We start from the raw sequence: 57671 nt of genomic DNA on the forward strand, positions 1-57671 counted from the left end.
GGGGGAGAAGTTTTATCCGAGCAGGCTAGGTGGGCGCAAAATTTGGAAAACGCCGCCACGTTTTCCAAATTTTTGGGCAGGAGGAAAAACTTCTCCCCCACGCCCACCCCGGCACGCTTATTGCGTATTTCGCGATACCCCTGTTCTGCGGGTATTCCTTACGGATGCGGTACCAGGCTCCGCGCGGGAAGCGAGGAAAAACTTCTCCCCCTCGCTTAGTAGCCGAGGTTGAGGACATTCAGTTAGGAAGATTAGGAGAAGTCGGAGAGGACTTCTAGGAGAACCGGAGTTACCCGCTCGATTACTTCCAGGGTGTCGGCGAATTCGCGTTCCCCGCCATACCAGGGGTCGGGTACCTCCATATCGGCGGGGTTAGCCTCGGGATCGAATTCGCGGTAGAGGCGAATTTTGCTCTCATCTGCTCCCCAGCGCTGCGCCAGGCGGGCGAGGGCGCGTTTGTGTCCGCTAGTCATCGCTAGCAACAGATCAAAATCGTTAAAATCACTGCGACTAATCTGACGGGCATGATGGTCTGGCGTCAGCCAACCATGATCTTCCAAGATTTGTATCGCGCGGTAATCTGGGGGATTGCCGTGTTCTTCGTCAGAGACTCCCACCGAATCAAAAACTAGGTTATAGAGAGTTTCTTCTTCGGCCTTTTGAGTAGCAACTGCCTGCGCCATTACTGAGCGACAGATGTTACCGGTACATACGAACAGTACCCGGGTCAAGATGGTTCCTTTCTTAGCTTATTTGGTTTGGTGTGTTCTGTTCTTGATTAACAGGTTTACCAGGAGCTTTCGACGGGAGCGCCCTCTTTATATCCGGCGGCACTTTGAATCCCAACGATTGCTTTTTCCCGGAATTCTGCCTGGTTAGTGGCGCCCGCATAGGTGAAGGAGGAACGCACTCCCGCCAAGATCTGGTCGATCAAGTTCTCCACCCCGGGACGGGCAGGATCTAGATACATCCGCGAGGTAGAAATCCCCTCTTCGAATAGTTCTTTACGGGCACGTTCAAAGCCGCGGGAGGTGGCATTACGGTTACGAACTGCCCGGCGTGAAGCCATCCCGAAGTTTTCCTTATAGGGGCGCCCATTCCCATCGCGCACAATGTCGCCAGGAGATTCGTGAGTACCGGCGAACCAGGACCCCACCATCACATTGGAGGCTCCGGCTGCCAAGGCTAAGGCCACGTCCCGCGGATGACGTACGCCGCCGTCAGCCCAAACATGTTTTCCTAGTTCGTGAGCGCGGCGGGAACATTCGAGTACCGCCGAGAATTGGGGTCGGCCTACGCCAGTCGCCATCCGGGTAGTGCACATTGCGCCTGGGCCAATGCCGACTTTCAAAATATCGGCACCGGCAGCAGCCAGTTCTGATACTGCGTCTGCGGTGACCACGTTTCCTGCCACAATTGGCACTTGAACTGAGGTAGCTCGTACTGCCTTTAAAGCCTGGATGGTTTTATCTTGATATCCGTGGGCAGTGTCGACCACTAAGACATCTACGCCCGCTTCTACCAGTTGGCAGGCTCGTCCCGCCACGTCACCGTTAATGCCGATCGCTGCGGCTACCCGTAGCTTGCCGTCTTTATCAGTGTTCGGGGTATAGATAGAAGAACGCACCGCCCCTGGCGCGGTCATTACCCCTACCAGGCGTCCGTCAGTGTCTACTACTGCGCCGAGACCTAGGTGTTCTTCCGCTAATTGGCGGTACGCGTCCTCCGGGCCAATCCCTTCCGGTAATAGCAAGGTGTGGGTATCCATCACCGTATGTAGCTGCGCAAAGTGATCTACTCCGGTCAGCGCCGATTCGGGAACTACCCCTATCGGGCGGTTTTCTTGATCTGCAACCAGTACTGCGCGGTGGGAGCGCTTTGAAATCAAGGATAGAGCCGCCGCTACTGTGTCGTGCGGGCCGAGCACTACCGGAGTGTCATAGACCGTGTGACAGGCTTTAACCTCAGCAACGGTTTTCGCAATAATATCGCCGGGAACATCTTGAGGTAGAGTTACCAGACCTCCACGGCGCGAAACTGTTTCCGCCATGCGTTTACCGGCGACCGCCGTCATATTTGCGACGATAATCGGCACCGTGGTGCCAGTGCCATCATCGGAAGATAAATCCACGTCGAAGCGGGAAGCAATCCCCGAACGTGAAGGAACCATAAAAACATCGTCATAGGTCAGCTCATAAGGTGCCGACATTCCATTTAAAAAGCGCACGGCTACTCAGCTTAGTGCAAAGAAAGCAAAAGGGGGAGACCTTGATCAACCTGAAGAGTATTTCGAGGCATGATCGGGAGTGTTATTCCTGGTAAATAACTTGGGGAAGGCGAATCAGGAAAAATATTTGCTCGCAGTTTCAAAAAGTTTCCTAAAGATAGCTAGGCTAGTTTCATGGCAGATATACAAGATCGGGAAGTTCTTACCTGGCAGGGATTCGGAGATGCTACCCGAAAAATTGCGCAAAATATTGTAGATTCCGGGTGGATGCCCGAGTTGGTAGTGGCGGTAGCTCGGGGCGGATTGTTACCAGCGGGTGCTTTGTCTTACGCGCTAGGGCTCAAAGCAATCGGCACCATGAATGTAGAGTTTTATACCGATATCGAGGAAACTCTACCGGAACCAGTGCTAATTCCGCCGCTCATGGACGTCTCGGCTCTCTCCGGTAAACGAGTATTGGTAGTCGATGATGTTGCCGACTCGGGGAAAACTCTCGAATTGGTGATGCGTTTGATTCGCGAACGCGGGATTCCTTCTGGGCAAGAAGGGGAGCGAGTAGAGGTTTCAGAAGCCAAATGTGCTTGTATCTATGTGAAGTCGCGGTCGATTATTACTCCCGACTATGTACTAAAGCACACCGATAAATGGATTAATTTCCCCTGGTCGACTCTACCTCCGGTGACAGCGGAAGGGTTGGGACACTAGGGGACATCGCTAGTTACCCTCCCCGCTACCCAGCGGGGAGAGGCTGCTTTTGAAAGAAGAGAGCTTGGAAGAGGTATTAGCATTAGCGCGCCGTACCTTGGATGCCTGCGGCCTGCAAGACTGGGAAGTTGGTCTCGATCATGCGCGCCGCCGGGCGGGCGCCTGCCATTTTGCGGATAAACGGATTAGTTTTTCTCGCTATCTGCTTCCGCTCTACGATTCGGCTGCCGCACGCGAAGTTGTCTTACACGAGGTCGCTCACGCGCAAGTAGGGCCTATGGTGGGGCATGGTCGGCGCTGGCAGCAGGCGGTTAAAGCCCTAGGAGGTAACGCAGAACGGACGGTATCCCCAGACGCGCCCTCCCTCCCGGCACCTTGGGTCGGGGTATGTAAAGCCGGGCACCGTATTGAACGTTTCCGCACCCCTACCCGAGTTTTAGCCTGCTCTAAGTGTTCTCGTGACTTTAAAATAGAAAACATTTTCACTTGGACCTACCGGGGAGATCCTCCCCATCACCACCGAGCATACCTGCGTGAACTCCGTAAAATCTGTAACAATCATTGAAAGTAGCAGCTAGGTGAGAGAGGAATTCTCTTTTTGAAGCTTTAAACTGGATGCTGAAAGATTATCGACCAAGTTGCAGGGAATGTATGGATAATTATCAGACGGCACACGCCTATGCCGGACAACCCTTCCCTGCTGCCGAGAATCCGGAGAACTCAACTGTACGGTCTGTCCCCCAAGGTTCCACAGTTATAGCTGGTTACCGTCTATTAAAAGCCCTGGGGTCGGGCACTATGGGGGAAGTGTGGAAGGTCGCTGATTCGCGGGGAAACCTGTATGCCGCCAAAATTTTGCGATCTAAATTAGCGATTAAACCCGGGATTGTGCAGCGTTTCCGAATGGAGAAAGACCTGGTAACCGGGGTGCGCCACCAAAACATTGTGGAAGTTTATGATCTGGTGCAAACCCCGGAGTATATGGCGATCATTATGGAATATACCGATGGCGGGGATTTGCAGGAGTTACTTAAAAACAGAGGCACCCTGCCGCCGCTAGATGCCGTCTACTATTGTATGGGGATTGCTGCTGGTCTTTCCCTGATTCATCAAGCAGGAATTGTGCATCGTGACCTGAAACCCTCCAATATTTTGTTAAAGCAGCAGGGGGGGTATCTAATCCCAAAAATCGCGGATTTTGGTTTAGCCCGGTGGATTGATCCCCGTTACGAAATCCAGACTACGAAACGTTCCGGAACCCCCTACTATATGGCGCCCGAAATGATTGAAGGTAAAGGGGTGAGTTCCAAAACCGATATTTATTCCCTGGGAGTAATCCTTTACGAGCTGCTCTGCGGAATCACCCCTTTTAGAGGCTCCGTGGCGGAGGTGTTAAACCATCAGTTTTACGATATGCCGGGGATGCTACCGGGGATCCCTGGCTCCCTGTGGAATGTGATTACCCAAATGTTGGCGAAAGAGACTTCGGTGCGCCCCAGCGCTGCCCAGACCCACGCCCTCTTAAAATCAGTAGTTGACCAGGTGCGTTCCCTTGACGCCCTGGAAATGCTGAAGGAGCCTCCGCCTCCGCAACCTTTAGCAGATGTGGTGCGGATTTCCCCACCCGATGCTCAAACTTCCTTGGCATCGGTTAAACCGATTATTCCCGCCCACGATGAGGCCGAGACACAGTCGGGGCAGACGACTCACGGGCAGGTGGAACCGGCGGCTCCCGTCTGGCAGCCGGTGACTTTACCTCCGGCGATTATGGTTAATACTGAGGAGGCGATCGGGGAAGGAGCAGGATCTGCGGGGAAGCTATCGCCGCTAAGGGAACAGGAGGCTTCTGCAAATGAGCAGACGCTGGGAGCTTGGAGGAACAACTCAGACTTTTCCGAGAATGTAGCCAGGGTTTCTCCCCGACAAGGTGCGCCAGCTCCCCGTCGGAGTGCAGCCAAAGAAATAGCAGGCGGAGTCGCGATCGGTCTAGCTGTTGGTGCTCTAGTAACCCTGGTAGCAGCGGTAGTTTTGCTATTGCTTTAAGGAATCCAGCTTAGAGTCGCGCCTCTTTTAGAAGTTTGCTTAGGCGCGGCAGTGAAACACGCTCGCGAGTACCCAGCGGCTGGGCAAACAGCGAGACTCGTAGCTCTTCTATTAGCCAGCGTCCGTGGATTAGGGCGGCTACGGAAGCGGGATCTGCGTATAGCTTTTCCTGGTTGTCTAGCTTTTCGCGCGCGCCCTTCCAAATAGCTAGAGCCTGTTCTTCCTGGTGGCTTCCCTTGTTTTGCCCCTGGCTTGCCTTTTGTAGGCGAGTAGCTATCGCCTGCAAGTAGCGTTCTAAATCCTCAGCGCCCTCACACAAGTCCCACAGGAACCCCGGGTAAATCAGTTGTGATAGTTGGGAGCGTACCTGGGTAACTTCCCCTAAGGCTCCGAGGGGGAAATGCGAGGAGAGGGCAGCTAATATCTCCCGGTAGCTGGCACCAACCTCCCCAATTTCGCGGGCGAGGACGTACACTTCGTCCTCGAAACGGTCACGGAAATCTGCAGCGAGTTGCCGCAGGGTGGAAGAATCCCGAACTGTCCAGGTATCGGCCTGGGCTTTTTTGAGGTAGCGCCAGGTGGCAACCAGCTGCAGATCGGAAAGTAATGCTACTTTTTCGTAAGGCAGTGCTGCCAGGTTTAGCGCTAAACGAGCTGGCCAGCGGGTAAAGATGCGGCTAGGCGGTAAGTAAAGCTGGGAGCAAAGCAGGCAGGTAACCCCAAAGTGGTGGGCGCGCTGAGCGTGCAGCAAGCTGTCGAAGCGCGCCAGGCGCACCGGGAAAACCAGGGAAGTGGAGTCCTGTTGGCTGCGGCTTTCACTGCCAGATCGGGAGGGAGGGGGATTTTCGTAGCGGTTTTGTTGCGAGCCAGACAGCAGAGATAGTCCAAAGGGGCGAGGAAGGCGCTGCGGGAGTAAGCCTGGGAAAGCCCTACCAGGCACCCCGCCAATAGCAGTGGTTATCTCAGCAGGTAATACTGCTTCTTTCCCGCGTATTTGCGGCCAAGCGTGAGCATAATCTGTTTCCGGGAGACGTTGCTTGGAAGCGTTAGTGGCTTCTTTATTGCTACGCCTCGTTTGGGAATGGACAGGGTTTTTCTGTTTGCTTTCGGCTTTCCTTACCTGCGAGAGCGCTTCCCGGATTACCTGCTTGCGGGCGGCGCGCCCTTTTTTACCGTAGCGCTTCTGCAGTTTTTCGAGGTCGCGAGAATATATTTGTTCTTTCCCTACGCGCAACGCAAAGCGAATCCGCAAATGGGCGGGCAAGGTGGTGATCGCTTGGGAAAAGTCTTGCTCGGTTACTTCCACGGCGCGTAGCTGGTCGAGAGCCGCGATGAAAAGCTGAGCCAGCGGACGGGAGGGGGCAGTTTGATGGTTATTGTTTGCGGATTTTGCTTGATCACGGTGGCTATCTTTTTCACCAGTGCTTGCAGCGCTAGCGGCAGCGGCGGGGGTGCTTCCCTGTGAGGCGTGGCTATTTATCCCACGTCTTCCGTTAGCGTCAGGCGCTACGGAGGATGTACCTGTCGCGTTATCGGCGCTTCCTTTGCTTTGGGGCTGATTATTGCTGCTACCAGTATTTTTAATGTCAGTGTCAATCCCTGCCCAAGCCGCTAGGCGTCCCAGAGAAGCCTGCAACGCTTCCTCTTGTTTAATTTGCACCGGGGTAGGTTCGTGGCTTTCGGCGGCGCCAGTAGCAGTCGTGGGATTGGCCAGTTCCCGCTCAATCCACGCGCTTACTTCCGCCCCCACCTGCGGGGCAGGAACTAACTGGCGGCGCACCGCCTTCGGTAACGCCCGAATCAGCGCGGTGAACAGCTCTGGCCACAGCCCCGGCACTGTCCATTGAAACTCTTGCGGATTAAGGTAGGGCAGCTGTTCCAAGCTAACCTGGCAGGTAATGCCATCTTCTTCCTTGCCGGGCGCAAACTGATATTGCAGGGGCAAACTAAACTCTGCCCCTATCCAGCGGTCAGGGAAACCCGAAGTGGAAAGCTGGGTGAGTTTGCCCGCCAGATTGGTTTGGCTTCCAATCGATTTATCTGCGGCTTCACCGCTGGAATAGTTGCGGGGAGCGCTAGCGGTAGCAGCAGACGGCAACAACACGTCCTCGGGATAATCCAAAATATGGGGGTCATCTTGACGTTTGAACCAGGCCGCAAAAGTTCCCGGATTGGTTACCTCTTTGCCCAAGCGGGCAGCGAAGAATGCCGCTAAAGCGTCCTCGCCGGCAACCATTCCGGCTTGGCGGGTACGTTGCTCAACTTCTAGGGCACGTTGCAGCAGCTTTTCATTGCGTTTTAAGAAAGGATAGTTCAAAGGGGCATCCCCTCTGACCAGCGCATTAGTGATAAAGAGGGCGCGCGCCCACTCCCGGGCGGTTTGCGGGCTTTGCTCGCCGGGCAGGTCAAGATTAGCTGCTACCGGCGATAGCGCAGGCATCTCTCGATTGCCCAGGCGGGACAGGGGAACCGGCATATCAGCGGCAATCGTGAGGCCATATAGGGTAATGCGCTCCGGCACCATTGCGGTACCTTTCCTGCTCGACCAATACGGCTCCCCATAAGAACGTTTCACCAGGTGCTTTCCGGCGTGAATAATCCAATCAGGATTAACCCGGGCAACGTTGCGGGCAAAAAGTCGGGAGGTTTCCACCAGTTCGGCAGCCATTACCCAATCGAAAGTGCGGGTTGAGAGCCCAGAACCGGGCCAAATCGTGAAGCGAGCGCCACGCGGCGCCAGGTATTGTTTGGCGCGCTGATCCCAATTGCCAATCCCCGAAAGCATTCCGACCAGCAGGGAACGGTGAATAGCGTCCGTGTCAGAATGCTTGGAAGTCAGGCTTTGACAAGCCGCAATCAGTTCGCGAGACTCCGGATCTGGCTGGTAGCTTGAGCGGGAGGGTTTCGCCAAGGGGCGGGCACTGATTCCCAATTCTTTTAAAAGCTGCCGCAGTTGGTGGGTAAGGTCTTGCCATTCTCGAGTACGCAAATAATGCAAGAATTCGCGTTGGCACATTCTCCTAAAGGCGCTCCCGGACAGGTCGCGGGATTGGGTGCGCAGGTAGCGCCAAAGATTCAGGTAAGTCAGGAAGTCAGAACTGGGATCTAGGAAACGCGAATGAGCCTGGTCTGCGGCTTCTTGGTGCTCTAGAGGGCGCAGACGTACATCTTGCATCGACAGCGCCGAAACGACAACTAATGCCTCCGATACGCATCCGCGCCGCTCCGCCTCCAGCAACATTCGGGCTAAGCGGGGGTCAATCGGCAGCTTCGCGAGGCGTTTGCCCAGCTTGGTAAGGCGATATCCCTCGGCGTTTTCGCTCCTAAGTGACAAGGCCCCCAATTCGTAAAGCAGCTGCTCCCCGTCACGGACTTGCCGAGGATCTGGGGCATCAATAAAGGGGAAATCGGCGACTTTCCCCAGGTTTAGCGAGGCCATCGCCAAAATCACCGAAGCTAGGGAAGTACGCAATATCTCGGGTTCAGTAAAACGCGGGCGTGCCAGGAAATTTTCTTCCGAATACAGGCGGATGCAAATCCCCTCGCTAATCCGCCCGCAACGCCCCGCCCGCTGGCGGGCACTGGCTTGGGATACTTCCTCGATCGGTAGGCGCTGCACTTTGGTGCGCTGCGAATAGCGAGAAATCCGCGCCAGACCAGGGTCAATCACATATTTAATACCCGGTACGGTCAGCGAAGTTTCCGCCACATTGGTGGCGAGCACTATCCGCGGATAAGGGTGCGGGGCAAAAACTCGTTGCTGTTCTGCCGGGGATAATCGCGCAAATAGCGGCAGGATTTCTACTGCTCCCGGAGTGTTTGTACGCTCGCCGGCGCGCACATATCGCGAACCTAGATGCGCGGCGAGGGCGGCCTCGGTGTCCCGAATATCGCGTTCGCCCGCCAAAAACACCAAAATATCGCCGGACTCGCCAGCAAAAAGTTCATCAACCGCCTGGCAGATTCCCTCGGTTTGGTCTTTCACTTCACCGCGGGCACTTCCCGATTTCTGCTGGTTAAAAAGGTTCTTGCCGTTCTCCCCGGGGGTTTCCTCTTCGTCTAATTCGTCCTCATCACCGCTATCCGAGCCATCCAGAGGGCGGTAACGTATCTCTACCGGGTAGGTGCGACCAGATACCTCAATAATCGGCACCGGGCAGCCAGGACGAGAAAAATGCTCGGCAAAACGCTGAGAATCGATAGTTGCCGAGGTGATAATGACTTTCAAATCGGGGCGGCGTGGCAACAGGCGCGCCAAATACCCCAAAATGAAATCAATATTCAGGGAGCGTTCGTGGGCTTCATCCACGATGATAGTGTCATAGCGTTTCAGCAGGGGATCGGTGCGGATTTCCGCGAGCAAAATCCCGTCTGTCATTAACTTCACCATGGTTTTGCTAGAGACCACATCGGTAAAACGCACCTGGAAGCCGATGGTTTTACCCAGTTCTTCCCCCAGCTCGCTGGCAATCCGGGTAGCCACCGAGCGAGCAGCAATCCGGCGCGGCTGCGTGTGTCCGATGAGGGCACCGCGTCCTCTGCCCAGCTCTAGGCAGATTTTTGGTAGCTGGGTGGTTTTCCCGGAACCCGTTTCCCCGGAAACCACTACCACCTGGTTATTCTTAATAGCCTCGGAAATTTCTCGCCGCCGGGCACTTACTGGAAGTTCGGTGGGAAAACTTATTTGAGCAGGCGCATTATTTAAGGTTTTCGCGTGGCGGCGGGTAGGAAGCTTTGCTTCCTTATCGGTTTTTTCGGCTCGCGCAGGGCGCTTATCCTGCTTGCTAGCTGCGTGCTGCTCGCTCATCGCCCTCCTTTACCTCTGAGCAAAGTCTAGCGGTTATCGAGCCGGTGTCATTATGGCAAGCTGCTAACTGCGATAAAGTAGAGACCTTGAAACAAGTAATATCCGCTCAGTGGAGGCAGCGAGATAAAACATGAGCGTGGAATACGATTTTGATGTCATCATCGTAGGTGGCGGTGTCGCCGGAACGGTATGTGCCTACCTACTCGCAAAAGAGGGTCACCAGGTCTTATTGATTGAGCGCGGCTCGGAAGTGGGGGCTAAGAACCTTTCCGGCGGGGTGTTTTACTGCCAGGTAATGAACCAGATTTTCCCGGACTTTATTGAAAAAGCGCCCCTTGAACGGAAAATTACCAAGAACATTTTGTCGTTCCTGAACCCGACCTCCGCGGTCAACCTGGAGTATTGGGATCAGCGTCTAGCAGAACCAGTCAACGCCGTTAGTGTTTTGCGCGCCAAACTGGATCCCTGGCTGGCGGAACAGGCCGAAGAGGCCGGAGCCACCATTATGCCGGGCATGAAAGTCGATGAACTGGTGCGTGAGGATGGGAAGTTCTGCGGAGTGCGCGCCGGAGAGGACACCGTATACGGCAAAATAATCGTGGCCGCTGACGGGGTGAACTCCTTCCTGGCGCAATACGCCGGGATTCGCCCCCAAGAACCCCTTAGTCACCTGGGGGTGGGGGTAAAATCCGTTATCCAGTTAGGGGAAGAAACCGTTAAAGAACGCTTCAACCTGCAAGCAGGGGAGGGCGTGGCCTACCAAATGGTGGGGGACTGCACTCAGGGGGTAGCTGGCGGAGGCTTCCTGTATACCAATCGTGACTCGGTTTCTATCGGGATCGTGGCTATGCTAGACGACCTGAAGAAAAAACAGCTATCCTCCTCTGAACTGCATGATCATTTCTTGCAGCACCCCTTCATCGAGCCGCTCCTGCGCGGAGGAAAGCTGCTGGAATACGGCTGTCACCTGGTAGCCGAAGGCGGAAAAACTATGCAACACGGCTTGGTTCACGATGGACTGGTGCTAATCGGGGACGCCGCCGGGTTTACGCTCAACACCGGGTTCACGATTCGGGGAATGGATTTGGCGGCCGGATCTGCCCAAGCCGCTGCCAGCGCCATTGATGCCGCGCTTAAGGCGGAAAACTATAGCGCGCCCTCATTAAATAAATATCTGGAAAACTACCAGTCTACTTTCGTGGGCAAAGATATGGAAACTTTCGCGCGAGCTCCGCAGTTCCTACACAATCAGGAACTATATGGCCAGGTAGGCCAGCTCGCCGCGGACGCCCTCCACGGAGTCTATAACCTGGATACCACCCCGCGAAAACGCTTATTACCGGTGGCTAAGGCGGCGCTAAAGAAATCGCCACTAAGTATCCGCCGCCTGGTAAAGCTCGGTTTACAAGCAGTGAGGTCGATATAAAATGACTGATTACCTTCCCGAATCCGTATCTGAGAGGCTTACCGCCAATATTTATGAGGTAGACGAAGAAGAATCCCATATCGCTATCGACCAAGAACTAGCGAAAGCCACGGGCGCAGGCAAACTATTAGAACGAGTTTGCCCCGCTCATGTCTATACCGCCCGCGAGGACGGATCAGTCGATATCGAATACGCCGCCTGCCTCGAATGCGGCACCTGTCTGGCAGTCGCTCCTCCCGGGGTGCTCAAATGGCGTTACCCGCGCTCCATGATGGGCATTATGTACCGGGAGGGGTAAGTGATACTTATCCGGAAGTAGCTCCCGGGAAGTCGTCCCGAGTCGCGAAAAATAGTTATCCTTAAATGCATGAGTACCCCTATGCAGATTCGTCAAGCCGAGACCGCACGCGATATGTTAGATATCTTCGCGATTCGCCGCGCGGTTTTTCACCTGGAACAAGGAATCTCTTTGGATCGAGAAATAGACGATATCGACTTCGCCCAGGGAACTATCCACCTTCTAGGCGAGGACGCCTCCGGCGCTATCGCGGCAGTCCGGATCTCCCCGCCCAAAATTGGTATTCCTGTCGATCTTGCACAAATGTTTCCCCAGCTGCCACGAGACACTATTACCGGGAAGCTAGGTCGTTTTGCCGTATTGCCTGCCGCCCGCGGATGCGGTAACGGTAAAGAGCTGGTGCGCGGGGCAGAGCGGTTAGCACTTAGCAGTTGGGCGAGCTCCGAGGGCGAGGGAACGCTGCTACTACAAATCGCAGCCCAAGCGCCAGTTATCGGGTTCTATCAAAAACTCGGCTACCACCTAGTTACTTCTCGCGACCCCTACCTGGATGCTGGAATCGAGCACCACGACCTGGTGAAACTGGTAGAGCCGCAAGCCAGTGTAGTGCAGTTTCCCGGCCGTTGGCTCTAGACGCCCGCATATCTACCTGTGTGTATGCCTGGGTTCGCCGTTGGCATCAGTTTGCGCGGAGGATTGGTTTTATCCGAGTAGGCGCGGTGGGCATAAGAATTCGGAAAATGCGTACGGTCTTTTTCCGAATTATTGGGCGGGAGGAAAAATCAATCCCCCGCGCAGTTATGTGAGCGTTACATGCCTGCAGGCTCACAGTACGTAAAGCCGCACTTCGGGGTGATCTGTTCGATCGACTTTAAGCCTCGGTCTGCTTCTTTGCGTAGCGGTAGCCCCAAAGCACGATAGCGACAAAAATAACCAGTCCGACCAGGGAGGACACTCCCGACCAGGAATCAGGTACTATTGCCAGCGGCTCTCCGCTGCCAGTACCTCCCACAATCGCGGCATAAACCACGCCCCACAGGCTTTCCCCTACAATTAACCCGGTAGCGAGCAAAGTTCCCATTCGCGAAGCCGCCTCCGGATTCTTCCTGGTTTTAGCCCAGCGGTTAAAGAGAACCCCGCAGGTAGCACCAACCGGAATCAGAATCGTCAATGTAATCGGCAGGTACATTCCCATCCCGACTGCAATCGGGGGCAGAGAATAGCGAGAAGTCAGGTGCTTTAACAGTTCATCAATGACGATTATCGCCACTCCGATTACCGCGCCTAATCCCAGCAGACTCCAGTCAATATCGCCTCCAAATACCCCTTTGGTAAGTTCAGCAATCAGAGAGGCTTGCGGAGCCGCCAGCGCATTCTTGCCCGCGCCAGGGGCTCCTTGAAATCCGAAAGCCGTGTTCATCAGCTGTAACACCGGTGGAATTATTAAAGAGCCGAAACCTACCCCTATTATCAACGCTACCTGCTGTTTCCAAGGGGTAGAGTTCACCAATTGACCGGTTTTAAGGTCTTGTAAGTTGTCGTTAGAAATAGTGGCAATACCAAATATGATTGCCGCCGTGAACAGGGTGTAGGCGACAAGAGTCTTAGGATCGGCACCGGCCGGAGCCACTAGTTTAATTACCAGAGCCGTCAGAATTGCCACCAGGATTCCCACCCCAGAAACCGGGCTGTTTGACGAACCTATCAGTCCCGCCATATAGCCACAGACGCTAGCAACTGCCAGCCCAAGCGCCAAAATAAACACGATTGACAGGAAAATTAGTCCCCCCGTGTGATGCTCTAAGGAGCTGCCCCGCAAAAATAGCCACAATAAAACCCCGATAGGAATCATTAAAGCTAGGGTGATACCGATAACCCAAGAAGCGGGCAGGTCTCGTTCTTGCGGGGGGAGAGTGAATCCACCTTTTCGTTTACGAGACGCGCTAATGGATTCGCGCATTCCTTGAAAAATCGGTCCAATGATTTTTAGGAACGTCCAAATAGCGGCAATGGCGATGGTGCCCGCCCCCACGAAACGTACATCGGAGGCAAAAATCCCTTGCACGCTCTCGGCAATATCCCCGCTGCCGAGCTGACCGGACGAAAAGTAGGGCAGTAGCACCCCATAGCTGATTACCATGCCGCAAATCATGGCGATACCGACACCCAGACCTACCAAATGCCCAATCCCGATAAGTGCCAATGACAGGCTAGTTCCCACCATAGTGCCACCTGCTCCCACTTTAAATGCGGTGGTGACAGAGGAAAGCGCGACTTTGAGATTAGTGAGCAGACTGAAAAATGCGGAAGAAATAGCTCCCCAAATAATCACATGCAGACCGCGGCGGTTGTCAGCTGCTCCTTGACTGGTGTCGCCCACTTTTAGGACTTCCGCCGCCGCTACGCCCTCGGGAAAAGCAAGGTCAGAACCGGTTACGAGGGCGCGCCGCAAGGGAATAGAATACGTCACCCCCAAAATCCCGCCCAGGGCACATAAGAGGGCACAGGTCCAATAGGGGAAGCCGCTCCACCAGCCGACCATAATCAGACCGGGCAGGACGAAAATAATTGCCGATAAAGTGCCAGCTGCTGAAGCAATGGTCTGCACGATGTTGTTTTCTTGCACGGTATGGTCTTTGAAATACCGCAGAATCGCCATGGAAATAACTGCCGCCGGAATCGAGGTGGCAAAAGTCAGCCCCACCTTTAACCCCAGGTAGACATTGGCGGCAGTGAAAATTAAGGTGATGATTCCCCCGATAATCACTCCGCGAATAGTTAATTCTTTTATTGCTGTTTTCGATTCAGTTGTCATCGTAGGTCGATCTCCTTGGTCACATAAGCCGAATTCAGGATACGACCCGACGGGAGATTTAATAAAACCCGAACCGCTTTGGCAGGCAGGGAGCAAATGAAGTCAGTCGTGAAAGTAAATGGAGGTTATAGCCAAAATATCCACTCGCGGGTAAAGATAGAGAAAAAAATTAGTAAAACATACTTTTGTGATGAGCTGATCACAGTATAGTGACAGATAGCCGCCAAAGCCCCGGGCGATTCCCCAACGGAAATTCACCTAAGCTGCGACGGGATAATGACGTCTTTTTTTAATAAAGGGGGAGGGAATGATCCACCCGATACTTATGCCCAATGAGGTAACTACCCTGATTGAGCCCAAGTTTTACGACTATTTCCCAATCATTGTGTACTTTGCGTTTGTAGTGGCCGTGGGGTTCATGATGAAGCGAAAGGCCAGTTCATCGGATGAATTCTTGACTGGTGGGCGTTCGTTACCAGCCTGGGTAACCGGTCTGGCTTTCGTATCTGCCAACTTGGGCGCAGTTGAGATTATGGGAATGAGTGCTAACGGCGCACAATATGGTCTGCCCACGTTCCATTATTTTTGGCTGGGTGCGATTCCGGCAATGCTGTTCCTGGGTGTTGTGATGATGCCGTTCTATTACGGTTCGAAAGTCCGCTCGGTTCCTGAGTTTATGCTTAAGCGGTACGGAACTGCCGCTCATCTAATCAACGGGCTTTCCTTTGCCCTCGCGCAGCTGCTAATCGCCGGGGTAAACCTGTATTTGCTAGGTAAAATCGTTAATGGAATGTTGGGAATCCCGTTATGGATTTCCCTGATTATTGCTGCGCTAATCGTGCTGACCTATATCAGCATCGGCGGTCTGGCGGCCGCCATCTACAACGAAGTTTTGCAGTTCTTCGTGATTGTCGCCGCGCTACTGCCGGTGACTTTGATTGGCTTATATCGCGTAGGTGGCTATCAAGGATTAACCGAGAAAATCACCAAATGGGCAAATGAGGCCACTAATCCGGTGTATCAGGATCCGAATAACCAACTGCATTCATGGCCGGGCACGCTATTGTCAGGCTTCAACTCGCCCGCAATGTCAGTCTTTGGCTTGGTCATGGGGCTAGGGTTTGTTTTGGCTTTCGGTTATTGGACCACAAACTTCGTGGAAGTCCAACGGGCGATGGCTTCGGATTCGATTTCTGCCGCTCAAAAGACTCCGATTATTGGCACCTTCGTGAAAATGTTTATTCCGTTCCTGGTGATCATCCCGGGTATGGTAGCTGGGGTATTGATTCCGGAAATTGTAAAGCTCAAGGGCGGTTCAAAGTTCATGGGGGTAGGCGAGGAAGCACTCGCGAACCTATCTTCGCACGTCCCGGCGGGTTACGAAGTTAGCTATAACGATGCCATGCTGCTAATGATGCGAGATTTACTACCCAATGGTTTGCTAGGTTTGGCGATTGCCGGATTGCTCGCGTCCTTCATGGCGGGAATGGCGGCGAACGTATCCGCCTTTAACACGGTGTTCACAGTCGATATCTATGAGGCCTATTTCAAACCGAATGAATCCGATGAGCACTACCTGAAGGTGGGACGCAACGCCACTATTGTGGCGTGTACCGTTGCGGTATTTACTGCGTTGATTGCCTCCTTGTACCCGAACATTATGGACTTGCTGCAGCAATTGTTCTCCATGTTCAATGCACCGCTGTTTGCCTCTTTCATTATCGGTATGCTCTGGAAACGGGCAACGCCTTCGGGTGGCTGGACGGGTCTGTTGTTCGGTACTTTAGCAGCACTGCTGGTCAACGTCTTGTGCTGGAACAAGATTTTAGAGCTGCCCGGCCAAGGCCAAGCGTTTATTGCTGCGGGCGCGGCCTTTGTAGTCGGCGTGCTGGTAAACGTGATGGTTTCTCTGTTTACCAAACCCAAGGATTATGCGGAGCTCGAGGGCTTCGTATGGTCGCTTACTCCGAAAGAACGCCGTGTTGACCCGAACTTACATAAGTTGCCGGTAATGCGCCGTCCCATTCCACTCGCGATAGTAGCCGGTGTGCTGGTGATCGCCTTGAATTCCTTTTTCCACTAGGGGAGGTAAGACAAATGAAGCAAAAGAAGATTCACCTTTACGATATTCGAGTTGTTTGTGGCCTGGTGCTGGGGATTATCGGATTATTCCTGATTGTTTGCGGTCTGGTGATTGAGCCGGCAACAGTCCCGGACTATGTGGCAAATAATCTAGAGGGAATAAATAACACCCCGATTAATGCCAATATGTATTCCGGCGTAGGGTTACTGATTACTGCTCTGGTGTTCCTGGCCTGGACTTGGTTTAATCCCAGTGCCGGTATGGGGAATCCGGATGAGGAAACTAAACCCGCGCACGAGAACGTTACTTCGGGGGATCCGCACTAGTAATCAGTTTGTTTACCTCTTCAAAGAGCGAGCACGCACTGTAGGCTTAGATAATGGTTGCGTGCTCGCTCTTTGAAAACGGTGAAAAGTCGGGCGGTAATATTATTGCGGGGTTAGTCATGGCTGATTGGCCAACGGTAGTTAAAGGAACTAGATGATGCAGGATTTACAAGTTGCGCAGGTGCGGCGGGCGGTTGAAAACTTTCGGGTTAAAGGTGATTTTCTAACCGCTAACCCTTACGGTTCGGGGCACATCAACGAGACTTTATTGGCCAAATGTCGCCTGGAGGACGGCAGTGAACTGCCACTGACTTTGCAGCGTATTAATACTGATATTTTTACTAACCCCGTGCAATTAATGGAAAACATTGCAGCAGTTACCGAGTTCTTGCGGGAACGTATCCAACAGGAGGGGGGTAACCCGGATCGGGAGACGTTGCGAATAATCCGCACTTTCGACGGCTACCCTTGTTACCGCGATCCGGACGGGAACTGGTGGCGGATGTACAGCTATATTGACAATGCTTTCACCCTAGATTTGATTGAGAATCCGCAAGATTTTTATCAGTCTGGTTTAGCTTTCGGCAGTTTTCAGCGTCGCCTGGCGGATTTCCCAGCAGATTCTTTACATGAAGTGATTCCGCGCTTCCATGACACTGTAGACCGCTTCTCTCAGTTCGAGGACGCGATAGCTCTTGATCCCTTAGGGCGCGCCGACCAGGTTGGGGAAGATATTGGTTTTTATCGCCGATACGAACATTTGGCGCACGCATTTGCTGATCTACAAAAAGCAGGAAAGCTACCTTTGCGGGTAACCCACAACGATACCAAGCTAAACAATGTACTGATTGATGCGGATACCGGTAAAGCAATCGCGGTTATAGATTTGGATACCGTGATGCCAGGACTGGCGATAAATGATTTCGGGGATTCGATTCGTTTTGGAGCTTCTACTGGCGCGGAGGATGAAACTGACCTTACTAAAGTGTCGTGTTCTATGGAGCTGTTTACCGCGTTTACTAAAGGGTTTTTAGAGGGCGTACAAGGAAGGTTAACCGATTTAGAGATTGAGTTGCTTCCTATGGGTGCCCAGGTGATGACCTATGAATGCGGGATGCGGTTTTTGACTGATTATCTGCTGGGGGATAAATATTTTAAGATTCACCGCCCAGAACACAATTTGGATCGGTCCCGTACCCAGGCCAAACTAGTGCGTGATATGGAAAGTAAATTCTCGATGATGCAACAGATAGTTGCGGAAAACGCTGCCTAGATTACCTGGGTGGTTCAGACTGTTTGGTTAACGCAAGGCTGCAAACAACCTGGTTGCCAGATACAGTAGTGGTTCTACCTATAGATACAGAGAGGCGCATGATGAAGGCGGTAGCGGGCAGGGATTACTATGTCTCTGATAGTTGCGGAAATGATAATAACTCTGGAACCGGTTGTGAGCAGCCATTTAAATCCTTGGCGAAAATAAACGATATTCAACTACAGCCGGGCGATCGGGTTTTGTTGAAACGGGGAGACACCTGGAATGGTCAAGCTCTCCACATTAAGAGTGGTTCTGCCGGATCTGCACAGGCACCTATTGAAATCAAACCTTATGGTGAGGGGAACGCGCGCCCCGTGATTAACGCTAACGGGCAGGGACGGTGGTACCAGGATTATCACGCCAGTATTGAGCTGCATCGCAATAAAGCAGAAATCTCTAGTGCGGTGCTCCTTAAAGATGTCAGTTATTTGGAGATTTCTGGTTTGGAAGTGACCAATGACCGGGAAATGAATCCCAATGCTGATCCGAAAGAGTTTAACGATGGTTTAGCACTGGATCGTACGGGAATAGCCGGCATTGCCGAGGATGGGCCTATGCGGCACATTGTGGTCTCGGATATGTATGTTCATGATGTCGACGGCAATATCTACGATAAGCACCTGGCTAATGGCGGTATTTATTTCATTGCTCACTATCCTCAAACGGGAAAACCGGCGAATGCGGAAGAGGAAATTGCACGTTTTGATGATTTGCAGATTCTGAATAACCGGGTGGAAGACGTTAGTCGTTGGGGGATAGCTGCAGGTTACACTGCCTATCAAAATCTAATTGATCAACCGCAAGATGGCCCAATTCCCGATGAGGTTATCGCAAAATATGGTTCTAGTCGGGTAGTGATTCGCGGCAATTATGTTAGGGACGCGGGTGGAGATGCCATCACTACTATGTATTGTGATCGCCCTTTGATTGAATACAACGTTTCTGAGGGAGCCGCCAAGTACATTAACGACTCTGACTATTTATATCCCTACAATATCGAGGGACCTCAGGAGTCTGACTGGGGTCGGGTAGCCGCCGCGATCTGGCCTTGGCGCTGTAAGAACGCGGTGTTCCAATACAATGAGGCCTACACTACCCGCAACGCATATAACGGTAACGGAGATGGCCAACCCTGGGATGCTGACTATGGTGACGGAACCATCTATCAGTACAACTATTCCTATGGCAATAGCGGTGCCACCATTATGTTTTGCGAAAAAGGTTCCCTACATAACGTATTTCGCTACAACATTGCCCATAGTGACGGGCGTGGGGCTTTAGATTTGTCGGGACAAATTGATGCCCATGTTTATAACAATACTTTCATCCTCGCCAGTGGTTCTAGTGTGATTACCAGGGGAGATGCGCCGGCGGTAATAGAAAATAATATCTTCTATAAGCCGGACGAGGTTACGGAGGTAACTGAGAACTGGGAGGCGGGAAACCAGACCTATGACCACAACTTGTACTATAACTTTTCCTCATTGCCTGAAGATCTAAATAAACAAGTAGCCGCTGCGGGGTCTGCGCTATTATGCGACGACTCGGCAGTTCCTATCGCAGCTGACCGGAAGGCGCGCCCTCATGACGGTTCTATGGACAGTACCGTTTTTGACGGTTTCAAGCCGGCTGCTGATTCTGCAGCTATCCATGCGGGGAAACCGATTGTAGATGCCAACGGCAGCCCGGCAGAAAAGGACTTCTTAGGTAACCCCATTGCAGGTAGCCCCACGATCGGCGCCATTGAGGCTGTTATCAACAAGTAAACACGCTGATAGTGGCTAATTGGTGCCAATACCTGGAGTTGAGATTGCTTACCTGATTCATAGATCAAAAGAGGCAAGTGTTTGTAGCGGGCAGACTGGCCACATGGGTGACGGAAGTTGGTGTGCGGTACAAAATATTTACAAATACCCTTGCGAGAGCGAGGGAGGTGTGTTATTTTTATTTTACGCAAACGTTTGCGTAATGATTATGAATCGCTCTAAGGAGACAAAGATGTCGCGAAAAATCATCCTGGACTGCGATCCCGGCCATGACGATGCTATTGCCATGCTGCTAGCTCATGCTAGTCCCGAGATCGAACTATTGGCGGTTACCACTGTTGGGGGAAACCAAACTCTGGCGAAGGTAACCAACAACGCCCAGCGTATAGCCACTGTTTATGGTATGCAGGGGGTGCCGATCGCCTCCGGTTGTGATCGCCCGTTAGTTCGTGAGGCCGAAGTAGCCCCCGGGCAACATGGAGAATCCGGCTTGGATGGGGTAGAACTCCCCGAACCGCAACCGCTCGTTAATCAACATGCGGTAGACCTGATCATTGACACTATTATGAGTCACGAGCCAGGAGAAATTACCCTGGTACCTACCGGTCCGCTCACCAATATTGCGATGGCAGTGCGCAAAGAGCCGCGCATCGTAGAACGGGTGCGAGAAGTTGTGCTTATGGGTGGTGGTTATCATGTAGGCAATTGGTCGGCGGTCGCCGAATTTAATATCAAAGTCGATCCCGAGGCAGCCCATATCGTGTTCAATGAACCTTGGGAAGTGGTGATGGTGGGATTAGATTTGACCCACCAGGCACTAGCTACCGATGAAATTACCGCGAAAATCCAAAAACTCGGCGGGCCGGTTGCCCAGTTCGTCCTGGATCTGTTCGTATTCTTCCGTAAGGCATATCAAGACTCACAAGGTTTTGACTATCCGCCGGTACACGATCCCTGTACCGTAGCCTATTTAATCGACCCCTCAATTGTAAAAACCGTGAGAGTACCCATCGATATTGAGTTGCGTGGAGAGCTAACCGTGGGAATGACTGTTGCCGACTTTAGGGAACCGGCAGGGGAAGAATGCCATACTAAGGCAGCCACTGACCTTGATTTCGAACGTTTTTGGGAGCTCGTTATCGACTCCATTGACCGCGTCCAGAAAGGGGACTGCTAATGACAAAAGTACGTTCCGTAGGTGCGGTGATGACCGCGCTGCTAGTAGCCTGTTTTGCGTTTCAGCTAAACGCGTCTATGCTTTCACCTGCCCTGGTGTTGATGGAGAAAGAACTTAACACCACCGCCGCGATGATTGGCTTAACTCAGACTGTGTTCTTTACGGCGGCAGCTCTTTTTAGCCTGTTCTTACCGCGGCTCGGCGATATGATCGGTCGGCGCAAACTGTTGACCGCCATGATGGTGCTCACTTCGATAGGGTGTGTCATCTCTGCTCTGGCAGGAGTTACCGGTTCAGTTGCACTACTGTTCATTGGCCGCACCATTCAAGGTGTTGCTGGGCCGACAGTCCCCCTATGTTTGATCATGTTACGGGTTGCTGTACCTGATCCGAAACGCTACGGGACCCTGATGGGAATTATTACCGCAGTTAACGGTGGTATCGCCGGAATAGATGCCATTGCAGGAGGCTGGCTGGCGAAGAATTTCGGGTTTGCCTCAGTGTTTTGGACGATGGCAGTGATCGCAGCAATCGCGGCAGTGGGAGTGCGCTCGCTAACCGATGAATCAACAGTGGACAGTCCGCAGCCAATGGATTGGCTGGGCACACTGTACCTGGTGGTGGCAGTAGGTGCCGCCTTAACCGCCATTAACGAGATCGCTAAGCTAAAAGCGGCAAACTGGCTGCTAGTCATCATCCTGGTGCTTGCCAGCGCCCTATGTTTCTTGCTGTTCTGGCGTCAAGAAGGCAAAACCGACCATCCGCTGGTTACCCGTCACTATCTGCGATCGCGCAGTACTTGGGCTTTGTTGCTGACTACCATACTTACCATGACCGGTATCTTCGCGATCATGAACGGAATCGTGCCCTCTATTGCCCAAGATGCTAAGTTCGGAGCAGCGCTGGGTGCAGACGTGGTCTCTTTTTGGACGCTCACTCCCTATGCAATCGCTGGTTTAGTAATGGGGCCGGTAGCGGGTACCCTCGCGGGACGCTTCGGATATCGCAAAGTACTGCGGTACGGGCTTATTGGTTCTCTGATTTCCCTAGCGATTTTGGCGCTCACTATGAATGGCGCTGCCGCCTGGGTGCTGCTAGTAGTATCTATACTTGCTGGTCTAGCCTATGCTGGTACCGCAAATATTATGCTTAACGGCCTTGGAATTGTGCTATCACCCTCCGATAATCCTGGTTACCTCCCCGGACTTAACGCGGGAGCTTTCAACCTGGGTGCGGGTATTTCCTTCGCGGTACTCTATGCGGTGATGACCTCATTAGGAGGAGGGTACGGCGGGCATTTAGGCGCTATTATTGCGGGTGGCATCCTTCTGGTTTTGGCTCTCGGGTCGTCCTTCCTAATCCCGCAGCCAGCCGGCCAGGACGAAATAGCCAGTTAGCACGCAGTTTGATGTCTAACGAGGGAACGCTATGACTACTATTAGGCAAATCGCCGAACAATTAGGTGTCAATGTCTCAACGGTCTCGCGTTCCCTCAACGATTCCCCCACTATCCCAGATAGTACTAAGCAGCGGGTACGCGAGATGGCTGACCAACTTGGCTATCGTAAAGATATGAGAGCAGCGTCAATGCGTGCCGGGAAGAGCCTGCTAATCGGAGTGGTAGTGGGGGATATCGTTAACCCTTTTTTTGCCGAACTAGCTGATCGTATTGAACGCCAAACCCGAGCCAGGGGCTACCAAATCATGCTTGGTAATGGCGGAGAAGAACCGGGGGCTCAAGAAAAAATAGTGGAAACTATGCTGTCGCAAAATATCGATGGCTTGTTGCTAACTCCTGCTGGAAAACCGACCTCGAAGATGCTTTCCCACATAAAGGAAGTGCCTACGGTGGCGGTTGACCGCAAGATTACCGGAGCCGAGATAGACAGTGTCGGCTGCGATTTCAGTCAAGCAGTTACGCAGTTAGCTGCACATTTTGCGGCGAATGGTTACCAATCAGTGGCAGTGCTGTCAGGTCCAGAATCAACCAGCACCGGGGATAGTCGGCACCGGATGCTGAGCGCAGCGTTCGCGGAAGCCGGTATCTCCAGAGTGCAAGCCTATTCGAGTCCATTCCAAGAGACCGGAGGAGACGCGGCGATAAAGCAGGTGCTAGCAAAAGGGACACCCGATGCCCTGGTATGTGCCTCCGGGGTTATTGCCTTGGGAGCGATGCTAGGACTAAAAGCGTGCCAGATTCGTCCCGGACTAGATATCGGGATCGCCACGTTTGACCGTCTACACTGGTTAGAGGCGATGACACCTTCCGTGACCATGATTGATACTGACATTTCCAAGATGGCTGACCTGGCAGTGAATCTGCTGCTGAAAAGAATAGCTGGTAGAGGCGGTAAACCAGTAGAAAAAAACACTGCCGCGAAACTACTGCTGCGGGAATCAACTCCAAAGCTAGCAAACTAACTATTACTGAAAATTTGGGGAGACGACATGAAAAACTCGAACGATATAGTGACTACCGCCCAGAAGGTGTTGTCATCTATCGGGGCACCAGTGACGGTGATGGGGTCGATCAATGCTGATTTGACGGTGGAAACTGAGCGGCTTCCTCGGCCAGGTGAAACCGTGATCGGCGGGCCGGTGGTTACTCTTCCGGGAGGAAAATCTGCTAATCAGGCAGTTACTTGCTCTCTTTTGGGGGCAAAAACCAAGCTGATAGGGGCGTTAGGTAACGATAGCCACGGTGACCTCCTGCTGGATTCTCTAAAGAAGGCGGGAGTAGACACTGCTGGGATTCGGCGCTGCCAGGAGCCATCCGGATCCACCATGATCACTGTGGACGCGGCGGGAGAAAACACTATTGTTTACTCAGCCGGCGCGAATGCACTGGTAAATGCAGATTTCGTGCGGGAAGAAAGTCAGATAATTACCTCGGCGAAGACCCTGGGCTTATGTTTGGAGGCTCCGCTGGATGCGGTGGAGGAAGCGGCAAGAATCGCCCACGACGCCGGGGTGCAGGTGGTGCTGAACTTCTCGCCCATCACCCAGGTGCCGGAATCACTGCTGAAACTGGTTGATGTGCTGATTGTTAATCAGCATGAACTGGCGGTACTAGGAGGCCGGGAAATTGACGTGACTAACCTGGACGAGCTGCGTAAAGCGGTTGCCGACCTCGGGTTCGAACAGGTAGTTCTAACTTTAGGTGGTAGCGGGTCTTTGGTGCTAGATTCCGGCGAAGTAACCCGGATTCCTATTTTTGAGGTCGATACTGTAGATACCACCGGAGCCGGGGATTCCTTTATGGGCTCTCTGCTGAGCGCGTTGGCTGCAGGATGTTCACTTTCTGAGGGAGCCTGTCTGGCGGCGGCAGTTTCTTCACTGGCAACCGCAAAAATGGGGGCACAATCCTCTTATCGGAGCGCCAGTGAAGTTCGTGATTTCTTGTCGCAACAGGCAGGGTAAGCCGCGGTATTTTGCAACGGGATGGTTTCCTTAATCGCGCACCTTGCACGCTAGGAAAGTGATATTTGCGCCGGCTAGAGAGGTTTTCGCTATGACTGTAGGGTCGGACTCTAACTAAGGTAAGCCCCACTTTCCTTCATGAGGGTCGGCGCTCGCTCCGGTGAGGGTGAGCGCCGAGAACTAAGCGCCGCTATGTAGCTACTTCATCTCGGCGCGTCCTTCTTATCTGTTGTTTCCGAAGACTTCCTGAGGGCAACGATATAGTTTTCCTATGGCTCGCCTTCCCTTAGAGGCAGCGCTTTGCTTTCCGAGGGCGAAGCTTTTCCTGCTCCCTAACCTAGCCCGTTAATCCCCAAAAACTTTTGTACTGCTAGGGTGACCGTGAAGTCACAAAGAATGCCGAGAGGCAAAAATGCGCAGATAAACGGAGGTGCCAAATGAGTTTGGCGGGCGAAAGGTTACTAGAAAAATCTTCCGATTCGCGGCAGCGAGATGAGCATACCGATGAAAGCGTAAAGACGGCCTCTAAACTTAATTGGTTGCGTGCTGGGGTTCTGGGCGCTAATGACGGTATCGTTTCAACCGCCGGCGTAGTAGTCGGGGTGGCCGCGGCTGACCCGCAGAACAATATCGCGATCTTTACCGCTGGGATGGCGGCCGTGGTCGCGGGGGCTATCTCCATGGCAGCTGGCGAATATGTTTCTGTATCTACTCAAAAGGACACGGAGCAGGCGCTCGTCCATAAAGAAAAGACGCGACTGAAGAAAGATCCCGAGGGCGAGTTTGAGGGACTGATTAAGGTTTACGAAGCCAAAGGGCTATCTCCCGAAACTGCCCGGATAGTAGCGAAAGAATACTCTGCGATTGATCCGGTAGCGGCGCAGGTAGAGGCGCGTTACTCGATTGATTCGGAAGAGTTCGTTAATCCCTGGAATGCTGCCTTTTCTTCTGCGATTTCCTTTGTCTTAGGCGCAGTGTTACCGATGCTGGCCATCCTGCTGTTTCCGCCGGCCTCCAAGTTTATCGCCACCTTCATCTTGACTTTAGTGGCGTTAGGTTTAGCGGGATACACCTCCGCTTGGCTTTCGGAAGCTCCCCGAGGACGCGCGGTAATCAGGGTGATTATCGGCGGCGCCCTCGCCATGTTGATTACCGGCGCAGTGGGGCATTTGGTGGGTTTGTCGCTGTAATCGCCTGCTACCTATATTTCGACTTGTAGTAACGGGGTTGACTATATTCCTGTCTCCCTGCGACCTTTGCAGAGCAAAAAACTTGAGGTGAAACGGTACCAGACCAGTTCACTGACTTGGTGTAGAAGCGGGAGCTCCAGTACGTTTCAGTTTTCTGTTTCTCCGGTTCATGGTCACCATGTTCACTTGGTTATTTCAGTGCCAGGTGCTGTGCCTTATTGTCGAAACTGGTTTGCGTAGTCACGCAGAGCGCCGACTTCGGTGCTGACACTTTCCAGGGCGCGAATCGCGGACATTATTGACTGTTCTGTGGGGCGGAGTAGCCGGGAGATTCGTCCAAGTAAGGGCAACACCTGCTTCAAGGTGTCCAGTTCTGGCACGCGAGTTTGGGTAGCAAGCTGTTCCAGGGAGATACTGATGTCTTGTAAAAGGTCGTTTTCCCCGATTTTTGACAGCTCTTTGCTTAATTCAATGGAGCCATTAATTCGCTCCCTAATCATTCCCCAGTCGTGAGTTAGTTTAGAAACCGTATCTTGCAGGCGACTTGCTTGCGGGTCTAAAAGACGAGCCTGATTAGCTATGATGGCAGGTTTGAATTCTCCGGCGGTGATGGCTTCGACACTTTGGTTTAGCTGGTCGCTCATGGTGGCCATTTCTTTGCCAAATGCTTGTGCATCTGCAGCAAAAGTGTCAGATAGTTCCTTTATTCCTCCCATAATCTCTTCCAGGGGCATGCGATTTTCAGATTCGTCGGGTTTGTCTCCTGTGTGCAGGGTTGAGGTAGGTGCCGCGAGTTTCTGTCTGGCTTCCACTGTCTGCTGCAGACTGGTTGAGATTTTGTCAGCGACTTCGTCTAGCACCTGTCGGTTCTCGGATCTAAGATCTTTAGCGCTAACTTCTTCATACTGGTAGCTTTGTAGTTTTTTCCACAGGGGGTCGGGTTGCAACGCCGGAGGGATGGCTTGAATGAGTATGGGAAGAATGGCTTTATATTTGGCTTTTTCGGCTGCAGTTGCAAATCTTTCAACTTCTTCGCGGCAAGCAGAGGATTTGAGGAAGCGGGGGCTAACGAAGGACAGTAGGAACGCGGTTGTCTCTAGTTCAGATGCCAGGACGTTTTTCCATGATTGCCCCCATTTCAGGTCACGGTCTGTAAAGATACTGAGGGTTTCGCCGGTTTTCATTTCGTATTGGTCAGCAATTTTTTTCACTAGTTCAAGCAGTCCACCGTAAACACTGGCGTTGTCATCATGCGTGTAGCTGACGAAAATAGTTGCAGCAGGCGACTCAGTGTCGGTTTTCTGGCCGGGCGGAAGGACGACTTCGCTTGGTTTCAAGTTTATTCTTTCGGTAAGGGGTTCATTTTCGGTAGTTGACATTCCAGGTTGGTTAACTGTTTTTTTTGGCGAGGGCGAGGGGTAATCTCCTAGGAGCTGGTAGGGGATTGCCCACATATCTTCCTCGATTTTCTTCACTCGTTCACAAGTGCAAACTACAAAACCTTGGCGAAACTTTCTCCCGAGCTTGTCGCAGTCCTCACGAAAACGGCGTAAACCGCGAAAATCTGAACTGTTAGGAGTGCTGGTGAGTTTGACTTCCACGCCCACAGCCCCAGCGGTGTTATCCAGTAAGACCAGGTCGACCTCGTCATCACGATTCCCTGTCCGTACCCGCCAATACCCCAAATAGTAGCTGGTGCTTGCCCAGCCAATCTCAGCTCTAATCTGATTAGCAACCCAGTTCTCCAAGACCAGACCAGCCGCAGCCGGGAAAGCAGAAATATCATGTCCGCGACGCGACAGGGACTCACAAACCGTGGAGGTGTCCACTGCGTGTATTTTTGGTGCCCCTCGCCCCACACTCGCCGCCGAGCCTCGGAAGTTCGCCAGGCTATAAACTAGGAAACGTTCCCTCAATATATCCAGGTAACGCCCCACTGTGCGAACATCCATCTTTAGCTCGTTGGCTAAACGATCTTTGTTCAAAACACCTCCGGGATATGCCACAAGTGCGTCCAGTAACGCCCGCGCCCGCAAAATATCCACGGCCTGACCCGGGACTAACTCACGTCCCAACGACATCTCATTTTCAGAAAAAACTTGCTGGTTTACCTGCGCTAGATTTATTATCCCGGGATTTGCCCCCGGAATGCATAGCGAGGGCATACCCCCATAACGCAAAACAGCAATCAAATCCGCATCGGAGGAAGCAAAACTTTGCTCAGCTGCCGAGGCCCAATCCCCGTAAAACAACGCATCAGCCAGGGAATAACCGTCGGAAAGAGAACGCCCGGCAAGCTCACTAGCAGAAAATGGCAGCAGCTCGAGGCGCTGCGCTCTTCCTGTTAGCCAATCCGCCTCTCCCCGGCGGGACCGTCCAATAGCGGCCGAGCCGCATAGAATGAAACGGTGTTTATCCTCGACCCGGTCTACAACTGCCTTTATGTGCTGGGTTACGTCCGGCAAAAGTTGCGCCTCATCGATAACGCTATGGATAGGTAAACGCGACAACCATTCCTGCGGGTCACGCTTTGCGGCGCGCAAAGATTCTCTATCCGTAGAAAAACTGAAATATTCCGGTCTTTTCCCGTTAGCTAAGGTGAGATTTTGCAACAACGTGGTCTTTCCCACCGCACGTCGTCCCTCTAAAATCTGCACCGGCAGACTAGAGCTAGCTGCCAACCGGTTTGCCAAACCTCTGGGGAAAAAGACACCACTCACATATCAAATGATACATTCAATGCGTAAAAAAAACTACATTGAGGGTAGTTTTTTAGTTATTTTCAGATAGGAACGTATTTATCGTTCCCTGGGTGAGCCCGGGCGCTACCTGTGACCTGATTTAATATACCTCCTTACGCGAGCCACGGAGATGGTATGACCGTTGCAGCGATCAAAGGATAGGTCGTAAAACCCGAGATATTCGCCCTCCTAATGGGGTTTACTAAAAGAGTGGTCTCAGATGTTTTTCTTTCCGAAACGGCGTTGTCAATTTGGGCAAAAACTAATTTTTGGCATTCGGCTCCTCCCGAGGATGTAGGTAAGCAATGGTTGCCGCTCGCTGTGCATATGGCAGATTCGGGAGAAGTGGCTGAGCTGATATGGGATAAGTACTTGTCGACCCGGCAGCGGCAATTATTGGTAGAGCCGTTAATGCGGGTACAGGGGATACAAGAACCCTCGGGGAACGCTCTAGCTTTATTAAAGCTAATCGTGGGTGCCCATGACATTGGGAAATGCTCGCCTATGTTCCTTACCCAGAACACCGAGCTTTATGAGCGGATATTTAAAAACGGCGATGACTCCCTAACTAAATACCAGCGGGCAGAGGAACTGCGCGGAGATAACCCACACTCCTGGATAGGGGAAATAGCGTTTGAAAGATGGCTGGAATCGCGCTGGAATCCAGGAAAGGCGGCGAAAAGGTATGTTTCCGCCACTGCGAAACAACTGGGGTCGATAATCGGCGCTCACCACGGTCGCCCGGTGTCTTGGCAGCGACATACCGCTATGGCGAATCCCAATCTGCCTCGGGCTATTAATGGTGATAAAACCTGGAAACGGACCCGCCGGGAACTACTAGATTGGTGGATGAACTGGACTGACAGCCAAAAGATTATTTGCCAATGCGAAGGGTTAGTTTTCCCAGCTACCTGGCAAAGTATGGTGGCGGGCATTACGGTGATGGCCGACTGGATCGCTTCGAATCAAGAGCTGTTTGCACTGGTTGACTGGAACTATCTATACCCTGAAAGGTTGCTATCTCCGGAGTATCATCGCCAACGCACTAAAGCTGCCTGGGAGAAGCTGCATTTGCCGCCCTCCTGGCAGCCAGAAATGCTCTCTCACAACCCTGATCAATTGCTACAAACCCTGTTCGCGTTAGGCGCTGATGCTCATGCGCGCCCCGTGCAGGTGGTAGCGGTAGAGGCCGCGGAAAAAATGGCGCTACCCGGCATGATGATAATCGAGGAAGTGATGGGGGCAGGAAAGACCGAGGCCGCGTTAATGGCAGCTACCATTTTGGCGAAACGGGCGGGAACTTCCGGGGTGTTGGTGGCTCTACCAACAAAAGCTACTACCGATGCCATGTTTACTAGAGTTGTCGAATGGGCGCAGACTTCGGCGAAAAGTGGTTTTAGCCTAAAACTTCAGCACGGAAATGCTGCCTTGAATAGCGTATATAAGAAAATCCAATACGGAAGAATCGCCAGTGCCGGCAATGCGGTTTCGCCGGGACAGAGTTCTTCCATGGGCATTGATGAAGAGTCTGGTCACAGTAGGCAGCCGGCAGTAGTACATCGCTGGTTTAACAAGAAAGCCGCCCTGCTAGCCTCGGTAGTGGTATGTACAGTGGATCATTTGCTGTTCTCGGCATTGCAAACCAAACACGTGAGTTTGCGGCATCTGGGGATTAGCGACAAAGTTGTCATTATTGACGAGGTACACAGCTACGATGTCTATACCAGCCAATTCCTGAAAAGAACCGTGCAATGGCTGGGAGCGTTCGGGGTGCCAGTAATTGCTCTATCCGCCACCTTAACCCGGAGGGCGCGTGAAGAGCTGTTTGCAGCTTATAAAAAAGGGCAAGAGCTGAAACAAGCTGCTCAGGGGAAGGATAAAGGTGCAGTAGCATTTGATGCTTCGGTATTTGCCGCGATGCGGAAACCGCAGCCCGCAGGAAGTGGGACGGCTGCAGCACCAGCCAAAGAGAAAGAGTCGGATTCATCCTCGCAATCCCCCATATATCCGGCGCTTTCTTACTCGGATGTGCAGGGGGTTAAGGTTCGCCCTCTGCCCGTATTAGCTACCAAAGAGATAGAAGTTGAGCATTGGGAGGACGATGCTGGGCTGGTCGCAGATCTTCAAACGCGACTCCAAAATGGGGGATGTGCCCTGGTGGTTCGCAATACGGTCGCTAATGCGCAACGTACCTATGAAACTTTGCGGGGTATATTCGGGGAGGATGTCCGTTTGGTGCATTCGCGTTTTACCCAGCAAGATCGCCAAGATAACGACGAATGGCTGATGCGTACCTTTGGAAAACCCGGAAAATCTCGCCGACCTAAGCAGACGATCGTGGTGGGTACCCAGGTTGTTGAGCAAAGTTTAGATATTGATTTCGATGTTCTTTACAGCGATTTGGCGCCGATTGACCTGCTATTTCAGCGCATGGGGCGGGTGCATCGTCACGAAAGGGAAAATCGCCCTGCTGCAGTTGCGGAGCCTAGCTGCATCTTAATGGGCGTACCCGGCAAGCAGGATTCAAAGCCGCAAGTAGATCCAGGCTCGAGCTATGTTTACGACGAGGACGTGCTGCTGCGAACTGCGGCTTATGTGCTAGATAAAGAGGGCAAGGGGGAGGTCTGGCGGATTCCTGAAGATATCGGGACGGCGGTGGCTGCTGTCTATGAGGAAAGCGTGGTCACCCCCGACTTATGGAGCGATACCTTACAGCGAACCAGGAAGAATAAAGAGGATAAGGCGTATTCTAAAACCGAGGGGGCGGCAATCGGACTGTTGGCGCCGCCTCGCAACACTGATACCGCCTCATTGATTGACTGGCTAGGTGGCAATAATCCGGATGGGGATCCCGATGAAATGGGAATCGTTGGAGTTCGTGATGGCGATTCCGGAGTGGAAGTGCTGCTGGTCGAACAACAGGGAGAGGGCATTGCAGCGATTCCTACTGATCGTCACCCCGAATCCCGGGAAATTGATTTACAAGAATTGCCGAGCGGTGCGCTGCGGGAGCGACTGGTGCGTTCCTTGGTGTCCATTCCTTCAGCGCGACTGCGGGTGAAAGGCCGGGGGCTTGAGGAAGCCGTTGATGAGTTCGTTCCCGAGTTAGAAAAGGAAACTCGTGACCTGGGGGTGAATTGGGAAAAAGATTTTATGCTGCGGGGGCAATTAGTAGTCCCGCTGCAGGGCGGGGAATATCGAACCGGGTTTGGGAAAACTATTTCCTATCGCCGCGATGTGGGTTTGCAAATTTTTGATACTGATTCGGATGTATAAACCGGTATTTAGCTGTAGCTTTAATGGTGTGTAATCGGTGTGGATGATCCCCGCAAAGGCGGGGCAGAGGTATTGCGTGGTTCCCACACACGGATCATCTCAAGTCTTCTCGAGCTGCTTTCATTCTATCAGCGGGAAACGAGGTAGATAATATTAGTTCGAATCGAAGCTCGGCTACTTGCTATGTTGTTATGTAAGATTAGTTTATTTCCTACACAGTTCCATAGAATAAATATCAAGGGTTTTGTGAGCGGTAGAAACGGGACTGCTCGAGATTATTAGCGAACCGAAGTCGGTTCATGAGAGGAAGGGCAGTGACTGAGAACCTGAAGTTTAATCTGGTAATCTTTGATCGTATGGTTACCGAAAGCGTTTCGGTAAATACCAGTTTTACCAGCCGGATTGTGCGTGGTAGCTTTGCTCGTGGTCTTGACAACGAATTCGAGTGCTACATCCCACTTGATGACTTGGGGTCCAAAGAGCGGCGAGAAACCGATGCTGGGGCATGCGTTATCGAAACCGTCGACTTAATGTCCTCGACTAGGGATACTAGGTCGTCCTGTTTCATCGCTAGTAGACACATGTAATAATGAGTGCTTCTCTCTCCTCTATCAACCTGGGAGGGACTCCCGCAGATTATTGCGGCTTATGATTTCGCGGATACCTTAGGTATGCTCTCAAAACTATCCAGGGCAGCTCTACAAATTTGGCAATCTTGACACGGTCAGATCGCAGCGGTTGATTCGCGCACTATAAGTTTCGGCACAAAGGAAATGTGTCTGGGCTCGTCAGTGTCGGAAAGTAGCAGATTTGCGGCGGCGTTTCCCAATTCATTCATTGGTTGGCGAATGGTGGTTAGTGGAGTAATCAGTTCAGATGCTACTGCTATATCATCAAAGCCGACTACGGAAATATCGTTAGGAATAGACAAGTGGAGCTGACGAATAGTGCGCATGGCTCCTATAGCTAGCTGGTCACTGGCGCAGAAAACTGCAGTGATATCCGGATGGTTGCGGATAAGTTCGCGCGCCGCATGTGCCCCCGAGGTCGCATCGAAGTGATCGGCAAGGATTTCAAATATATCTACCTTCGTAGCGACTTTATTCCGTGCCTCAATAACGCCTCGGTGGCGCGCACGCGCCTGCCTGATGTTTTTTGGCCCATTGATGAACCCGACCTGGCGATGGCCTAGACCCAGTAGGTACGTTATCGCAGTAGCAGCACCGGTCTCATCATCAACAGAGACGCTGCTGATCTCTGCGGAAGCAGAAGGATAGTCCATGAAGACCACTGGAATCTTACGGCGTTGGAGTAAACGGACATTCTCCATTGCTTTATCGGAAGGAACCATAATCACCCCCCTAACCTGTTGGGATGCCAATTGTTGAATGAGTTTTCTCTCTTTGTTTGCATCCCCATCCGAAGAGCAAATCATGGGGTAGCAATTATCTGATGCCAGCCGGTTCTCAATTCCTCTAGCAGACTGAGTGAAAAACGGATTTGCAATGTCGAGAACAATCAGTCCTACCAGGCGTGAGTTTCCGGCGCGCAATCGTCTACCCGCATCTGATGGGACGAATCCAAGTTGGGAAATCGCCTCTTCGACCCGCTTTCTAGTTGACGCTGAAACTAAGTCAGGATGATTCAAAACATTCGAAGCTGTACCGACTGAGACTTGTGCAGTTTTAGCTACGTCCTTGATACTTGGCGGCTTACTCATGGGAACTCCTGACTCTGGACATTTCCTAATAAGTAGATTAGCTCATGTCTGTCTGAACAGCGAAAATGGTCACTTGAATACTAGTTAAGAAGAAAACGTAAAAACTCTTGACACTGAAACGATTCAATGTTAGTTTGGAAACCAGATTGAAACCTTTCAATCATGTGACAATGGAGTGACAATGAGTGGCGAAAAAACAACCCAAGAGATTCTAGAGACAAGTGCACAGCGCTCAGATTCGCGCTGTGGTTTTCTGCTGAAAGTCCGCAAAGAAGTACTTGCCGAATATTTGGATATACACCAACATGTGTGGGAGGAGATGAGGCAAGCACTTACCGCAGCTGGTTGGAGAAACTATTCGCTCTTCGTAGATCCACCGACTGGGGTAGTATTCGGATACTTTGAGGCCGATGATGTGCGAGCCGCAATGAAGCGAATGGACTCGCAACAGATAAATAGGATTTGGCAATCAGAGATGTCCAGATTCTTCGTACAGCCCGACGGGGGCGTTAATCATCTTCTGTCGCAATATTTCTACCTAAAGTAATTCAATATTTTCAATGGAGAAAACTATGCAAAACAAACCATTAACAGGTTGGAAAGCGACGATCGCCGTTTCCATGTCAAACTATATTGACTCCGGATCTATCATTGCCATCGCTACTTCCTTAAGTTTTTGGGGCGCTGCCTTCTTCCCGGGGGATGACGGCACTATTGCTGGCATGCTAGCGGCATTCAGCTCTAACGCTTTTGGGGCCGCGCTTGGTGCGCTAATCGGTGGTCCACTTTGCGATAAATATGGACGGAAGTTCATCTACACTTATGATCTGCTGGTTTACGCGCTAGGCGGATTGTTCGTGGTGTTTGCCGCAAATCTGGCAATGCTGTTCGTTGGCTTTGTGGTCATTGGGCTCGCGGTAGGAGCCTCGGTGCCGGCCGGTTGGACCTATATAGCGGAGTTCGCCCCAGCTGAGAGTCGAGGTAAGCACATAGGTACTACTCAAATGGCCTGGTCTTTTGGTCCTTTTATCGGATTTGGACTGGCTGCGGCTCTTACACCCCTAGGCCTGCTTGGTTCTAGGATAGTCTTTGCCCATCTTGTAGTGATTGCACTGATCACCTGGTATATTCGACGCAATCTCGAAGAGTCTGAGGTTTGGGAGGATGCCAAAGGCGGTGCTGCCGCAAAAGCACCTTCTATTTTCAAGTCATTTAAGGCTTTATTTAGCTGGAAGTGCAATATCAGCGCATTAATATTTCTCGCAGTGATCTATACCTGTTGGAATCAGGCGGCTTCGCAAAACGGAATATTTCTCCCGACGATATTGAACTCCATGGGATACGACCAAATGGCTTCCAACATGTTCTCAATGTTGTCTTGGGGTGTTGTTATTATTGGAACTGCCGGATTTATGTATTTCGTGGACAGGGTTCCGTACCGTGTTCACTTCTTCGTGGGGGCGGCTCTCGCTATCGTAGCTTGGCTGATATTAATCTTTGGGCCAGCGGATTCTGCGTTTACCGCATTCGGCTATGCAATCATCTGGGGAATTTCCGCAGGCCCTTCGGCACAGGCATTTTACTCAGTGTGGGCGCCAGAGTTGTTTGCTGCTCCGTATCGCGCCGGCGCACAAGGAATTATTTTCTTTACTGTCCGCGTCATGTCTGGCCTTATTTCTCTCATCTTCCCGGTCATTTTGAAATGGAACAACGGATTACTGAAGACGGATTGATTCTTATTGGCTTCTTGATTGTCTCTTTAGTGGTAGGAACCGTTTGGGCACCCAAAACTCAGGGTAGACCGTTAAGGGATATTGAAGTTGAGCGTTACGGTCGCGTTGTTTCTGCCAAAGATGAAACCAGATCGTAATGATTAGTCGTATTGAGCATTAGACCGGCGTATAGGAAAGGAAAATATAATGGTACAACTAAAAGACCTCAGTGCAGAAAATCGGAAACTGCTTGAGGAGCAGGATATCGAATTGCCGTCGTGGGCTTTTGGGAACTCTGGCACACGGTTTAGGGTTTTTACCACTGATGGTGTGCCACGTGACCCATTTGAGAAAGTGGCGGATGCAGCCCAGGTAAACAAATTTACGAGATCGGCGTCGCGCGTGTCTCTGCATATCCCCTGGGATCTTACTGATGACTACGATGGACTAAGGAAATACGCGGAAGACAAGGGCGTAACACTGGGTACAATTAATTCGAATGTTTTCCAGGACGAGGACTATAAATTTGGTTCGCTTTGCAACCCTGACCCGAAAATTCGTCAGAAGGCAATCGATCATAACAAGCAATGTATCGATATTATGCGAAAGACCGGGTCTAAGGACTTAAAGATTTGGTTAGCAGACGGTACTAATTATCCGGGGCAGGACTCAATCCGAGAACGGCAAGATCGATTAGCTGATTGCTTGGAAAAAATCTATGCCGAGCTGGATTTGGATATGCGGTTAGTTTTGGAATACAAGTTCTTTGAACCGGCGTTTTATCATACGGATGTCCCTGATTGGGGTACTTCTCTGGTTCAATGCCAGGCTCTAGGCGAAAGGGCAATGGTAGTGCTAGATACGGGGCATCACGCCCCAGGAACCAATATTGAGTTCATCGTGGCACAGCTCTTACGCTTGGGGAGGTTGGGAGCTTTTGATTTTAATTCTCGCTTCTATGCTGATGATGATTTGATAGTTGGAGCTGCCGACCCATTTCAGCTGTTCCGAATCATGAATGAAATCGTAGCGGCGGGGGCGTTATCAGCTGACTCACCGGTCAATTTTATGCTCGATCAATGCCACAATTTGGAGGAAAAAATTCCCGGAGAAATTCGATCTGTCACCAATGTGCAGGAAATGACTGCCAAAGCCCTGTTAGTTGACCGGGGAGAACTAAAGAAGAAGCAGTTAGAAGGAGATGTGCTAGGGGCGAATGAACTACTGATGGACGCGTTTAACACCGATGTGCGGCGTCTGTTAAGAGAACTTCGCGAATCACAAGGTATAGATCCTGATCCAATGCGGGCATTCCTGTCTTCCGGTTATCTGGAGAAGGTTCGGCAAGATCGGGTAGGAGGAAAACAAGCTGGTTGGGGAGCTTAACAAGATGATTTCATGTCCTTCCGTTTTCCCGGAAGTGGCTTAGTCAACGATTTTGGCCCGGCGTCAATTTTATCGGTCGCGTGTCGGGCGCCGGGCCAAGACGTGATGAATGGAGTTTTAAGAAATGCCTGTTTTTGCTGCAATTGATCTTGGTGCTTCTTCGGGAAGAATAATAAGTGGAAATGTCGAGGGCAACCAGATTCATACTAGAGAAGTAACCAGATTTACAAATGGTCCGATCCGCGTACCTGAGCGGGGAAGGGCTGGCCTATATTGGGATATACACCGAATCTGGAGTCAAATAAATAACGGACTGAAGGTACTACAAAGTGAGTCAATTGAATCAGTAGGAATTGATTCGTGGGCAGTTGACTATGGGCTAATCGGCCACAACGGAAAGCTACTTACATCGCCATATAGCTACCGCGATTCTCGAACAAAGAGCGTTCCTGACAAACTTTTCGGGAAGGTTTCTCCCCAAAGATTCTATCGTCATAATGGATTGCAGGTAATAAACTTCAACACGGTTTTCCAACTGCTGGCTAGTATGGAAAATGAAGATGACCGAAGATTGACTGAGGTTGCTCGACATATCCTTTTGCTTCCAGACCTGATTGTTTACTGGTTGTCTGGAAAGATTTATGCCGAGGTGACGAATGCCTCTTCCACAGGGTTATTGGATCCCCGTACGCGTAGATGGTCCCAGGAAATATTGCAACTGTACACGCAGCAGGCGGGCATGGACATCGCGCAAAAATTACCCGATGTGATTGAATCAGGAAAATGTATAGGGCCGGTCTTGCCAGATGTCATCCCTTTGCGTAACGGTAAGGATTTGCCCACAAATGTGGTAAGTGTAGGAAGCCATGATACAGCCTCTGCAGTCGCGGCGATTCCTGCTAAAAGTGATAATTTCGCCTATATTTCCTGCGGGACCTGGTCATTGGTCGGGCTTGAATTAGCTGCTCCCGTGCTTACCGAAGCCTCTCGTAAAGCAAACTTTACTAACGAACTCGGTGTAGATGGAACGGTCAGGTACTTGCGCAACATTATGGGTATGTGGATACTTAATGGCTGTGTTGCAAAATGGCGCGAAAAGGAGCCACATTTATCTTTTGCGGAGATCGATGAAGCGGCTGCAAAAGCCCCCCGTATGCGCACGATTATTGACGTTAATGACCCCATCTTTGCGGATCCAGGTGACATGCTGGCTCGTATAGACCGGCTTGCTGATGAAACTGATCAACCGCGCCCTAGGGGAATAGGGGAATACGCACGCTGCATTTACGAATCTCTGGCATTAGCCCATGCGAGAACAATCCATCAAGCAGCCGCACTCGCGGATGTGCCGGTTGACACGGTGAATATCGTGGGCGGTGGCGCGAAGAATCTCTTGCTTTGCCAACTTACAGCTGACGCATGTGGGTTGCCAGTAACTGTTGGACCAGTGGAGGCTACGGCATTAGGGAACCTTCTGGTACAGGCTCGAGCCAGTGGCGCGGTAGGAGATTCGCTATCTGAGATGAGATTCGTTGTATCTCAATCGGTAGCATCAATAACCCTAAATCCCGGGGGAAAGAAAACGGATTGGCAACAAGCAGCTGCCCGAATTTTTAGCAAAGAAAGATGAGAAATAAAATGAACAATAATTCAACTATTAAGGAACTACTTGACCAAATGGGGCAGGCGGGTGCCCGGCTAGACCAGATGCACGCGGTGGAAGCAAGTGCGGGAAACATATCAATATCGATAAATTGGCCCGTGGATTTGGAGTCTGTTTTCCCGGACCGTCAAGAAAAGAAGAATTTGCCATGGGCGGTTCCGGCACTAGCCGGAAGAACCGTTTTCGTGACCGGCTCTGGGTGTCGGTTGCGGGATATTGGAAAAATGCCGGCGGTGAATGTTTCAGCTTTCGTGATTGATGAGGGTGGTAGAACCGGTATCTGGTATACGCATCCAGACAAGAAATATCATCAACCCACGAGCGAGTTTAACTCCCATCTGGCGGTTCATAATGACCAGGTAGCTAGGAGGAAGGTAGATTTTCAAGCCGTGGTTCATGCGCAGCCACCTTACCTGGTCGCTCTGTCGCATCACCCGGAGTTGCTCAATAACACTGACTATAACCGCGCGATTTTCCGCTGGGAACCGGAAACGATAGTCCAGGTTCCACAGGGCATAGAGGTGCTGGATTTCATGGTACCTGGCAGTCAGGAGTTGATGGAAAATAACTTGCGGGGATTGCGCGATCATGAGATCACGCTGTGGGCAAAGCATGGAATCATGGTACGTTCTGACGTCTCGCCCTTGGCGGCCGTTGACAAAGTGGAATATCTGGAGACCGGCGCTATGTATGAATATTTGAATACCGCGAGCGGGGGGAAGACAGAGGGTCTAACGGATGAGGAGATTCGCAGAGTCATCTCTGCCTTTGGGGTTAAAACAACTTTGTACTAGGACCTGATAGAAGAGAGTTTGATGTCACTTATCTTCCTGAGGGGGAGTCTAGACTTGCGCATTGCATACCGGTGGGGTCTAGCTCGTCAATGATGCTTTTGGGGATCTAGTTTGGGGCGCAACTAATTGCAGCGAAGCTTGCTTGACGTCGTTCTCGGGCGTAGGCCGCAAGAGCCGGATTTGAGCCCTTGGGGTAAGGTCTAGCTCCTGTCTCAGGGACGAACTAGGGTGATTGTCAGCTCTCTAACTAGTATGTGGGTCACGCTTTTGACCACGAGTAGCTATATATAGTGTCACGGGTGGCTTCTCTTTTAATTCCAACACAGTTCCTGTAAAACTGTTTAGTAAGAGTCTTGTAGGCGAGCAGGATTCAGATTATTTGGTTGTTTGGGAACCAAAGGTTGGTTCTAGAAGGGAGGTACGGTGACTGAGAAATCAAAGTTTAATCTACTTGATGAGCCCTGGGTTCCGGTTGCATTCCGCAACGGTAAACATCAGATGCTTCCTCTGCGTGATTGTTTTTCACGTTCGCCGGAGATTCGAAGACTATCTTTTGGGCAGGACGCCGTAAGTTTCGCGGTGCTTAGAATTATGGTGGCGATTATGCAGAGAACGCTGTATGTCGTCAGTGCTACAAAAGGTGGCTGGAATGCGCCGGCATGGCAGCGGGCTTATGAAAATCCGAAAGAAACCCTGGGCTTGGTGGAACAGTATCTTGAAACGTGGAAGGATCGATTCTTTTTATTTGATCGCGAACGGCCTTTCTTTCAGCATCCCACGGTTCATACCCCCAAAAGAGACTACTCTGAGCTGAATAAGATACTCGCAGACGTCCCGAACGGGAAACCGTTCATCACCATGCGTATCGGGGCTGGTATAGAAGAGATTAGTTATCCCGAGGCTGCTGCCCAACTTATCCACTTACAAGCATACGATTCTGCGGGGATTCGCTCCGGCGCGGTTGGTGATACTCGGGTGAAAGGTGGTAAAGGATATCCGATTGGTACTGGTTGGGTAGGTGCCCAAGGTGGGGTTTATGTAGAAGGTGAAACCCTGTTTTCAACTCTGATGCTTAACACTCTTGCTATTGGGCAACCTGGGGAAGAAAGCGAAGAAGCTCAGGCCACTGGAATTATTGCTTCCAATCCGGAATTTGATTTACCTGTCTGGGAACGCGAGAAGCAACCGGTGGGACAACGCGCCGACATCTATCCGCATGGCCTTGCCGATATGCTCACTTGGCAATCTAGGCGGGTGAGGCTAATTGATGGCGGTAACTCGGTAATCGGTGTAGTACTTTGCCAGGGCGATAGATTAGGAGAAAAGAAAACTTCTGCGTTTGCTAACGCGCTAATCCGTGAACCTATGGGAGTATGGCGATTTTCTGAGCCCCAGACCAGGAAAAATAAACGGATAACTTATATGCCTCGTAAGCATGATCCCAGCCGCGCAATTTGGCGGGGAATTACATCCCTATTGCCCGAGTTTCCCGGGAAAACCGCAACTTACAAAGAGGTGCAGGTAGAAGCAAGCCTGCCACCAGCGGTAGTGCGCTGGGTAGGGTGGTTGATTTCAAACGGTTATCTGCCGGAATCGACAATCTATAGGTTGCGATCTTGTGGGTATGAGTATGGTGACCAAGAATCATATTTTGTGGAAGCAATCAGTGATTATCTGACAGTCCCCTCTCGCCTATTGACTGGCAAAGACCAAGAATCGTTGTATTTAGTGAAAACCGGGATGGAACTGCTTGATGAGCTAGCTAGTGCGATTGCTTCGTTAGCGGGCAATCTGCAGCGAGCCATTGGGGCGGAGGACACGAGCCTGGCTACTCGGACAACGCGAGAGCGCTTCTACTCAGAGATTGACAGCCAGTTCCGAGCCTGGCTGCTCAGAATCGGTTCAGCCAACTGTAATCTAGATTCGCTTTGGGAAGCAGGCTACGGGATTGCCAAAAAACTGGAATCCGAACTGCTGGCGGCCGCTCCGGATGAAGCGATGAAAGGAAGGATAAAAAACGGAACAGTTTTTGATCTTCCTAACTGTGTTAAATGGTTTGCAATCAGGCTTTATAAGACAAAATCAAAGGTCTCAGCTTTCAATGAGTCGAAGGAGAATCATGAGTGATCAAACGCAACCAGAGCAATCAAGTAAGCATTATTACAGTGACCTTGGTTGGACAGTAATACGGCGAATTGAAACTTTGCAGCAGGGGTATTTAAACGATTCCCCGCAAGCTCGTGCCGATTTGGCTGAGCTACGCAAGGCGTCTCAAGACTTGTATGTTTTCCCACCCTCGGTGTGGCATCTAGTTGATACCTCAGAAACGGGAAGGAATTCCTCTTCAGATCTCTTAACTGCCAAGGAGCAGGGAATCCGGGGAGCCTTGTGGCTCTATGCTCGCCATCAGCGGGGCAGAATCACCCCCATGCATCAACGGGGAGTAAACCTGGGAGAAGCAGTCTCGAGGCTCGCCTGGTTAGAAGGTATGGATAATGAAAAAGCGGTGCGGCGCCACTTTGATGCCGCGGTTATGTCCACAACTTTTTCGGGGTTTTTCAACCATTTGAAGGGGCTAATTGGTCAGTTGGGATCTAATCGCGCTGCAATCGCAATTGACTACGGACTATTGGCTCAAGATCTTTATCGCTTCGCAATCCCCGGAGGCAAACAAAAAGTTATACTCTCCTGGGCGAGAGGCTATGCCCGACAGAAAAACGAAAAATCAGAAACCAACTCACAGACCAAATAAAGGAGACTATCATGACTAGCTTTATCGATTTCCATATTTTGCAAAACGTCCCGCCCTCCTGTGTAAACCGAGATGATTCAGGGAGCCCTAAGACTGCAACTTTTGGGGGGCAACGCCGAGCCCGGGTATCTTCGCAGTGTTGGAAACGAGAGACCAGGCAAGTGTTTGGAGATTTCCTCAATCAAGCGGATCTGGGCTATCGAACCAATCGGATTGTAGATTTGTTGGCTAAACAGATCTCCGTTCAAAACCCAGATCTGGAGCCCGAATCTGCGAAACTGGCGGTAGACGTATTTAAAGCGCTGGGAATCAAGCTAAAAGCCCCGCGCGCGAAGAAGGATGCTAAGGAAGAGATCGGTAACGATGTGTCCACCTACTTAGTGTTCCTGTCAGCCCTGCAACTGCGGCAACTGGCAGAATATGCGGTAGATAAAGCGGCCACCGAAGAGAAGCCAAAGAAACGCGAAATTGAAAGACTGTTGAATCGGAATCACTCAGTAGATTTGGCTCTGTTCGGTCGCATGGTAGCTGATGACGCAGCCGTGAATGTCGATGCCTCCTGCCAGGTAGCACACGCAATTTCTACCCACAGCGTAGAAAACGAATTCGATTTCTTTACCGCAGTTGATGACGTAAAGTCCCAAGACGAAGCGGAAACCGATGCGGGAGCGGGGATGATGGGGACGGTCGAGTTTAATTCCTCAACGCTCTATCGATACGCCACTATCAATCTGGATATGCTGCGGGAAAACCTGGGGAGTGACGATGCCACGGTTCGGGCAGTTGACGCGTTCGCCCAGGCATTTGTAAAAGCCATGCCCACCGGTAAACAAAATACTTTTGCTAATCGCACGCTACCGGAAGCAATCTACATTTCCGTACGTGATGACCAGCCAGTTTCCCTGGTAGGGGCGTTCGAGAATGCGGTTACCTCCCGGGAAGATACTGGATTCTTGGCGCCCTCAGTATCCCGTCTGGTCAAAGAAGCAGCCGATATCGAGGACGCCTATGGAATAAAGCCTCTCGCCCAGTTCACCTGCGGGGTCGGAGACTCGCGGGAGCAGCTACGGCAAATCCAAGAACCAGTGGCGTTCCCTCAGTTAGTTTCGGATTTAGACAACCTGGTGACTGAACTGCTTGCCAAGGGTGAATAACCATGAAGAATATGCTTTTGACCCTCAAAGGTCCGATGCAGTCATGGGGGACGTCCTCTCGTTTTACTAAGCGCAGGACGTCCTCAGAACCCTCCAAAAGTGGAATCATCGGTCTGCTAGCGGCAGCACAAGGACGTCGCCGGGTGGATCCTGTTGAGGATTTAGTTGATCTGAAAATGGCGGTTCGCATCGATCAACCGGGAACTCGGGAACGGGATTTTCATACCACCCATTCCTTTGACGGCGAGACTTCCTATCCTCTTTCTGACCGCTATTACCTGTCAGACGCGGTATTTGTCGTTGGGCTTAGCGGGGAAACCAGCCTGATTGATGCCCTTAATGATGCCTTGGTTAAACCAAAGTTTCCGCTGTATTTAGGGCGAAGGGCGTTTCCTCCTATGACCCCTATCCGACCAAAGCTGTCAGAGGGAAATCTGGTAGACGCCATCGCCGCTTATCCCTGGCAGGCAGCCGCTTGGTATCAAAAGAAAGTATCGCGGAAAACGGACTGGTCGTCCTCTTCACCCCTCGACCTCGAGAATGGAAAAGTAAGTTTAGAGGTAGTTGCGGATCTGGATTTACTACCGGAAGACAGACGTGAAGACTGTATTTTTGACCAAGTGCACGATGTTCCGCTCAGTTTCGATTCCCACCATCGCCAATATGAGTGGCGTGACGTAGTCAGGTGGAAATGCGAAGTAGCGACTGATATTTCAGCCAACGAAACCGAACCATCGTTCTTAACCACCCACAATCCGGGAGGTATGTGGTGAGCGAATATTATCTTGCACGGTGTGCCTTAAACCCTCGGAGACGGGGAGCCGCCAGGTTGCTCGCCTCCATGGAGCGGATGCACGCTGCCATCTTGCAGAACTGTTTCCATGAATCCCAATGGGAGGGAGGGGAACCACCGCGGATTCTCTGGCGTTTGGATCGACACCAAAAAGGCTACTACCTTTATATTCAGTCTCCGGTGCGACCAGATTTAACCCAACTTGCTGAAGAAGCTGGGTGGCCAGAAATAGAGTCCACGTACGGGGTGAAAAGCTATCAGCATTTCTTGGATCGACTCGCGGAGGGAAGCAGCTGGAATTTTAGGCTAGTGGCAACTCCTACTCGGGCGGTGAAAGTTGAAGGTGCTAAACGATCCAAACGGATTCCAATCGTTAGGGATGAAGACCGCGTTAATTGGTTGACATCTAGAGCAGAGGGTTGGGGGTTCGAGATTCCTCAGGTGTCTGCCAATCCGTCCACTGGTGAAGCAACTGATTTGGCGGTGGCGATCGTGGAAAAAGAGCGCATTCGTTTTCAGCGAGGAAAGGCGGGGAAACCGGGATCTTTAGTTACCTTGAACCGGGTAGCATTCGAAGGAATTCTGACTGTAAAGGATCCTGAACTGCTGCGCATCGCCATGCTAAACGGTTTAGGGGCAGCGAAGGCATACGGATGCGGTCTGCTAACCCTAGCTCCTAGGTAGGTTAGCGATGAACGGTGGCCTCGCAAATAAGCCCGTCCCGCGGCAATCGCTGCCGCGGGTGGAAGACCGCTGGTCATTCCTCTATGCAGAGCGCTGTGTAGTACACCGCGCAGAAAATGCTTTGACCTTGCGAGATGAGCAGGGAACGGTGCATGTCCCGGCGGCAACGATTTCATCGTTGCTGCTGGGACCGGGATCAACGATTTCTCACCAGGCGATGAGTCTTTTAGGCGAATGCGGGGTGAGTGCGGTTTGGGTTGGTGAAAACGGGGTGCGCTTCTATGCCAGCGGACGCAGTTTGGCTGACTCGAATGCCTTGCTGCAGCTGCAAGCGCGTTGCTCATCCTCGCAAAATGAAAGAATCAAAGTAGCCAGGGCAATGTATCAAATGCGTTTTGGTGAAGAGGATGTGGAGGGGCTCTCCATGCGACAGCTGCGGGGGCGGGAAGGTCACCGCATGAAAATGGCCTACCGGCGTTGGGCAGATGAATATGGGGTTCCTTGGGCAGGTAGAGTTTTTGATTCCCAAGACTTTCAGGCTAGTGATCCGGTTAACCAGGCGCTGTCTGCTGGTAACGCCACCCTGTATGGGATTGCCCATGCGGTTATTTGTGCTTTAGGTTGTTCGCCGGGACTCGGCATAGTGCATACCGGGCATTCGCGCTCCTTTGTGTTTGATATTGCTGACCTCTATAAGGTTGAATTCGTGATTCCACTGGCATTCCAGATTGTTTCCGAGGGCGAGCAGGACGTTGCGACCAGAATGCGGATTAAGTTGCGTGACCAGGTCTTTCAAAAGGGACTGCTAAAACGATGTGCGCAAGATATTATCTTTTTGCTTACCGGGGAGCGAGATGCTTCGGTAGAAGTTCAGGAGAACCGTAATCGGTTGTGGGATTACTATCAAGGAAATATCGAGGGCGGCTCTAACTATGCGGCTGAGGTGAGGGAGGCTCCGTTTTGATGGTTTTAATCTTAACGGCCTGCCCTCCGGGGCTGCGCGGATATGTAACTCGCTGGCTGTTAGAGGCCTCTCCGGGAGTATTCGTGGGGAGATTGTCTGCCCGGGTGAGGGAGAACCTTTGGGATTTAGTGGTTGCGGAGCGGAAACAGGGTAAGGCGCTACTGATATATAGTACCAATAATGAGCAAGGTTATGCTGTGCGCTCGGCTGGGCATAAATGGAATCCAATAGAACTCGAAGGGATGACTTTGCTGCAGCATCCTGAGCGAATCAAAAGTGATAGTTCAGCGGGGGATAGGCAGCGACGAGAACCGGGATGGCAGCAAGGGAAAAGTAGTGACAATGAAGGCTATGGGTGGTCGATAGCTGCCAGGCGCAGAAGAATGCGTAAACGTAAACCCTAAAAATCTGAGGTAGCTACCTATAGGATGGCGTTAGAAAGGAATATTTTGGATCGATATTCCAGCTCAACGAGTAAATGCCCCGCACCTGCGGGGATGATCCTACGCCTCAGCAAATGAATTAACTCTCATAAAAAAATGCCCCGCACCTGCGGGGATGATCCGTGGGTTTGGGAACATACCGGGGAAATTGTAGAAAATGCCCCGCACCTGCGGGGATGATCCCACTGAACGTTAATAATGATGTTTTCCGCGCGCAAATGCCCCGCACCTGCGGGGATGATCCGGCACTAGCGCGGTGGCTACTCGGTATAGCCAGAAATGCCCCGCACCTGCGGGGATGATCCTATCAGGCGATCCAATTCAAACCCTCAGATCTCAAATGCCCCGCACCTGCGGGGATGATCCCAAATCTGGTGGTGAACATATCTTTATGGATCGAAATGCCCCGCACCTGCGGGGATGATCCCTCTCTTCCGAGAGCGGCCTCAATATCAGAAAGAAATGCCCCGCACCTGCGGGGATGATCCTCCGCTTAGAGCGCGGCCGCGCAAACTTAATAAAAATGCCCCGCACCTGCGGGGATGATCCCTAAGGTGCAAAGTTGTTCCGTCTGCCAAAAAGAAATGCCCCGCACCTGCGGGGATGATCCCGTGTTCCCGCATCAACATTTCGCTAATACTGAAAATGCCCCGCACCTGCGGGGATGATCCCAGCGGCAGGTTAACAACCCGGGGATGTTGGGAAAATGCCCCGCACCTGCGGGGATGATCCCCGCTATAGCATCTATCCCCGGGACAATAGCGGAAATGCCCCGCACCTGCGGGGATGATCCCCGCGCTAGCCGCTAAAAATAGGGCGTTCTCTTAAATGCCCCGCACCTGCGGGGATGATCCCCGGCACATGGGCTGGGTCTTGTGGGCGGCTCGAAATGCCCCGCACCTGCGGGGATGATCCGGTTCCCGGACTCGATTTTTAGAGTGCCACCATAAATGCCCCGCACCTGCGGGGATGATCCGTGCCAGAAGTGTCAAAAGTGTCACTTTTTACAAAACGCCCGGCACCTGCGGGGATGGTCTCGGCCTATTATTCCGTCGTGGGATGAAACCCAGGTTAATGGGGTAGTGTCCGTCAATATGGCAGATTTAGTGCGTAATTACTGGTTAAACGAAATAGTATTGGTCTTGAGGGGAAAACTGAAAGAATATCCCCCGGGCAGGCCGGGGGATAAAACAAGAGAAAGGAAAATCATGTTAGTTCTTGAATCGCTAGACATGATTATTAACCTTTCAATTGCTATTGTAGCTTGCTCACCTGGTGGGACAAGCGTAAGTAGAAATTGAAAGGTTGCCCGCTCCGAAAGGACTGGTAACTTTCTCCTAGTCTAGGAGGTTTACGTTATGATTATGCAGATATTGCAGCTGCTAGTATCCCTAGCGGCTCTGGCTGGCGTTATCGCCATATACCGCCAAAATAAACGCGATGATTAACTATCTAACCGTGAACGGGATGGCCCGGCGATTCGGGCTATCCCCTCACACTATAAAAAGCTATATCACGCGCGGAACATTCCCCGCCCCCGATGCGTCCATTGGAGCAGGAAAAGCCATCAAATACGGATGGCTACCCGAAACCGTGGATAACTGGCAGAAAACCCGCCCCGGCAAAGCCGGAAGACCCAAAGGTACCGTTAAGCCGTAGTCGTAGGGATTCCCTTCTCCCGATGGCGTGTGGTCAATAGGTTCTTCTGAAAGAATCTGGCAATCCTGCTGTTCCCGCCGGCCTCCAAGTTTATCGCCACCTTCATCTTGACTTTAGTGACGCTAGGTTTAGCGGGATACACCTCCGCTTGGCTCTCAGAAGCTCCCCGAGGACGTGCCGTCATTAGGGTGATTATCGGCGGCGCCCTCGCCATGCTGATTACTGGCGCAGTCGGCCACCTGGTGGGGCTGTCGCTGTAAATAGGCTCTAACTGCGATAACTCCTAGCGCCGGGAAGGTTTCTCTTTAGGTAGAGCCACATATTTACCGGGAAGCGATAAATATAAGGATTGCTAAAGATAGGCTTAAATCGTGCTAACCTACTTAGATCTATATAAAAGGGTTCGTGCTCACCTCGAAAAAACCGCTAGCCCCGCAGTCCAACAATTGATAGCAGATTATGAATATGGCGAGGGCGAAGATCTCGATTTTATAGTCTCGCTCGCGTTTGAGGAACAGATTGGCCTACCGAAAACCCTTCGCGAACAGCTAGTAGCCTTACAGGACGACTATGCAAAGTCCGGGGATTATCCCTTGCCTTTGTCGGAAGTAACCCGACAATATTTACGGGATTAATCTCGCCGGATTAGCGGGTCTAAGGCTTAAACCGTGAAAGATTCCACGCTAAGATGCTCTGAACCTGGTCTCGCAAACCCGCAGCTATTTTTCTAGGAAACTGTGCAGCCTCACGTCCTCGCGTCCTTGCGCGTGGCGGGCTAATTCGGGGGTAAATCCTGACTTTGCGTAGACAGCGTAGCGGGGTGTCTTGTGGTGTTTGACTAGTTTACTGCGGTTTTCTAGGGTTTTCAGGACATCAATGCCGACGGGTTGACTGGACCACTTAGCTTCGATAAACAGAGTAGATTTATTCCCTCCGGCGACTAGATCGATTTCTTCGGATTGATGCGTTTTCGGGTCGCTACCCCACCAGCGGGCACGATTTTGGTACAGCTCGACTAGCTTTCCAGCGGCATTGTCGCGGTCGAAAAGATCAGCGACAATCTGCTCGAAGCCCAGCCCCATGAAACTGTTGAGTACGGGAATAACGTTCGCTTCCAGAGTAGCTAAACCCGCACCCAACTCGATAGTCGACAGGTTGGGTTGCACGAATTGGTACCAAAAACGGAAACAGCCGTCTTGAATCCGATAAATGGTTTTTCGCCCGCCCATTTTCATTGTCGCATTCCAGGGAATTTGTTTATCCACGATACCCAGATCCATTAGGGCGCCGAGGTAGTTCGTCAGAACCCCGGTAGGAATCCCAGTTTTTGTAGCGATTTGATTGTGTTTTGAGGCCCCGTCAGAAATCGCGCGCAAAATAGAGCTGTAGCGTTTTGGCTCTCGCAGTTCTTGTTTTAGTAGGTTTCCCGGTTCTTCCACCAGGCGGCCGCTGGGATCAAAGAATAGTTTCGACAGGTTCTCGGCAGCGCCTGTACTGGTATCTATAAAGTCGAGGTATTCCGCCACGCCACCGGTAGCAGCGTAAAGAACTGCGGCATCCAAACGGGGTAGAGGGGAGAGAAAATCCTCGGTATCCAAAAAATCGAAAGGTCGCAAGCGAATCTGACCGGTACGCCGCCCATACAGGGGGCTTTTCGCGGAGAGGACTTGTCGCTCCATGAAACTCATCGACGACCCGCACAAAATCAGATGCAGTCCGGTTCCTGCCCATTGAGAATCGCAAAACTTCTGCAATAGCGAAGAAATCGGTGGCCAACTCGCCGCCAAGTACGGAAACTCATCGATTACTAGCACAAACGGGGTGTGGCGAGCAGTATCCGCCATATCAGCGAATAGATTCTCAAAAGAACTGTAACCTGCCCGCGAGGCCGTCAAACCTGGCTTGTTTGAGGCTTGGAACTGGGAAAACGTACGGGAAAAGCTGTTCAAGTTTGTCTTCTTATCGGCCTCCAGCGCCATAAAATATACAGCGGGCTTATCGGCAATATATTCCCTAATCAGACGGGTTTTTCCGACCCGGCGGCGCCCATAGACAACGGTGAACTCGAAACGATCACTTCCCCACGCTCTCTCCAGTGCTTCTAGCTCGCGTTCACGCCCGATAAAACGCTCCATCACTTACCCCCGATTCCAGAAATGCAGCTCACTCCCAAGATAACTACTTTGCCAGACATTAGCAATATCGTAAACATGTATATCGAGATATTGTTAACAAGGTGTTTTTGCTTCAAACCTCAGGGAAAACAGCATTCAGGTATCAAATACAGCATCCAATGCATAATAAAAACTACATTGAGAGCGATTTTTATTTTGCTTACGGCTATACATGATTTTAACTGTCTCGGGTTACTACCGGCGTATCCTTACCGGAAAGTGGCAAATGCAGGTGGCGATAAACCGTTTCACCAGCATCTTTGATTTCGCCACGTTGCTTAGCGGTTCTGCCGATCAAGTGCGCACCAATCGGTGCCGTCAGAGTTTGCAGCACAATCGCTAGCAGCACTACAGTCAGCCACGACCAAGTTTGACGAATCGCTACCAAACCCAGACAGGTCAAAATAAACCCGGTTAACTGCGGTTTTGTGGCAGCGTGTTGGCGTTGCAGCAAAGTTGGCAGCTTCACTACTCCAATGGCAGCAATCAAAGTCAAGGCAGATCCCAGGGTGAGAATCGCTATCCCCAGGTAGGTGAGGGCGTTGGACCAGCTTTCACTCATCACGTCCTCCTTTCCCAATAACAGCGTCCGCTTTTGGTTCCGGTTTCTTAGCCACGTTTGGATCAGCATCTTGTGCCTGTTCGGCTGCGGAACGCTGCCCAATAATCCGCGCCACCGCGGTCGCCGTCAAGAAACTCACCAAAGTCAACACCAGTAAAACCTGCATAGTGTCATCGCGCTCCCCGGTCACTGACACCAAACAAATAATCCCGATGGTGATCGCGGTTAATAGATCCAAGGCCACAGTACGATTCAAAATCCCTGGTCCTCGCCACAGCACGTACAAAGCCAGCAGTTCAGCGACACTGAGCATCGCCCAGTTTAAAACAAAAATCCAAGTCATAGCGCCTACTGCCTCTCACTATCGGGTCGTGGTTGGGCGTCCTCATCAATGACATACCGGCTCTGGGCAGAATAGGGGATTTTACCCGCCGCTACCAGCTGCTCGTAGCGTTGTAAACGCTCCTGAGCTTCTTGAATCTCTGCCTTACTGCCCAAAGCTTTCACAATTCTCATTTCGAGGGCGTGTAAAGATTTCTCTACCCCGCGCGCCCCTTTAGATAGGTCACGATCTAACACATGCAAAGTTACTCGCGAGGGGTTTATCCGAGCCCGCACTACTAAAGAACCTGGCACCAGGCAGGTCATCGCGGAAGCCATGGTTAAATAAAACTCTGAGCGGGTCACCATCTCCACTTCTACCATCTGCGGGCGGGCAGGTTTGTTTCTGAGCACCACATAAGCTACTTGCAGAGCAGAAGCCAAAAGATCCCAACCGAAGCGGAGTGCCAGCCAAGCAACCCGCAAGGGACGGAATCTTTTTACCGGGTTAACATGCGGCATCGGGAAAAATATTTGCAAACCCACCGCGATCAGCAGGCCACCGCCGATAGAAACAGCGGACAGGTCACGAATTAGCAGTATCCAGACCACGAACAACCAGATGCTCATCCCTAGGGAGCAGCGTCGCGGTAGATTTCTTAGCCGCTGTTTCAGACTTGGGCGCGAAGGCGCAGCGTTGACGGGGGTAATCTCGTCCTGGTGCTTCCCATTATTTTGGCTCGCGCCAGATTTTTCTGGTAACTGAGACCCCTTAACCGGGTCAGGAGCTGCAGCTATAGTGTGCTGAGCCCTGTCATCGCAGTTGTCGCTAGTCATTGCTACCTCCCCTCACTGGTACAGATCCATATGATTCTCGTGGGAACAGCGATAAAGCATCAAAAAGAACGCTCTTGGTAGTGGTTTCAGCGGCAGCGGTATCCGCCTGGTTCCCGTCCGCGTTTAAATAATCTCCCCAATTCCCCGAAGAAAGCTTCGAGATCCCGTGTCCGCGTCCATCTTCTCCCAAAACCGCGCGTTGATATTCAGCGCGTGTCATAGAGATAGTGGCACGTTCGGTGAAAGTGTAGACCGGATCGGCAAAAATCGATAGGCCAATCGTTACCGCAGTTAGGAAACCGGTTGCCGCCCAGACTCCCCGGGGAATACGGGCAGCAGGATTCAAAGTATCTACGGCTTCCTCTTCTTCGCCGCCACTTTCTTGCGCAGATTCCCTTCCCTGCCAGAAAGTCTGTAGCCAGATCTTGACCACCACGTACAGCGTCAGTAGGGAGGCAACTAGCCCCGCAGCCAGCAGTGCCCAGGCCAGGGGAGCATTGCGAGCCGCCGTCGCCTCGGCTAGTCCCAGTTTGCCCAAAAAACCAGTCAAAGGTGGGAAACCCACCAGGTTGAAAGCCGGAATCAAATACCAGATCGCTAGCAGCGGTGAAATCTTAGCTAAGGAGTGTAGACGGCGCAGCGAGGTAGAACCGCCGATCTTCTCCATCATGCCTGCCACTAAGAATAAGGTGGTTTGCACCAGAATATGGTGGACAGCGTAAAACACTGCTGAGGCGATCCCCAAGGTATTAGCTAGCGAAATTCCCCAGATCATAAAACCGATATGGGAAACCAGGGTAAAAGACAGTAACCGTTTAATATCGTCCTGGGCAACTGCCCCCAAGATTCCTACGATCATAGTGAGAATCCCGACTACCGCCAACACCACATCTACCGGGGAAGTCGGGAAAATAAGAACTTGCATCCGGATAATCGCATACACCCCAACTTTGGTAAGCAATCCCGCAAATACTGCGGTGATCGGGGCGGGAGCCGTGGGGTATGAGTCTGGTAACCAAGCCGAGAGCGGGAAAACTGCTGCCTTTAGACCAAATGCCACTAGGAATAACGTTTGGATAAGCATGGCGACTGCCGGATCGATTTCAGTTAGCCGCATAGAAAGCTGTGCCATATTCATGGTGCCACAAGCGCCGTAAAGGCAGGCAAGTGCTACCAAGAATATCGCTGACCCCACCATTGATACTGCCACGTAAACCGTGCCGGAGCGGATACGATCCCGGGTGCCTCCCAGAGTAATCAACACAAACGAGGAAGTAAGCAGAATTTCTACCCCCACGTAGAGGTTAAACATATCTCCGGTGAGGAACGCGTTGTTCACTCCGGCGCATAACACTAAGTAGGTGGGGTGAAAAATTGGAGTAGGAATATCCTGCGATTCGTGGACGGTATCTTCAGAGAGCGAATAGGCCAGTACCGCCACCATTACCACCAAGGAAGTACATAGCATTATCGCAGCTAGACGGTCAGCTACCAGGGAGATTCCAATCGGAGCCGCCCAAGACCCCACATCTAAAACCAGAGTAGCTTTATCAGTTAACCCTAGAATCGTGAGGGCAAAGATTAACGAAAACGACAGCGTCACAAAGGCAACCGCCGACTGTATCCGGTAATGCCTCCCTAATCCCAAAGTTAAAGCCGCGGCTAGCAGGGGAAGGAGAACCGGTAACGCTAAAAGAAAGTTCACAGTTCCCTCCTTTTACGACCTCGTCTCTTATCTAGCTCATCCAGATCCAAGCGTAGGAAGCGTTCGGCATCGCCCACTTTCTTCGCTAAGCGCCGATCTTCCAGGTCATCGGTGACCTCGTCATGTCCCGATAACCGCCAGGAACGGTAGGCAAGTGCCAATCCGAATGCTGTAGTGGCCATCGACAGCACAATCGCAGTAAGAATCATTCCCTGCGGCAAAGGATCAGACATTTTTGACAAGGCAGTACCCAAAATTGGAGCCGTACCTGCGCGTCCTCCCTGAGAAAGCAGGAATAGATTAATCCCATTACCCAGTAGCCCTAATCCGATAACGATCCGGGTTAAAGTACGTTCGGTGACCAGGTAAACCCCGCAAGCAACCAGGAATCCGGCAGCTAATAACAGGCAGAGAGAAACGCTCACAGCTTTGCCTCCTCAGGTTCAGAAACAGAAACGCTTTGCACCAGGCTCTTTTCTTTTGCTGCCGAGGACGCGTCCCCAGTTTCCGCTTCATCATCCGGTAATCTAACGGCATGATCTACCGGATCTTGCCGGCCGGTAATATCGGCTTCGGGCAGCTGATGGCCCGCAGATTCGCCCTGACGGTCAATCTCCGAACCCAGAGATTGCAACAAATCCAGCACCACCCCGATAACCAGTAAATACACCCCAATATCTAGTCCCATTGCCGAAGTAAAGTGCAGTTCCCCTAATATCCCTAAATCAAGATGTGCTTCCACGCTTTGCAAAATGGTGTAGCCAAACGCTAGTGGAATCAAAGCGCTAACTACCGCAGTAGTCATTCCGAGTGCAATGATCCCGCCCGGTCTGGCCGGAACCGCCTCTAACAGTTCAAAGCGTCCGCCTGCAAAATAACGGATCGTAATCCCAATCCCGGCAACCATGCCTCCAATAAAGCCTCCGCCAGGGTTGTTGTGGCCGATAAACAATAGCCATACCGATACCAGCAGTAAAGTGTGGTACAAGATCCGGGTAGAAACTTCCAACAAAATCGAGCGGCGGCGCGGACTAATTAACGTAGCTACCGCCAGCCAAGTTTGTTGCGGGCCAGCGGAAATCTTCCTTAAATGTCCCCGACGTCGCCGCGCCCTCATCAATAGTCGACGCCGGCGTGCCCGATGGGAATCAGCCAGGGCGCTAGATAGCCCGCGTAGGTAGATCAGGGCAGTAACCCCGGTAGCGGCAACTAGTAGTACCGAAAGTTCTCCCACAGTATCCCAGGCTCTAACGTCTACTAACAAGATATTGACCAGGTTTTGTCCCCCGGCAAAAATACTCCCTTCGGTAGTGACCAGGTTCGATACTGGTTCATGAATTCGGGCAGAGGACGTGGACAGGCCCAATAGCACAATGCCTACCCCGCAGGCAGCGGCTATTAAAAGCCGATAGCCGGGAGCCCAACGGCTCAGTCGACGCGAAAACCGGGCTGGTAGGCGCCGCAACACCAGTAAAAACAATGTAAGGGTGACCGCTTCTACCACCAATTGGGTAAGCGCTAAGTCCGGAGCCCCCTGTAGCACGTAAATGGCTGCCACGGCCGCTCCGCAGGCAGACAGTGCCAGTACTGCATTCAGGCGGCGCTGGGCAACAACACAGATGGCAGCCATGCCGATCAGGGCAAAACAAATGAATGCTTGCCCGAAGGAATCCGCGAAATGCCAGCTGTGCATATCGTTAATTCCCAGCAGGCATACCCCAGTTGCCACTGCCGAAACCGTAAATATCACTGAAAGGTCAGCAGGAAGAGAACCGGTTTGAACCTTACCGGTAACCCAAGCAGCCCCCTGCTCCAAAGCCCGGATAGCCCGCGAATACAGCCCCTGGGCGCTCCAACGCGGCGAAAAAGCTAAGCGCCGCTGCAGCCGCGCCAGCCGTGCCCGCTTCCAAAATAGGCCGAAACCTGCCGCCAAGATAAAGACAGTTACCAAGGCAGGCAGTATTCCCGACCAAAGATGGAGATTCCCCGGATCTTGCTGATAACTTTGGATCGCGGTCGGGCGCAAAAAATGGTCAAGGACGCTCGGCAAGAATCCGAGAATTACCGAAAGCCCGGTAAGAATCCCGGGAACCGCTGTGAGCATTTGGCCGGTTGCGCGCAATTTTTGCCGATGAGGACATGATCCTTTGCGGTCATGCTTATGACTGAAAGCGCCCCAAAAATAGCGCAGCGAATAGGCGAAAGTTAATGCGGAGCCCACAATCAGCGCTGCGAAAACTATCGCCGATTGCCCGTTGCCTACTGACCCCATAAGGACAGTAATTGCATGTTCTTTCCCCAAATATCCACTGGTAATCGGGATTCCGGACATAGATATAATCCCCGCTAAGGCGCAGGTAGCTAGCGTACGCGAGCGTTCCCCCAGGCCACATAGACTGGGGAACTCGCGGGTGCCGGTTTGTTTTTCGATAGTCCCGGTGGTCAGGAATAGGCCGGATTTAAAGGTGGAGTGGGCAGCTAGAACGCACAAACCTGCCAGGTATAGCTGGGGGCTAGCCGAACCAATAAGCATGGTGAGGAATCCCAGCTGGGAAACTGTGCCGAAAGCCAAAACCAGCTTTAGGTCGGTTTGCCGCAGCGCCGCGTAGCCTCCTAGCAGCATAGTCGTTGCCCCTAAAATAATGATTGCCCAGGTAAGCACAGGGAAGCGGGCAAATGCGGGCGCGAATCGGGTGATCAGGTAGATCCCTGCTTTTACCATGGCTGCCGCGTGTAGGAATGCCGAGACGGGAGTGGGGGCGGCCATCGCGGAGGGGAGCCAGAAGTGAGTCGGGAAAATCGCCGACTTGGTAATGGCCGCAAATAAAACCAAAGCTAATCCACAGCCAGCCGCAACCGGTTCTACCTGAGTGCCCAGGGCGGTCGAGGAGGACAATACGGTTATGAGCTCACTAATCCTAAAGGAGCCCCCTGGCATGATCCCCAGGATCACAAATCCTGCGAACATACTTAAAGAACCGGTGGTGGTTACCAAAATAGCTTGGCGGGCAGCAGCGCGGGAGGCACGTTCCTCTGCTTCATGACCAATTAAAATAAAGGAGCTAAAAGTAGTAATTTCCCAGAAAAAGTAGAGGGTCATGGTGTGATCTGCCAACACCAGACCAGACATAGAGGCTGCAAAACCTAGGAAAGCGGCAATGAATTGACCAAGCCGCGGAGATTCCTTGGAGAAATACTGGGCGCAGTACACCAGGATTAGCGAGCCAACCAGGTTAATTACTATAAGCATTAGCCAAGAGAGACTGGTGAGTCGAAACCCTATTTCTAGATCTAGCACGCTTGACCATTGATAAAGCTCTGCTATCTCCTGCGATCCAGTGCCGAACGCTTCACGGGTGTGAGATAGCGTCCAGAGTAGGGCACTAAAGGGCATCAGGGCAGCAAAGTAAAATGTGTGTTGCCGAAAGTACTTCACTAGAAAGGGAATTAACAGGGTAGCCAGGAAGTAGCACCCAATCAGCGGGGCGGCGTGATCCCACAAGAGCATAGCTAGTTCCAATCCACTTCTAGGTTTTCCGTCCAACAGCTTCTAGATGAGTACTCATCGTATCGCGAACCAAAATTATTGGGGAGCTTCGTTCTAAAAGAGACAGGATTGCCCGGGAGGAAGGGCGCTTCCTCTTTAAGTTTTCGTGGGTATTGCTTTTGTTTATGATTAACCGAATCTTGCTTGTTTAAGATCGAGTCTAGTTTTTAAGTGATAGAGAACACTTTCTCGTGACGTAATAAGCGTGAATATGCGGTACTATAGTCCTATATCTTGATGTCGAGGTACTTAATGAGAGGACGTGCAAGTGGATCTTTACGAATACCAGGCTCGCGACCTATTTGAGGCGCACTCAGTTCCCGTGTTAGCCGGGATTGTGGCCGAAACCCCTGAAGAAGCTCAAAAAGCTGCTGAGAAACTCGCTCAACCCTTGGTGGTGGTAAAAGCGCAGGTAAAGACGGGTGGGCGCGGAAAGGCTGGCGGGGTTAAACTCGCTCGCAGTCCTCAGGAGGCGCGAGAAAAAGCCGAAGAAATCTTAGGGATGGATATTAAGGGACATACCGTGCATCGGGTGTTAGTAGCCGCTGGTGCCGATATTGCCTGCGAATACTATTTCTCGATTCTGCTTGACCGCTCTAACCGCCGGCACCTGGCCATGTGCTCCAAAGAGGGCGGTATGGAGATCGAACAACTTGCCAAGGAACGCCCAGAAGCGTTGGCGAAGGTGCCCCTGCCGGTTACCGGCATCGACGAAGATGTTGCCCGTAAGATTCTTACCCAGGCTGGTTTTGAGGACGAAGACGTCATTAATAAGGCCGTGCCAGTGCTAGAGGGTCTCTGGGATGTTTATCAGGGTGAGGACGCCACCCTAGTAGAGGTAAACCCCCTGGTGTCCAGTGAAGAGGGCGAGATCATTGCCCTGGACGGAAAAGTAACTTTGGACGATAACGCCCGTTTCCGTCATCCCGGACACGAGGAACTGGTAGATAAACGCACCGAAGATCCCCTGGAAGCCAAAGCGAAAGAAAAAGGCTTGAACTACGTCCACCTAGAAGGTCAGGTGGGAATCATTGGTAACGGCGCTGGTCTGGTGATGTCGACTTTGGATGTGGTCGCCTATGCCGGGGAAGAATACGGGGTGAAGCCAGCGAATTTCCTCGATATTGGGGGTGGAGCCTCCGCGCAGGTAATGGCTGATGGACTGGACGTGATTCTGGGTGATCCC

The 57671-nt window shown here is 51.8% G+C and carries 46 protein-coding genes and 1 CRISPR repeat array (1 of these 47 running past the window's edge); of the genes, 33 read left to right on the plus strand and 13 right to left on the minus strand.

The window, feature by feature from the left end:
* Nucleotides 1-251: 251 nt before the first annotated feature.
* Both E6072_RS05740 and E6072_RS05745 read right to left on the minus strand, forming a co-directional pair.
* Nucleotides 252-731 carry a low molecular weight protein-tyrosine-phosphatase gene (locus E6072_RS05740; RefSeq protein ID WP_316694376.1) on the minus strand — a complete coding sequence of 160 codons (480 nt, stop codon included), beginning with the start codon at nucleotides 729-731 and terminating at the stop codon, nucleotides 252-254.
* 56 nt (nucleotides 732-787) lie between these two features.
* The gene (locus tag E6072_RS05745) at nucleotides 788-2227 is read right to left on the minus strand and encodes a GuaB1 family IMP dehydrogenase-related protein (RefSeq protein WP_316694377.1); all 1440 of its coding nucleotides are present in this window, start codon (nucleotides 2225-2227) and stop codon (nucleotides 788-790) included.
* 174 nt (nucleotides 2228-2401) lie between these two features.
* Between E6072_RS05745 and E6072_RS05750 the strand changes: the two genes are divergently transcribed.
* The 3 genes from E6072_RS05750 to E6072_RS05760 all read left to right on the plus strand — a co-directional run bounded on the left by E6072_RS05750 (nucleotide 2402) and on the right by E6072_RS05760 (nucleotide 4975).
* Nucleotides 2402-2932 carry a phosphoribosyltransferase gene (locus tag E6072_RS05750; protein WP_316694378.1) on the plus strand — a complete coding sequence of 177 codons (531 nt, stop codon included), beginning with the start codon at nucleotides 2402-2404 and terminating at the stop codon, nucleotides 2930-2932.
* Between the two features lie 49 nt (nucleotides 2933-2981).
* A complete protein-coding gene (locus E6072_RS05755) occupies nucleotides 2982-3497 on the plus strand; it encodes a SprT-like domain-containing protein (RefSeq protein ID WP_316694380.1) in 516 nt (171 codons plus the stop codon).
* A gap of 86 nt (nucleotides 3498-3583) precedes the next feature.
* On the plus strand, nucleotides 3584-4975 hold the full coding sequence (locus E6072_RS05760; RefSeq protein ID WP_316694381.1) for a serine/threonine-protein kinase: 1392 nt from the start codon (nucleotides 3584-3586) through the stop codon (nucleotides 4973-4975).
* Nucleotides 4976-4985: 10 nt separating this feature from the next.
* On the opposite strand, the gene hrpA is transcribed toward E6072_RS05760, so the two are convergent.
* Complete coding sequence (hrpA, locus tag E6072_RS05765) at nucleotides 4986-9782, minus strand: ATP-dependent RNA helicase HrpA (RefSeq protein WP_316694382.1); 4797 nt, start codon at nucleotides 9780-9782, stop codon at nucleotides 4986-4988.
* Between the two features lie 130 nt (nucleotides 9783-9912).
* On the opposite strand from hrpA, the gene E6072_RS05770 reads away from it, so the two are divergent.
* The 3 genes from E6072_RS05770 (at nucleotide 9913) to E6072_RS05780 (ending at nucleotide 12139) form a co-directional block, all read left to right on the plus strand.
* Nucleotides 9913-11208, plus strand: a complete 1296-nt coding sequence (locus E6072_RS05770) for an FAD-dependent oxidoreductase (RefSeq protein WP_316694383.1) — start codon at nucleotides 9913-9915, stop codon at nucleotides 11206-11208.
* A 1-nt stretch (nucleotide 11209) separates the two neighbouring features.
* A complete protein-coding gene (locus E6072_RS05775) occupies nucleotides 11210-11506 on the plus strand; it encodes a ferredoxin family protein (protein ID WP_278619770.1) in 297 nt (98 codons plus the stop codon).
* Between the two features lie 69 nt (nucleotides 11507-11575).
* Nucleotides 11576-12139, plus strand: a complete 564-nt coding sequence (locus E6072_RS05780) for a GNAT family N-acetyltransferase (RefSeq protein WP_316694385.1) — start codon at nucleotides 11576-11578, stop codon at nucleotides 12137-12139.
* A gap of 238 nt (nucleotides 12140-12377) precedes the next feature.
* Here the strand turns inward: E6072_RS05780 and E6072_RS05785 are convergent, their stop codons facing one another.
* Nucleotides 12378-14321 (minus strand): OPT family oligopeptide transporter, encoded by a 1944-nt coding sequence (locus E6072_RS05785; protein WP_278619772.1) that lies wholly within the window; start codon nucleotides 14319-14321, stop codon nucleotides 12378-12380.
* Between the two features lie 307 nt (nucleotides 14322-14628).
* Here E6072_RS05785 and E6072_RS05790 point away from each other — a divergent pair, with 307 nt between their 5' ends.
* From E6072_RS05790 to E6072_RS05830, 9 genes are all read left to right on the plus strand, one after another.
* On the plus strand, nucleotides 14629-16404 hold the full coding sequence (locus E6072_RS05790) for a sodium:solute symporter family protein (RefSeq protein ID WP_278619773.1): 1776 nt from the start codon (nucleotides 14629-14631) through the stop codon (nucleotides 16402-16404).
* A 14-nt stretch (nucleotides 16405-16418) separates the two neighbouring features.
* The gene (locus E6072_RS05795) at nucleotides 16419-16730 is read left to right on the plus strand and encodes a hypothetical protein (RefSeq protein WP_278619774.1); all 312 of its coding nucleotides are present in this window, start codon (nucleotides 16419-16421) and stop codon (nucleotides 16728-16730) included.
* Nucleotides 16731-16884: 154 nt separating this feature from the next.
* Nucleotides 16885-18003, plus strand: coding sequence for a phosphotransferase enzyme family protein (locus E6072_RS05800; RefSeq protein ID WP_278619775.1), 1119 nt, complete (start codon nucleotides 16885-16887; stop codon nucleotides 18001-18003).
* A gap of 98 nt (nucleotides 18004-18101) precedes the next feature.
* Entirely contained in the window at nucleotides 18102-19811 is a 1710-nt protein-coding gene (locus tag E6072_RS05805; RefSeq protein ID WP_278619776.1) for a hypothetical protein, read from the plus strand.
* A 232-nt stretch (nucleotides 19812-20043) separates the two neighbouring features.
* A complete protein-coding gene (locus tag E6072_RS05810; protein ID WP_316694390.1) occupies nucleotides 20044-20988 on the plus strand; it encodes a nucleoside hydrolase in 945 nt (314 codons plus the stop codon).
* The gene (locus E6072_RS05815) at nucleotides 20988-22385 is read left to right on the plus strand and encodes an MFS transporter (RefSeq protein WP_311588270.1); all 1398 of its coding nucleotides are present in this window, start codon (nucleotides 20988-20990) and stop codon (nucleotides 22383-22385) included. The genes E6072_RS05810 and E6072_RS05815 overlap by 1 nt, the downstream gene beginning before the upstream one ends.
* 31 nt (nucleotides 22386-22416) lie before the next feature.
* Nucleotides 22417-23409 carry a LacI family DNA-binding transcriptional regulator gene (locus tag E6072_RS05820; protein ID WP_278619779.1) on the plus strand — a complete coding sequence of 331 codons (993 nt, stop codon included), beginning with the start codon at nucleotides 22417-22419 and terminating at the stop codon, nucleotides 23407-23409.
* A gap of 27 nt (nucleotides 23410-23436) precedes the next feature.
* Nucleotides 23437-24408, plus strand: coding sequence for a ribokinase (locus E6072_RS05825; protein WP_278619780.1), 972 nt, complete (start codon nucleotides 23437-23439; stop codon nucleotides 24406-24408).
* A gap of 437 nt (nucleotides 24409-24845) precedes the next feature.
* Entirely contained in the window at nucleotides 24846-25598 is a 753-nt protein-coding gene (locus tag E6072_RS05830) for a VIT family protein (RefSeq protein ID WP_278619781.1), read from the plus strand.
* A gap of 215 nt (nucleotides 25599-25813) precedes the next feature.
* On the opposite strand, the gene E6072_RS05835 is transcribed toward E6072_RS05830, so the two are convergent.
* On the minus strand, nucleotides 25814-28318 hold the full coding sequence (locus tag E6072_RS05835) for a DUF4143 domain-containing protein (protein ID WP_316694394.1): 2505 nt from the start codon (nucleotides 28316-28318) through the stop codon (nucleotides 25814-25816).
* Nucleotides 28319-28531: 213 nt separating this feature from the next.
* Here E6072_RS05835 and cas3 point away from each other — a divergent pair, with 213 nt between their 5' ends.
* Nucleotides 28532-31615, plus strand: coding sequence for a CRISPR-associated helicase Cas3' (gene cas3 / locus E6072_RS05840; protein WP_316694396.1), 3084 nt, complete (start codon nucleotides 28532-28534; stop codon nucleotides 31613-31615).
* A 314-nt stretch (nucleotides 31616-31929) separates the two neighbouring features.
* Nucleotides 31930-32202, plus strand: coding sequence for a hypothetical protein (locus tag E6072_RS05845; protein ID WP_278619784.1), 273 nt, complete (start codon nucleotides 31930-31932; stop codon nucleotides 32200-32202).
* Nucleotides 32203-32339: 137 nt separating this feature from the next.
* Here E6072_RS05845 and E6072_RS05850 read toward each other — a convergent pair whose 3' ends face one another.
* Nucleotides 32340-33335 carry a LacI family DNA-binding transcriptional regulator gene (locus E6072_RS05850; RefSeq protein ID WP_278619786.1) on the minus strand — a complete coding sequence of 332 codons (996 nt, stop codon included), beginning with the start codon at nucleotides 33333-33335 and terminating at the stop codon, nucleotides 32340-32342.
* Nucleotides 33336-33516: 181 nt separating this feature from the next.
* On the opposite strand from E6072_RS05850, the gene E6072_RS05855 reads away from it, so the two are divergent.
* The 15 genes from E6072_RS05855 to E6072_RS05925 all read left to right on the plus strand — a co-directional run bounded on the left by E6072_RS05855 (nucleotide 33517) and on the right by E6072_RS05925 (nucleotide 47974).
* Nucleotides 33517-33882: an L-rhamnose mutarotase gene (locus E6072_RS05855; protein WP_278619788.1), complete on the plus strand. Its 366-nt coding sequence runs from the start codon at nucleotides 33517-33519 to the stop codon at nucleotides 33880-33882.
* A 13-nt stretch (nucleotides 33883-33895) separates the two neighbouring features.
* Nucleotides 33896-35068, plus strand: coding sequence for an MFS transporter (locus E6072_RS05860; protein WP_316694399.1), 1173 nt, complete (start codon nucleotides 33896-33898; stop codon nucleotides 35066-35068).
* A gap of 186 nt (nucleotides 35069-35254) precedes the next feature.
* The gene (gene rhaI / locus E6072_RS05865; RefSeq protein ID WP_316694401.1) at nucleotides 35255-36433 is read left to right on the plus strand and encodes an L-rhamnose isomerase; all 1179 of its coding nucleotides are present in this window, start codon (nucleotides 35255-35257) and stop codon (nucleotides 36431-36433) included.
* A 124-nt stretch (nucleotides 36434-36557) separates the two neighbouring features.
* Entirely contained in the window at nucleotides 36558-38063 is a 1506-nt protein-coding gene (locus E6072_RS05870; protein ID WP_278619794.1) for a rhamnulokinase family protein, read from the plus strand.
* An 8-nt stretch (nucleotides 38064-38071) separates the two neighbouring features.
* On the plus strand, nucleotides 38072-38890 hold the full coding sequence (locus tag E6072_RS05875) for a class II aldolase/adducin family protein (protein ID WP_316694402.1): 819 nt from the start codon (nucleotides 38072-38074) through the stop codon (nucleotides 38888-38890).
* Nucleotides 38891-39313: 423 nt separating this feature from the next.
* Complete coding sequence (gene casA / locus E6072_RS05880) at nucleotides 39314-41017, plus strand: type I-E CRISPR-associated protein Cse1/CasA (protein ID WP_316694404.1); 1704 nt, start codon at nucleotides 39314-39316, stop codon at nucleotides 41015-41017.
* The gene (casB, locus tag E6072_RS05885) at nucleotides 41010-41642 is read left to right on the plus strand and encodes a type I-E CRISPR-associated protein Cse2/CasB (RefSeq protein ID WP_278619799.1); all 633 of its coding nucleotides are present in this window, start codon (nucleotides 41010-41012) and stop codon (nucleotides 41640-41642) included. The genes casA and casB overlap by 8 nt, the downstream gene beginning before the upstream one ends.
* An 11-nt stretch (nucleotides 41643-41653) precedes the next feature.
* Complete coding sequence (gene cas7e, locus E6072_RS05890) at nucleotides 41654-42796, plus strand: type I-E CRISPR-associated protein Cas7/Cse4/CasC (protein WP_278619800.1); 1143 nt, start codon at nucleotides 41654-41656, stop codon at nucleotides 42794-42796.
* Between the two features lie 2 nt (nucleotides 42797-42798).
* The gene (gene cas5e, locus E6072_RS05895; protein WP_278619802.1) at nucleotides 42799-43569 is read left to right on the plus strand and encodes a type I-E CRISPR-associated protein Cas5/CasD; all 771 of its coding nucleotides are present in this window, start codon (nucleotides 42799-42801) and stop codon (nucleotides 43567-43569) included.
* Nucleotides 43566-44273 carry a type I-E CRISPR-associated protein Cas6/Cse3/CasE gene (gene cas6e / locus E6072_RS05900; RefSeq protein WP_316694406.1) on the plus strand — a complete coding sequence of 236 codons (708 nt, stop codon included), beginning with the start codon at nucleotides 43566-43568 and terminating at the stop codon, nucleotides 44271-44273. Before cas5e ends, cas6e begins: the two co-directional genes overlap by 4 nt.
* 7 nt (nucleotides 44274-44280) lie before the next feature.
* Nucleotides 44281-45237, plus strand: coding sequence for a type I-E CRISPR-associated endonuclease Cas1e (gene cas1e, locus E6072_RS05905; protein WP_316694407.1), 957 nt, complete (start codon nucleotides 44281-44283; stop codon nucleotides 45235-45237).
* Nucleotides 45237-45641, plus strand: coding sequence for a type I-E CRISPR-associated endoribonuclease Cas2e (gene cas2e, locus E6072_RS05910; RefSeq protein WP_311588252.1), 405 nt, complete (start codon nucleotides 45237-45239; stop codon nucleotides 45639-45641). The genes cas1e and cas2e overlap by 1 nt, the downstream gene beginning before the upstream one ends.
* A 72-nt stretch (nucleotides 45642-45713) precedes the next feature.
* A CRISPR array of direct repeats spans nucleotides 45714-46717; the repeat unit is 28 nt; unit sequence AAATGCCCCGCACCTGCGGGGATGATCC.
* 403 nt (nucleotides 46718-47120) lie between these two features.
* A complete protein-coding gene (locus E6072_RS05915) occupies nucleotides 47121-47339 on the plus strand; it encodes a transcriptional regulator (RefSeq protein WP_316694410.1) in 219 nt (72 codons plus the stop codon).
* Nucleotides 47340-47407: 68 nt separating this feature from the next.
* Nucleotides 47408-47599, plus strand: a complete 192-nt coding sequence (locus tag E6072_RS05920) for a VIT1/CCC1 transporter family protein (protein WP_399335478.1) — start codon at nucleotides 47408-47410, stop codon at nucleotides 47597-47599.
* A gap of 111 nt (nucleotides 47600-47710) precedes the next feature.
* On the plus strand, nucleotides 47711-47974 hold the full coding sequence (locus tag E6072_RS05925; RefSeq protein ID WP_316694413.1) for a hypothetical protein: 264 nt from the start codon (nucleotides 47711-47713) through the stop codon (nucleotides 47972-47974).
* Nucleotides 47975-48058: 84 nt separating this feature from the next.
* On the opposite strand, the gene E6072_RS05930 is transcribed toward E6072_RS05925, so the two are convergent.
* From E6072_RS05930 to E6072_RS05960, 7 genes are all read right to left on the minus strand, one after another.
* Nucleotides 48059-49474: an ATP-binding protein gene (locus tag E6072_RS05930; RefSeq protein WP_316694415.1), complete on the minus strand. Its 1416-nt coding sequence runs from the start codon at nucleotides 49472-49474 to the stop codon at nucleotides 48059-48061.
* Nucleotides 49475-49691: 217 nt separating this feature from the next.
* Complete coding sequence (gene mnhG / locus E6072_RS05935; protein ID WP_316694417.1) at nucleotides 49692-50075, minus strand: monovalent cation/H(+) antiporter subunit G; 384 nt, start codon at nucleotides 50073-50075, stop codon at nucleotides 49692-49694.
* Nucleotides 50068-50418 carry a monovalent cation/H+ antiporter complex subunit F gene (locus tag E6072_RS05940; protein WP_278610707.1) on the minus strand — a complete coding sequence of 117 codons (351 nt, stop codon included), beginning with the start codon at nucleotides 50416-50418 and terminating at the stop codon, nucleotides 50068-50070. Before E6072_RS05940 ends, mnhG begins: the two co-directional genes overlap by 8 nt.
* 5 nt (nucleotides 50419-50423) lie before the next feature.
* Entirely contained in the window at nucleotides 50424-51233 is an 810-nt protein-coding gene (locus E6072_RS05945; RefSeq protein ID WP_316694419.1) for a Na+/H+ antiporter subunit E, read from the minus strand.
* Nucleotides 51226-52938, minus strand: a complete 1713-nt coding sequence (locus E6072_RS05950; RefSeq protein ID WP_316694421.1) for a Na+/H+ antiporter subunit D — start codon at nucleotides 52936-52938, stop codon at nucleotides 51226-51228. Before E6072_RS05950 ends, E6072_RS05945 begins: the two co-directional genes overlap by 8 nt.
* Nucleotides 52935-53363 (minus strand): Na(+)/H(+) antiporter subunit C, encoded by a 429-nt coding sequence (locus E6072_RS05955; RefSeq protein ID WP_316694423.1) that lies wholly within the window; start codon nucleotides 53361-53363, stop codon nucleotides 52935-52937. The genes E6072_RS05950 and E6072_RS05955 overlap by 4 nt, the downstream gene beginning before the upstream one ends.
* Nucleotides 53360-56446 (minus strand): Na+/H+ antiporter subunit A, encoded by a 3087-nt coding sequence (locus E6072_RS05960; protein ID WP_316694424.1) that lies wholly within the window; start codon nucleotides 56444-56446, stop codon nucleotides 53360-53362. Before E6072_RS05960 ends, E6072_RS05955 begins: the two co-directional genes overlap by 4 nt.
* Before the next feature lie 307 nt (nucleotides 56447-56753).
* Here E6072_RS05960 and sucC point away from each other — a divergent pair, with 307 nt between their 5' ends.
* Nucleotides 56754-57671, plus strand: the 5' portion of a protein-coding gene (gene sucC / locus E6072_RS05965; protein ID WP_316694425.1) for an ADP-forming succinate--CoA ligase subunit beta. The gene runs 249 nt beyond the window's last position; only the first 918 of its 1167 coding nucleotides appear in the window; it begins with the start codon at nucleotides 56754-56756; the stop codon falls past the right edge of the window.

Origin of the sequence: Varibaculum cambriense, from assembly GCF_032557235.1 — a bacterium.
In the GTDB taxonomy this organism is placed as follows: Bacteria; Actinomycetota; Actinomycetes; order Actinomycetales; family Actinomycetaceae; genus Varibaculum; species Varibaculum cambriense_C.

Excerpts from the sequence above, each read along its gene's own strand:
- E6072_RS05855 (WP_278619788.1), top strand. The coding sequence starts at position 33,517 with ATGAGTGGCGAAAAAACAACCCAAGAGATTCTAGAGACAAGTGCACAG.
- E6072_RS05810 (WP_316694390.1), top strand. The coding sequence starts at position 20,044 with ATGTCGCGAAAAATCATCCTGGACTGCGATCCCGGCCATGACGATGCT.
- E6072_RS05945 (WP_316694419.1), bottom strand. The coding sequence starts at position 51,233 with ATGACTAGCGACAACTGCGATGACAGGGCTCAGCACACTATAGCTGCA.
- E6072_RS05815 (WP_311588270.1), top strand. The coding sequence starts at position 20,988 with ATGACAAAAGTACGTTCCGTAGGTGCGGTGATGACCGCGCTGCTAGTA.
- mnhG (WP_316694417.1), bottom strand. The coding sequence starts at position 50,075 with ATGAGTGAAAGCTGGTCCAACGCCCTCACCTACCTGGGGATAGCGATT.
- cas2e (WP_311588252.1), top strand. The coding sequence starts at position 45,237 with ATGGTTTTAATCTTAACGGCCTGCCCTCCGGGGCTGCGCGGATATGTA.
- E6072_RS05785 (WP_278619772.1), bottom strand. The coding sequence starts at position 14,321 with ATGACAACTGAATCGAAAACAGCAATAAAAGAATTAACTATTCGCGGA.
- cas3 (WP_316694396.1), top strand. The coding sequence starts at position 28,532 with ATGGGGTTTACTAAAAGAGTGGTCTCAGATGTTTTTCTTTCCGAAACG.
- E6072_RS05805 (WP_278619776.1), top strand. The coding sequence starts at position 18,102 with ATGATGAAGGCGGTAGCGGGCAGGGATTACTATGTCTCTGATAGTTGC.
- E6072_RS05825 (WP_278619780.1), top strand. The coding sequence starts at position 23,437 with ATGAAAAACTCGAACGATATAGTGACTACCGCCCAGAAGGTGTTGTCA.
- cas7e (WP_278619800.1), top strand. The coding sequence starts at position 41,654 with ATGACTAGCTTTATCGATTTCCATATTTTGCAAAACGTCCCGCCCTCC.
- E6072_RS05820 (WP_278619779.1), top strand. The coding sequence starts at position 22,417 with ATGACTACTATTAGGCAAATCGCCGAACAATTAGGTGTCAATGTCTCA.
- E6072_RS05795 (WP_278619774.1), top strand. The coding sequence starts at position 16,419 with ATGAAGCAAAAGAAGATTCACCTTTACGATATTCGAGTTGTTTGTGGC.
- E6072_RS05830 (WP_278619781.1), top strand. The coding sequence starts at position 24,846 with ATGAGTTTGGCGGGCGAAAGGTTACTAGAAAAATCTTCCGATTCGCGG.
- E6072_RS05915 (WP_316694410.1), top strand. The coding sequence starts at position 47,121 with ATGATTAACTATCTAACCGTGAACGGGATGGCCCGGCGATTCGGGCTA.
- E6072_RS05870 (WP_278619794.1), top strand. The coding sequence starts at position 36,558 with ATGCCTGTTTTTGCTGCAATTGATCTTGGTGCTTCTTCGGGAAGAATA.
- E6072_RS05780 (WP_316694385.1), top strand. The coding sequence starts at position 11,576 with ATGAGTACCCCTATGCAGATTCGTCAAGCCGAGACCGCACGCGATATG.
- E6072_RS05760 (WP_316694381.1), top strand. The coding sequence starts at position 3,584 with ATGGATAATTATCAGACGGCACACGCCTATGCCGGACAACCCTTCCCT.
- E6072_RS05790 (WP_278619773.1), top strand. The coding sequence starts at position 14,629 with ATGATCCACCCGATACTTATGCCCAATGAGGTAACTACCCTGATTGAG.
- E6072_RS05750 (WP_316694378.1), top strand. The coding sequence starts at position 2,402 with ATGGCAGATATACAAGATCGGGAAGTTCTTACCTGGCAGGGATTCGGA.
- E6072_RS05770 (WP_316694383.1), top strand. The coding sequence starts at position 9,913 with ATGAGCGTGGAATACGATTTTGATGTCATCATCGTAGGTGGCGGTGTC.
- E6072_RS05860 (WP_316694399.1), top strand. The coding sequence starts at position 33,896 with ATGGAGAAAACTATGCAAAACAAACCATTAACAGGTTGGAAAGCGACG.
- E6072_RS05850 (WP_278619786.1), bottom strand. The coding sequence starts at position 33,335 with ATGAGTAAGCCGCCAAGTATCAAGGACGTAGCTAAAACTGCACAAGTC.
- cas1e (WP_316694407.1), top strand. The coding sequence starts at position 44,281 with ATGAACGGTGGCCTCGCAAATAAGCCCGTCCCGCGGCAATCGCTGCCG.
- rhaI (WP_316694401.1), top strand. The coding sequence starts at position 35,255 with ATGGTACAACTAAAAGACCTCAGTGCAGAAAATCGGAAACTGCTTGAG.
- cas5e (WP_278619802.1), top strand. The coding sequence starts at position 42,799 with ATGAAGAATATGCTTTTGACCCTCAAAGGTCCGATGCAGTCATGGGGG.
- casB (WP_278619799.1), top strand. The coding sequence starts at position 41,010 with ATGAGTGATCAAACGCAACCAGAGCAATCAAGTAAGCATTATTACAGT.
- E6072_RS05960 (WP_316694424.1), bottom strand. The coding sequence starts at position 56,446 with ATGCTCTTGTGGGATCACGCCGCCCCGCTGATTGGGTGCTACTTCCTG.
- E6072_RS05930 (WP_316694415.1), bottom strand. The coding sequence starts at position 49,474 with ATGGAGCGTTTTATCGGGCGTGAACGCGAGCTAGAAGCACTGGAGAGA.
- E6072_RS05875 (WP_316694402.1), top strand. The coding sequence starts at position 38,072 with ATGAACAATAATTCAACTATTAAGGAACTACTTGACCAAATGGGGCAG.
- E6072_RS05800 (WP_278619775.1), top strand. The coding sequence starts at position 16,885 with ATGATGCAGGATTTACAAGTTGCGCAGGTGCGGCGGGCGGTTGAAAAC.
- hrpA (WP_316694382.1), bottom strand. The coding sequence starts at position 9,782 with ATGAGCGAGCAGCACGCAGCTAGCAAGCAGGATAAGCGCCCTGCGCGA.
- E6072_RS05940 (WP_278610707.1), bottom strand. The coding sequence starts at position 50,418 with ATGACTTGGATTTTTGTTTTAAACTGGGCGATGCTCAGTGTCGCTGAA.
- E6072_RS05775 (WP_278619770.1), top strand. The coding sequence starts at position 11,210 with ATGACTGATTACCTTCCCGAATCCGTATCTGAGAGGCTTACCGCCAAT.